General features: G+C 64.7%; 55 protein-coding genes and 1 pseudogene (2 of these 56 only partly in view). 42 read left to right on the top strand and 14 right to left on the bottom strand.

The window, feature by feature from the left end; translation table 11 throughout:
* A protein-coding gene (locus ACH5N8_RS10985) for a type II toxin-antitoxin system HipA family toxin (protein ID WP_483281340.1) crosses the window boundary here: on the bottom strand, nucleotides 1–118 show its 5' portion. 1,127 nt of this gene lie to the left of the window's left edge; only the first 118 of its 1,245 coding nucleotides appear in the window; it begins with the start codon at nucleotides 116–118; its stop codon lies beyond the left edge, outside the window.
* Nucleotides 118–486: a helix-turn-helix domain-containing protein gene (locus tag ACH5N8_RS10990; protein ID WP_483281341.1), complete on the bottom strand. Its 369-nt coding sequence runs from the start codon at nucleotides 484–486 to the stop codon at nucleotides 118–120. Before ACH5N8_RS10990 ends, ACH5N8_RS10985 begins: the two co-directional genes overlap by 1 nt.
* 750 nt (nucleotides 487–1,236) lie before the next feature.
* Between ACH5N8_RS10990 and ACH5N8_RS10995 the strand changes: the two genes are divergently transcribed.
* From ACH5N8_RS10995 to ACH5N8_RS11075, 17 genes are all read left to right on the top strand, one after another.
* Complete coding sequence (locus ACH5N8_RS10995; RefSeq protein WP_483281342.1) at nucleotides 1,237–1,998, top strand: hypothetical protein; 762 nt, start codon at nucleotides 1,237–1,239, stop codon at nucleotides 1,996–1,998.
* A 110-nt stretch (nucleotides 1,999–2,108) separates the two neighbouring features.
* On the top strand, nucleotides 2,109–2,327 hold the full coding sequence (locus tag ACH5N8_RS11000) for an AlpA family transcriptional regulator (protein ID WP_009461157.1): 219 nt from the start codon (nucleotides 2,109–2,111) through the stop codon (nucleotides 2,325–2,327).
* Between the two features lie 41 nt (nucleotides 2,328–2,368).
* On the top strand, nucleotides 2,369–3,235 hold the full coding sequence (locus tag ACH5N8_RS11005; RefSeq protein WP_483281343.1) for a ParA family protein: 867 nt from the start codon (nucleotides 2,369–2,371) through the stop codon (nucleotides 3,233–3,235).
* Nucleotides 3,219–3,467: a hypothetical protein gene (locus ACH5N8_RS11010; RefSeq protein ID WP_483281344.1), complete on the top strand. Its 249-nt coding sequence runs from the start codon at nucleotides 3,219–3,221 to the stop codon at nucleotides 3,465–3,467. The genes ACH5N8_RS11005 and ACH5N8_RS11010 overlap by 17 nt, the downstream gene beginning before the upstream one ends.
* On the top strand, nucleotides 3,460–5,100 hold the full coding sequence (locus tag ACH5N8_RS11015) for a ParB family protein (protein WP_483281345.1): 1,641 nt from the start codon (nucleotides 3,460–3,462) through the stop codon (nucleotides 5,098–5,100). The genes ACH5N8_RS11010 and ACH5N8_RS11015 overlap by 8 nt, the downstream gene beginning before the upstream one ends.
* Nucleotides 5,101–5,117: 17 nt before the next feature.
* Complete coding sequence (locus ACH5N8_RS11020; RefSeq protein WP_483281346.1) at nucleotides 5,118–5,678, top strand: DUF2857 domain-containing protein; 561 nt, start codon at nucleotides 5,118–5,120, stop codon at nucleotides 5,676–5,678.
* Between the two features lie 2 nt (nucleotides 5,679–5,680).
* Nucleotides 5,681–6,874 carry an STY4528 family pathogenicity island replication protein gene (locus tag ACH5N8_RS11025; RefSeq protein WP_483281347.1) on the top strand — a complete coding sequence of 398 codons (1,194 nt, stop codon included), beginning with the start codon at nucleotides 5,681–5,683 and terminating at the stop codon, nucleotides 6,872–6,874.
* A 126-nt stretch (nucleotides 6,875–7,000) separates the two neighbouring features.
* Entirely contained in the window at nucleotides 7,001–7,300 is a 300-nt protein-coding gene (gene relB, locus ACH5N8_RS11030; RefSeq protein WP_009618210.1) for a type II toxin-antitoxin system RelB family antitoxin, read from the top strand.
* Complete coding sequence (locus ACH5N8_RS11035; RefSeq protein WP_483281348.1) at nucleotides 7,287–7,574, top strand: type II toxin-antitoxin system RelE/ParE family toxin; 288 nt, start codon at nucleotides 7,287–7,289, stop codon at nucleotides 7,572–7,574. The genes relB and ACH5N8_RS11035 overlap by 14 nt, the downstream gene beginning before the upstream one ends.
* A gap of 28 nt (nucleotides 7,575–7,602) precedes the next feature.
* Complete coding sequence (locus ACH5N8_RS11040; RefSeq protein ID WP_231522032.1) at nucleotides 7,603–7,794, top strand: hypothetical protein; 192 nt, start codon at nucleotides 7,603–7,605, stop codon at nucleotides 7,792–7,794.
* 119 nt (nucleotides 7,795–7,913) lie between these two features.
* Nucleotides 7,914–8,693, top strand: coding sequence for a PFL_4669 family integrating conjugative element protein (locus ACH5N8_RS11045; RefSeq protein ID WP_483281349.1), 780 nt, complete (start codon nucleotides 7,914–7,916; stop codon nucleotides 8,691–8,693).
* Nucleotides 8,690–9,238 carry a DUF3158 family protein gene (locus ACH5N8_RS11050; RefSeq protein ID WP_231522034.1) on the top strand — a complete coding sequence of 183 codons (549 nt, stop codon included), beginning with the start codon at nucleotides 8,690–8,692 and terminating at the stop codon, nucleotides 9,236–9,238. Before ACH5N8_RS11045 ends, ACH5N8_RS11050 begins: the two co-directional genes overlap by 4 nt.
* A complete protein-coding gene (locus ACH5N8_RS11055) occupies nucleotides 9,235–9,618 on the top strand; it encodes a single-stranded DNA-binding protein (protein WP_004362284.1) in 384 nt (127 codons plus the stop codon). The genes ACH5N8_RS11050 and ACH5N8_RS11055 overlap by 4 nt, the downstream gene beginning before the upstream one ends.
* A gap of 294 nt (nucleotides 9,619–9,912) precedes the next feature.
* Nucleotides 9,913–11,943, top strand: coding sequence for a DNA topoisomerase III (locus tag ACH5N8_RS11060; RefSeq protein WP_483281350.1), 2,031 nt, complete (start codon nucleotides 9,913–9,915; stop codon nucleotides 11,941–11,943).
* A gap of 803 nt (nucleotides 11,944–12,746) precedes the next feature.
* Nucleotides 12,747–12,998 carry a hypothetical protein gene (locus ACH5N8_RS11065; RefSeq protein WP_277887586.1) on the top strand — a complete coding sequence of 84 codons (252 nt, stop codon included), beginning with the start codon at nucleotides 12,747–12,749 and terminating at the stop codon, nucleotides 12,996–12,998.
* 25 nt (nucleotides 12,999–13,023) lie between these two features.
* Nucleotides 13,024–13,416 (top strand): hypothetical protein, encoded by a 393-nt coding sequence (locus tag ACH5N8_RS11070; protein WP_231522038.1) that lies wholly within the window; start codon nucleotides 13,024–13,026, stop codon nucleotides 13,414–13,416.
* A gap of 221 nt (nucleotides 13,417–13,637) precedes the next feature.
* The gene (locus ACH5N8_RS11075; protein ID WP_483281351.1) at nucleotides 13,638–14,354 is read left to right on the top strand and encodes a DUF5983 family protein; all 717 of its coding nucleotides are present in this window, start codon (nucleotides 13,638–13,640) and stop codon (nucleotides 14,352–14,354) included.
* Between the two features lie 59 nt (nucleotides 14,355–14,413).
* Here the strand turns inward: ACH5N8_RS11075 and ACH5N8_RS11080 are convergent, their stop codons facing one another.
* Complete coding sequence (locus ACH5N8_RS11080; protein WP_483281352.1) at nucleotides 14,414–14,659, bottom strand: hypothetical protein; 246 nt, start codon at nucleotides 14,657–14,659, stop codon at nucleotides 14,414–14,416.
* Nucleotides 14,660–15,054: 395 nt separating this feature from the next.
* Between ACH5N8_RS11080 and ACH5N8_RS11085 the strand changes: the two genes are divergently transcribed.
* From ACH5N8_RS11085 to ACH5N8_RS11110, 6 genes are all read left to right on the top strand, one after another.
* Nucleotides 15,055–15,606, top strand: coding sequence for an STY4534 family ICE replication protein (locus ACH5N8_RS11085; protein ID WP_483281353.1), 552 nt, complete (start codon nucleotides 15,055–15,057; stop codon nucleotides 15,604–15,606).
* A gap of 55 nt (nucleotides 15,607–15,661) precedes the next feature.
* Nucleotides 15,662–16,273: a DUF3275 family protein gene (locus tag ACH5N8_RS11090; RefSeq protein WP_483281354.1), complete on the top strand. Its 612-nt coding sequence runs from the start codon at nucleotides 15,662–15,664 to the stop codon at nucleotides 16,271–16,273.
* Nucleotides 16,274–16,362: 89 nt separating this feature from the next.
* On the top strand, nucleotides 16,363–16,728 hold the full coding sequence (locus ACH5N8_RS11095) for a hypothetical protein (RefSeq protein ID WP_483281355.1): 366 nt from the start codon (nucleotides 16,363–16,365) through the stop codon (nucleotides 16,726–16,728).
* Between the two features lie 84 nt (nucleotides 16,729–16,812).
* On the top strand, nucleotides 16,813–18,645 hold the full coding sequence (locus tag ACH5N8_RS11100; RefSeq protein ID WP_483281356.1) for a DUF6094 domain-containing protein: 1,833 nt from the start codon (nucleotides 16,813–16,815) through the stop codon (nucleotides 18,643–18,645).
* 102 nt (nucleotides 18,646–18,747) lie between these two features.
* The gene (locus tag ACH5N8_RS11105) at nucleotides 18,748–19,053 is read left to right on the top strand and encodes a hypothetical protein (protein WP_483281357.1); all 306 of its coding nucleotides are present in this window, start codon (nucleotides 18,748–18,750) and stop codon (nucleotides 19,051–19,053) included.
* 109 nt (nucleotides 19,054–19,162) lie between these two features.
* Nucleotides 19,163–21,433 (top strand): helicase-related protein, encoded by a 2,271-nt coding sequence (locus ACH5N8_RS11110; RefSeq protein ID WP_483281358.1) that lies wholly within the window; start codon nucleotides 19,163–19,165, stop codon nucleotides 21,431–21,433.
* Nucleotides 21,434–21,528: 95 nt separating this feature from the next.
* On the opposite strand, the gene panE is transcribed toward ACH5N8_RS11110, so the two are convergent.
* Nucleotides 21,529–22,455: a 2-dehydropantoate 2-reductase gene (gene panE, locus ACH5N8_RS11115; protein WP_483281359.1), complete on the bottom strand. Its 927-nt coding sequence runs from the start codon at nucleotides 22,453–22,455 to the stop codon at nucleotides 21,529–21,531.
* Between the two features lie 111 nt (nucleotides 22,456–22,566).
* Here panE and ACH5N8_RS11120 point away from each other — a divergent pair, with 111 nt between their 5' ends.
* The 8 genes from ACH5N8_RS11120 to ACH5N8_RS11155 all read left to right on the top strand — a co-directional run bounded on the left by ACH5N8_RS11120 (nucleotide 22,567) and on the right by ACH5N8_RS11155 (nucleotide 29,359).
* A complete protein-coding gene (locus ACH5N8_RS11120; RefSeq protein ID WP_483281360.1) occupies nucleotides 22,567–23,163 on the top strand; it encodes a helix-turn-helix domain-containing protein in 597 nt (198 codons plus the stop codon).
* A 179-nt stretch (nucleotides 23,164–23,342) separates the two neighbouring features.
* Nucleotides 23,343–23,927 carry a PFGI-1 class ICE element type IV pilus protein PilL2 gene (pilL2, locus tag ACH5N8_RS11125; protein ID WP_483281361.1) on the top strand — a complete coding sequence of 195 codons (585 nt, stop codon included), beginning with the start codon at nucleotides 23,343–23,345 and terminating at the stop codon, nucleotides 23,925–23,927.
* Nucleotides 23,924–24,571, top strand: a complete 648-nt coding sequence (locus ACH5N8_RS11130) for a hypothetical protein (RefSeq protein ID WP_279870453.1) — start codon at nucleotides 23,924–23,926, stop codon at nucleotides 24,569–24,571. Before pilL2 ends, ACH5N8_RS11130 begins: the two co-directional genes overlap by 4 nt.
* 14 nt (nucleotides 24,572–24,585) lie before the next feature.
* Nucleotides 24,586–25,332 carry a TIGR03759 family integrating conjugative element protein gene (locus ACH5N8_RS11135; RefSeq protein ID WP_483281362.1) on the top strand — a complete coding sequence of 249 codons (747 nt, stop codon included), beginning with the start codon at nucleotides 24,586–24,588 and terminating at the stop codon, nucleotides 25,330–25,332.
* Entirely contained in the window at nucleotides 25,317–25,895 is a 579-nt protein-coding gene (locus ACH5N8_RS11140) for a lysozyme family protein (protein ID WP_151181684.1), read from the top strand. The genes ACH5N8_RS11135 and ACH5N8_RS11140 overlap by 16 nt, the downstream gene beginning before the upstream one ends.
* Nucleotides 25,892–26,443, top strand: a complete 552-nt coding sequence (locus ACH5N8_RS11145) for an integrating conjugative element protein (RefSeq protein WP_009463804.1) — start codon at nucleotides 25,892–25,894, stop codon at nucleotides 26,441–26,443. Before ACH5N8_RS11140 ends, ACH5N8_RS11145 begins: the two co-directional genes overlap by 4 nt.
* Nucleotides 26,444–26,453: 10 nt before the next feature.
* A complete protein-coding gene (gene traD / locus ACH5N8_RS11150; protein WP_483281363.1) occupies nucleotides 26,454–28,613 on the top strand; it encodes a type IV conjugative transfer system coupling protein TraD in 2,160 nt (719 codons plus the stop codon).
* Nucleotides 28,610–29,359: a TIGR03747 family integrating conjugative element membrane protein gene (locus ACH5N8_RS11155; RefSeq protein ID WP_483281364.1), complete on the top strand. Its 750-nt coding sequence runs from the start codon at nucleotides 28,610–28,612 to the stop codon at nucleotides 29,357–29,359. Before traD ends, ACH5N8_RS11155 begins: the two co-directional genes overlap by 4 nt.
* An 85-nt stretch (nucleotides 29,360–29,444) precedes the next feature.
* Here the strand turns inward: ACH5N8_RS11155 and ACH5N8_RS11160 are convergent, their stop codons facing one another.
* The 6 genes from ACH5N8_RS11160 to ACH5N8_RS11185 all read right to left on the bottom strand — a co-directional run bounded on the left by ACH5N8_RS11160 (nucleotide 29,445) and on the right by ACH5N8_RS11185 (nucleotide 41,796).
* Nucleotides 29,445–32,072 (bottom strand): AAA family ATPase, encoded by a 2,628-nt coding sequence (locus ACH5N8_RS11160; protein WP_151181588.1) that lies wholly within the window; start codon nucleotides 32,070–32,072, stop codon nucleotides 29,445–29,447.
* A gap of 114 nt (nucleotides 32,073–32,186) precedes the next feature.
* Nucleotides 32,187–34,922 carry a DEAD/DEAH box helicase gene (locus ACH5N8_RS11165; RefSeq protein ID WP_483283184.1) on the bottom strand — a complete coding sequence of 912 codons (2,736 nt, stop codon included), beginning with the start codon at nucleotides 34,920–34,922 and terminating at the stop codon, nucleotides 32,187–32,189.
* The gene (locus ACH5N8_RS11170; protein WP_483281365.1) at nucleotides 34,922–36,625 is read right to left on the bottom strand and encodes a site-specific DNA-methyltransferase; all 1,704 of its coding nucleotides are present in this window, start codon (nucleotides 36,623–36,625) and stop codon (nucleotides 34,922–34,924) included. The genes ACH5N8_RS11165 and ACH5N8_RS11170 overlap by 1 nt, the downstream gene beginning before the upstream one ends.
* Nucleotides 36,626–36,635: 10 nt before the next feature.
* Entirely contained in the window at nucleotides 36,636–38,426 is a 1,791-nt protein-coding gene (locus ACH5N8_RS11175) for an AIPR family protein (RefSeq protein ID WP_483281366.1), read from the bottom strand.
* Entirely contained in the window at nucleotides 38,426–40,792 is a 2,367-nt protein-coding gene (locus tag ACH5N8_RS11180; protein ID WP_483281367.1) for a S8 family peptidase, read from the bottom strand. Before ACH5N8_RS11180 ends, ACH5N8_RS11175 begins: the two co-directional genes overlap by 1 nt.
* A 17-nt stretch (nucleotides 40,793–40,809) precedes the next feature.
* A complete protein-coding gene (locus tag ACH5N8_RS11185) occupies nucleotides 40,810–41,796 on the bottom strand; it encodes an AAA family ATPase (protein ID WP_032958257.1) in 987 nt (328 codons plus the stop codon).
* Between the two features lie 189 nt (nucleotides 41,797–41,985).
* Between ACH5N8_RS11185 and ACH5N8_RS11190 the strand changes: the two are divergent.
* Nucleotides 41,986–42,945 (top strand): annotated as a pseudogene (locus ACH5N8_RS11190) (IS481 family transposase); the annotation flags it as partial.
* Nucleotides 42,946–42,947: 2 nt separating this feature from the next.
* On the opposite strand, the gene ACH5N8_RS11195 reads toward ACH5N8_RS11190, so the two are convergent.
* Together ACH5N8_RS11195 and mads1 are read right to left on the bottom strand one after the other, a co-directional pair.
* Nucleotides 42,948–45,827, bottom strand: a complete 2,880-nt coding sequence (locus ACH5N8_RS11195) for an SNF2-related protein (RefSeq protein ID WP_483281368.1) — start codon at nucleotides 45,825–45,827, stop codon at nucleotides 42,948–42,950.
* 53 nt (nucleotides 45,828–45,880) lie between these two features.
* Nucleotides 45,881–46,081: a methylation-associated defense system helix-turn-helix domain-containing protein MAD1 gene (mads1, locus tag ACH5N8_RS11200; RefSeq protein ID WP_009463360.1), complete on the bottom strand. Its 201-nt coding sequence runs from the start codon at nucleotides 46,079–46,081 to the stop codon at nucleotides 45,881–45,883.
* Between the two features lie 218 nt (nucleotides 46,082–46,299).
* Here mads1 and ACH5N8_RS11205 point away from each other — a divergent pair, with 218 nt between their 5' ends.
* Genes ACH5N8_RS11205 through ACH5N8_RS11250 form a run of 10 tightly spaced genes read left to right on the top strand, consistent with a single transcriptional unit; the run spans nucleotide 46,300 to nucleotide 54,756 of the window.
* Complete coding sequence (locus ACH5N8_RS11205) at nucleotides 46,300–46,650, top strand: integrative conjugative element protein, RAQPRD family (protein WP_483281369.1); 351 nt, start codon at nucleotides 46,300–46,302, stop codon at nucleotides 46,648–46,650.
* Complete coding sequence (locus tag ACH5N8_RS11210; RefSeq protein WP_009463356.1) at nucleotides 46,647–46,880, top strand: TIGR03758 family integrating conjugative element protein; 234 nt, start codon at nucleotides 46,647–46,649, stop codon at nucleotides 46,878–46,880. The genes ACH5N8_RS11205 and ACH5N8_RS11210 overlap by 4 nt, the downstream gene beginning before the upstream one ends.
* Nucleotides 46,881–46,903: 23 nt before the next feature.
* On the top strand, nucleotides 46,904–47,263 hold the full coding sequence (locus ACH5N8_RS11215) for a TIGR03745 family integrating conjugative element membrane protein (RefSeq protein ID WP_009463354.1): 360 nt from the start codon (nucleotides 46,904–46,906) through the stop codon (nucleotides 47,261–47,263).
* A gap of 6 nt (nucleotides 47,264–47,269) precedes the next feature.
* Complete coding sequence (locus ACH5N8_RS11220; RefSeq protein ID WP_124128670.1) at nucleotides 47,270–47,680, top strand: TIGR03750 family conjugal transfer protein; 411 nt, start codon at nucleotides 47,270–47,272, stop codon at nucleotides 47,678–47,680.
* Nucleotides 47,677–48,366: a PFL_4703 family integrating conjugative element protein gene (locus ACH5N8_RS11225; protein ID WP_032958271.1), complete on the top strand. Its 690-nt coding sequence runs from the start codon at nucleotides 47,677–47,679 to the stop codon at nucleotides 48,364–48,366. Before ACH5N8_RS11220 ends, ACH5N8_RS11225 begins: the two co-directional genes overlap by 4 nt.
* On the top strand, nucleotides 48,363–49,250 hold the full coding sequence (locus ACH5N8_RS11230) for a TIGR03749 family integrating conjugative element protein (protein WP_279870438.1): 888 nt from the start codon (nucleotides 48,363–48,365) through the stop codon (nucleotides 49,248–49,250). Before ACH5N8_RS11225 ends, ACH5N8_RS11230 begins: the two co-directional genes overlap by 4 nt.
* Entirely contained in the window at nucleotides 49,240–50,658 is a 1,419-nt protein-coding gene (locus tag ACH5N8_RS11235) for a TIGR03752 family integrating conjugative element protein (protein WP_151181156.1), read from the top strand. The genes ACH5N8_RS11230 and ACH5N8_RS11235 overlap by 11 nt, the downstream gene beginning before the upstream one ends.
* Nucleotides 50,639–51,070, top strand: coding sequence for a TIGR03751 family conjugal transfer lipoprotein (locus ACH5N8_RS11240; protein WP_024889596.1), 432 nt, complete (start codon nucleotides 50,639–50,641; stop codon nucleotides 51,068–51,070). The genes ACH5N8_RS11235 and ACH5N8_RS11240 overlap by 20 nt, the downstream gene beginning before the upstream one ends.
* Nucleotides 51,070–53,949, top strand: coding sequence for a conjugative transfer ATPase (locus ACH5N8_RS11245; protein WP_483281370.1), 2,880 nt, complete (start codon nucleotides 51,070–51,072; stop codon nucleotides 53,947–53,949). The genes ACH5N8_RS11240 and ACH5N8_RS11245 overlap by 1 nt, the downstream gene beginning before the upstream one ends.
* Before the next feature lie 12 nt (nucleotides 53,950–53,961).
* A complete protein-coding gene (locus tag ACH5N8_RS11250; protein ID WP_263092814.1) occupies nucleotides 53,962–54,756 on the top strand; it encodes a DsbA family protein in 795 nt (264 codons plus the stop codon).
* Here ACH5N8_RS11250 and ACH5N8_RS11255 read toward each other — a convergent pair.
* Complete coding sequence (locus ACH5N8_RS11255) at nucleotides 54,732–55,529, bottom strand: hypothetical protein (RefSeq protein ID WP_151181159.1); 798 nt, start codon at nucleotides 55,527–55,529, stop codon at nucleotides 54,732–54,734. The two genes, ACH5N8_RS11250 and ACH5N8_RS11255, sit on opposite strands and share 25 nt — an antisense overlap.
* Nucleotides 55,526–55,576, bottom strand: the 3' end of a protein-coding gene (locus ACH5N8_RS11260; protein WP_151181160.1) for a nuclear transport factor 2 family protein. 372 nt of this gene lie beyond the right edge of the window; the window shows 51 of its 423 coding nt (coding positions 373–423); its start codon lies beyond the right edge, outside the window — the gene reads right to left on this strand; its stop codon occupies nucleotides 55,526–55,528. Before ACH5N8_RS11260 ends, ACH5N8_RS11255 begins: the two co-directional genes overlap by 4 nt.

Raw genomic sequence — 55,576 nt, forward strand, 5'->3', positions numbered from 1 at the left:
CGTCGTAGCTGAACGCGCTGCGCCGGCCGCTGCCCAGATGCAGGCGCCCCACGACCAGGCCGCTGGCCCCCAGGTGGACTTCTAGGTCCGGACGTCGTGTGGGCCGAGGCGCTGCCATCAGAAGCCCTCCAGGTCATCGACAGGCGCGGGCGCATCGCCTTTGCCGACGACGGGTGCCGCCTGCCGCTTCCTGCCGGCAGAGGTGCGTACCCGCTGCGGCAGTTGCTCCCGCACCAGCTCCATGCCGAGCGCATCGTTCTCCAGGGTCATCGCCTGGGCCAGGTCATCGAGCCGGCCCAGCACGTGCAGCGCGCGCAGGAAGGTGTGCAGCGCGGTGCCGGCATAGCCATCTTCCATGCGCCTGACGGTGCTCAGGGACGTGCCGATGCGTTGCGCAAGGTCTTCCTGGCTCAGGCGGCGCATGCGCCGCGCTGCCGAGATGTCCTGCCCCAGGCGGCGCAGCGCGCGCGCGACAGGCTGCGGCATCGCCACCTGCGCGCCAGAACGTTTTTGCTCGGAAGAAGACATCTTTTATCGACTCAAATGTGAGCTTATTTTTCAAATAAGCATTCATATTTGAACGCAAAAATGGAGGGCAGTCAATCCAGTCCATGCCTGCCTCTTGCAGTTCTGGTGACCGCGCCGCTCCATTGCGAGCGGTCCTGTTCGGGGGGAGGTATCAGCGGGCTGCCAGCACCCTATGAGATCCGACGGGTGATCTCACCTCTTCACCGCTCAATTCCGTCGCAGGAGCCACCAAACGGCTCTTTCGCACGCGTGAGAGAAACGGGGAGTCATGCTTTGTCGATCTGGAGGCAGACCGCTGGAGTCTTGCCCGAAACCTCGTCCCACCCCGTCTAAGCGGCATCACCACACCTGATTCCGCCCGAACCGCGTCTGCTGACAGACCGTCGCTGTCTTGCACGCCGGTGACGACCAGGCTCTAACGCGAGAAGACCGAATCCGTCTTTCGCCTCGATGGCGTCTGTAGCAAAACCTCGTTATCGAGCCATCCTGCCATGAGCAGTCAACCCCTTGAAGCATACCGCCACGCAGAGGCTCGGTGCTGGTGGACAAGCGCCATATCGACAGGCGGCTGCTCTGGTGAACATCCGTCATCCCGGCCTTTCCCACAAGCCAAGCCGCCACCGTCTCGCGCCGTGAAGGCGCGTCCCGGCAGCGATTCCAATCAACGAGGGAAACAGATGTCCTGAATCCGGTTACCAGGGAGCAGCCATGCGAAAGCCACCGTCATCCGGCGCCCAAGCCAAGGTCTTCTACCGTCCGATCGAGGCGGCCATCCAGTGGACGGGGCTGTCGCGCTTCGAGCGCCGCATCCTCGATCTCGCCAAGGGTATGAACCGGCTGCCGGCGCACCCCGAACTGGCACGCTGGCCACAGCTTCGCCTGAACGCGGAACGGATCTACGACGCACTGGTGCACCTCGACCTCCCCTACGGCAAGGACGGCATCACGAGCAACGACCCCGCCTTGCTCGATGACCCCGGCCTCACGATCCGCCATGTCGACCTGAAGGCCTGGATCATCCGTTTCTATCCCGACCAGCGACCGGCCTTTCTGTTCGATGCCTTCGAGCGCCATCTGCACCCGGCTATCAGCGTCGACGCCGTGCAGGCACTGGTCATGGATCGCGAGGCGTTGAAGCTCCAGCTTGCCGACAGGGTGCAGGCCTGGGATGCGCTCTATGCCCAGTTCCAGACGCTCAGCCAGGAGCACCAGGCACGCGTGGAACGCGAGAAGCGTTCCGGGATGCCAGGCGCCCGCAGTGAGTCCACCTACCTCAACATCGTTGGCGGTCTTCTGACCCTGCTGCTGGGCAAGTCGCCCAATGGCGTTCCCTATTCGTCCTTCGAGACGCTGGAATCGGTCATCAGTGCGCTGGTTGCCCATTACGGCGACAAGTCCGGGATCAGCGAGCGAACGCTGTGGGCGAAGTTTTCGGCAGCCAAGCGTCATCTCGCCACCCAGGACCGCTGACTGCAAGTGCAGATGGCGAGCCTGCACTTGCGGTGACTGCGCGGGAACCGCACTATTGAATACGGGGCACGTCCATCACCGCCGCTACACAGCGCCAAGGAGTGCCCCTCGTGACTGCCCAGACCATCGCCACCGCGACGCCGAACGAACACCGCATCCTGCGCCGCGCGGAAGTCGAGGCCAAGACCGGCTTCAAGCGCGCCCACATCTACAACCTGATCAAGGAGGGTAAGTTTCCCAAGCCCCTGCGCCTCGGGGTACGCGCCATCGGCTGGGATTCGGTGGAGATCGATCAGTGGATCACCGATCGCCTCAGGGAACGGGCGTGAGCCTGCGCTGCGCCGGAATCCCTTCCACGAGGAGTCGCGCCATGCAGGTGGTATCCGTCATTTCGACCAAGGGGGGCGTCGGCAAGACGACCACAGCAGCGAACCTGGGCGGCTTCATCGCCGATGCGGGCCTGCGCGTGCTACTGCTGGACCTGGACGTACAGCCCACCTTGTCGAGCTACTTCACGCTCGGCACGCATGCGCCCGCCGGCATCTACGAGATGCTGGCCTTCAACGAGCAGCGTATCGAGCAATTGGCTTCGCAGACCGCTGTGGCGGGTCTCGACCTGGTGGTCTCGAACGACCACCGCGGCGAACTGAACACATTGCTGCTGCACGCACCCGACGGCCGGCTGCGCCTGCGTCACCTCCTACCCGCTCTGTCATCGCACTACGACCTGCTGGTGATCGATACCCAGGGAGCGCGCAGCGTGCTGCTGGAGATGGCGGTACTGGCCTCCAGTCTGGCGCTATCACCGGTAACACCGGAAATCCTGGCGGCACGTGAGCTGAGTCGCGGCACGCTGCAACTGATCGAGGACATCGCTCCATATCGGCACCTCGGCATCGAGCCACCGCCGCTGCGCTTGCTCATCAACCGTGTGCATCCGGTTTCGTCGAACGCCCGACTGATCCAGCAGGCCCTGCGACAAGTCTTCCAGGCGCACGCTGGCATACAGGTCCTGAACACCGACGTCCCGGCCATCGAGGCCTACCCACGTGCCGCAACACGAGGACTGCCGGTGCATCGCGTCGAGTACCGGCAACCAGTGGGCCGCAACGCGCCTGCGGCATTGGAGACGATGCGTGCGCTGGCGGGAGAACTGTTCCCGGCCTGGCGGGAACGCTTTGCGTGCGTTACCGGCAGAGGTCACGCAGGGAGAACCAGGCATGGCGAACGCGCATGAACTGGCGCGCGGCCAGGAGCGGCTGCGTACCCTGATCGAGTTCGCGCTGGGCGAAGGCTGGCACGTAAAACGCACGCGCGGCGGGCACCTGGTGTTCACCAAGCCCGGCTGCGCCGCGATCTACACCAGCTCGACCGCTAGCGATCACCGCGCGAGCCGCAACGCTCGCGCGCAGCTTCGCCGCGCCGATCGTCAGGCACCAGCGGCATTTCGGGAGAGCAGCGATGGCTGAGCCGACGCCTCAGGACATGGCCGCCAAGCTGCTGGCCAAGGGCTTCGACCGCAGCGGCCCGTCGGCTGCGACCTTGAGCGACCCCATCGCCGACACGCCGATGGTGGTGACGCTGGACGAACTGCGCCCCTATGAACACGATCCACGCGTGACGCGCAACCCAGCCTACGAGGAAATCAAGGCCTCGATCCGCGAGCGCGGGCTCGACGCACCGCCCGCGATTACCCGCCGGCCGGGCGAGGCGCACTACATCATCAGGAACGGTGGCAATACGCGGCTCGCCATCCTGCGCGAACTGTGGAGCGAAACCAAGGATGAGCGCTTCTTCCGCATTGCGTGCCTGTTCCGCCCGTGGCCGGAGCGCGGAGAAATCGTGGCGCTGACCGGGCATCTGGCCGAGAACGAGCTGCGCGGCGGGCTGACCTTCATCGAGCGGGCCTTGGGCATCGAGAAGGCGCGCGAGTTCTACGAGCAGGAAAGCGGCCAGGCGCTGTCGCAGAGCGAACTCGCGCGGCGGCTGACCGCCGACGGCTATCCGGTGCCGCAGTCGCACATCAGCCGCATGAACGATGCGGTGCGCCATCTGCTTCCGGCGATCCCGACGCTGTTGTACGGCGGATTGGGCCGGCATCAGGTGGACCGGCTCGCGGTACTGCGCAAGGCATGCGAGCGTACCTGGGAGCGGCGTGCGCTGGGCCGCACCGTGACCGTGGACTTCGCCACCTTGTTTCAGGATGTGCTGACGCAGTTCGACACACAGCCGGACGACTTCTCGCCGCAGCGGGTGCAGGACGAACTGGTGGGCCAGATGGCCGAACTGCTGGAGGCGGACTACGACACGCTGGCGCTGGAGATCGACGACAGCGAAAGCCGCCAGCGTGCGCTGACCAGCGAACCGGCGGCGCCTGTCGTGCCTGCTGCTCCTATCCCGCCGGTCTCCACGCCTCGGCAGCTACCCGCCTCGTCCGTACCGCGCGACACCACGCCGGTCTCGCCTGCGGCGTCAGCAGCGCCACCGCCTGCATCGCCCGAAGCGCCGCAGGACCAGCACGGACAACGCGACGAGCGCCTGCAAGGACACATCGTGACACCGGCACCGACCACCGAGCGCCTGCAGTCCATCCAGCGGATGGTCGCCGACCAGCTTGGCGACAAGCTGCCCGAATTCGAGGCCGATGCGCTGCGTGCGATCCCCGTACAAGTCGGCGGGCTCTATCCCATCTCGGACGTCTGGTACGTCGAGCCGGGGCTGGACGCACCGGATCGCCTGCGTGTGCACATCGCGCAGTTCGCGCGCGAAATCGGCGAGGAAGCGGCGGTTGCCGACCACATCGAGGCCAGCGACGGCGGCATCGGCTTTGTCTGCGTGGCGCCGGCCGTGGGCCAGGCGAAGGCGCTGCCTGCGTTCGCGCGGGCGGTGCTGACCCTGCTGCATGTACTGAGCGCGGCGCCGCCCGCCGCGAACGGATTGGACCGCGCGCGGCTGGCCGACGAGCTGGCGGCGCTGCTGCATGGCCACGGCAGTTCGACCACACGCCTGAGCGATGCTGCGCTGGTGAAGCTGTTCCGTCTGCTGCGCCTGGCGCGCCGGTTGCTGGATCTGGAAGCCGGCGTAGCGGGCCACGAAGCCTGAGCACAGGAGCCCCCCGTATGTCGGCACCGCACCCGCTCAACCAAGCCGTGATCGCCCAGGCCCTGCATGACCTGCGCAACGGCCAGTTGCGCCGCTGCAAGGCCATGGGCTTCGGCGAGGAGGAGTTGGATGCGCTGAAACACCCCGAACTCGTGAGCATGCTGGTGAATGCCACGGTGTCGTGGTGTTCGGTGTCGGTGAACCGGGAAGTACTGAAGCGGCTGCTGAGCCAGGTGCACGACGTGGAGCGGGAGATCGCCACGGTGGACCGCATGCTGCGCCTGGGGGCGAGCACGGAGATGGTCAGCAAGTTCTACGGTCTCACCCATCAGGAAGTAGCGCTGCGCCGCAACATCCTCGGGCTGCCCAAGCGCAAGGGCCGGCATCCGGTGCTCGACGAGGCGCAGGACGTGGCCTTGTGGGAACGCTGGAAGAACGGCGTCGCCGAGCGCCATGTCGCCCTGACCGACGACATGGCGATGCTGGCGCTGACCATGGACCTGGCCGAGGCGATGAGCCTGCCGATGTCGGTGATCTGGTCGGCGATACGGAACTGGATCGACCAGGGGCTGGTGTAGCCATGACCACGGCCGGCGCACCACGGCGCGAAGGCCCGGTTGCGCTGTCGGCGGTGTTCGACGAGGCGCTGCGGCACCTTGATCCGCAGGAACCTGCGCAGGGCACGGCGCCAAGCCAGGACGGGTTTCTCTACAGCGGCAACCGCCATGAGAGCGTGCCGCGCAGGCTGTTCCTCGACCGACGCCTGACGCCGCTGGAGCGCAACGCCTGGCAGGTGTTCCGCCTGCAGCTCAACGACGACGGCGTGACCGCCTTTCCCACCTACGACCAATTGCGCCCCTACCTGGCCTCGATGCCCTGCGCGGCACAGGCCTCGCACGAGACCGTGGCGCGCGCCCTGACGCTGTTGCGGCTGACGCGCTGGCTGAGCCTCGTGCGACGACGGCGCGACCCGAAGACCGGCCGCATTCAAGGCAACCTGTACGTGCTGCACGACGAACCGCTGTCGCCCTTTGAGGCGATGCAGCTCGATGCCGACTACCTCGGCCTGGTCAGCCAGGCGCTGACCCATGCCGCCAAGGCGGTGCAGATCGTGGGCATGAACACGCTCAAGGAGATTGCCGAAGACCCACTGCTCAGCGGCCGCACGCTGCCGACCCGCTTGCAGGTGCTGGCGCAGCGCATGGCGCGGCATGGCTGGACGACGCCAGGTTATCCACAGGAGGGTGCCGACCACGAATCCGAAGAAGGCCAGGAAGCCCTTCTTCGGAATGCTGCGCGCCCGTCTTCGGAATCCGAAGCGGGGCCGAAACCCGCGCCGGACGGCTCTCTTCGGATTCCGAAGGAGGACCGTACAGTACGTAATGATCGTATAAATGAAGTACGTACAGTACCGCGCGCGAGGGCCCTGCAGAACCTGCGGCTGCCAGACCGCTTCCAGCGCTTGAAGCACGAGCAGCAGTCCGGCGCGCTGGTGGCCTTGCGGCAGGTGGACGAAGCCCAGCGACAGGCGGTGCTGGACGAATGGGAGGCGCGCTGCTGCAACAGCTCGGTGCGCAACCCGGCTGGCTACCTGTTCGGCATCATCCAGAAGGCAATCCGAGGGGAGTTCAAGGCCTGGGCGGGCGACAGCGCCACGGTGCCGCCTGCTTCCCGTCCACCCGCGCCGGCACCGGTGCCATCGGCACCGCCGGTATCCCCCGAAGTGGCGCGCGCCCACCTGGCGCGGCTGCGTGCGGCCCTGCGCGACCCGTGACCGGCCGAGCTATCCCCAGGGGATAGCTGGGACAGGGAGCCTTCCGGCGGGGCAATCCGGCCACACCCTTGTCAAGGTCTCAATTGAGATACAAAATAGGGCTAATGCATAACAGGAGAAGCAACGATGGCCGCACAGACTTCGATGCTGCACATCCGTGTGGACGACAAGCTCAAGGCCGATGCTGCCGAGAAGCTCGCAGGGGTCGGCCTCACCGTTTCGGACGCCGTACGCATCCTGCTGACCCGTGTGGTCAAGGAAGGCGCACTACCGGCTGGCCTCACGGCCGATCCGGAGGCCTACGATGCCTGGTTCCGGGCGAAGGTCCAGGAGGCGCTGGCCGACACACGGCCGCCGGTGCCGCACCAGCAGGTCATGGACGAGGCGCAGGCCCTGATCGACAGGAAGCGGCGTGCGCGTACTTGAGTGGCGCGAAGCTGCCCGCGCCGACCTGCTGGCGATTGTTGACTACATCTCGGACGACAACCCCGATGCCGCGCAGCGGTTGAAGGACGACATCGAGGCCAAGGCCGCGAAGCTGCCGGAGCGCCCGAAGCTCTACCGGCCAGGCCGCGTGGCCGGCACGCGGGAAATGGTCGTGCGCTCGAACTATGTGGTGGTCTACATGGAAGACACTCGCGCGGTGTCCATCCTGCGCGTGTTGCACGCCGCGCAGCAGTGGCCGCCGACACGGGAGTGAAGGCGGTTTTCCTCACAGGAGATTTGCCATGAATGCCAAGGAGCCTGAAGCAGCCAAACTCAAGGCGCTGCAGGAAGCAGCCTGCATGGGCTGGGCCGACATCGCCGCCGGCCGCCATGCCGATGTCGCCGACGGCCAGCTCGAAGGTTTCATTGCACAGTTGGGACAGCAGGCGGCGCTTGGCGTCGCTACCCGCCGCGAGGCTATCCCCAGGGGATAGCTGGGACAGGGAGCTTTCCGGCGAACAAACCGGGCGGGCCTTGGATGCGGTTTCTTGACTGACGGCCTTCCGGCCGATGCCGATGCTGGCGACTCCGTTCCCCTACGCGAGTCGCCCACATGGCAAACGAACCCCTGCAACTGAATCTCGGATCGCTGCGCAGCGCGATGTCGCTGACGCTGCACACGCACCACGCCTCGCGCATCTGGCATGGCCGAGCGCCAGCGGAAGGACGCCCCGGCATCATCGGCCTCAACGGCTTCATCAGCGCGATGAACAAGATGAAGCGGGGTTCGGAGCAGGACGACCCCTACAGCGACTGGTGGATGCTCAGGGTCGAGGACAAGCTGGCCGATACCAAGACCCGCCTGCAGGCGCTGAGCGAGCAGGTGGACCAGGCGCTGGCCGATGTACCCCCGGCGCTGTCGCTGGGCGAGAACATGAACGTGCAGCCGGTGAAGCTGCCGCTGTTCGTCAACGCACAGCTCGGCTTCATGGCGGTGTACTTGCTGACTGACTACGATGACTTGGCACGCAAACTCATCCTGGCGCACCACACGGCGCTGATCGACCGCAGCACCCTGGAGCGCTGGCTCAATGATGGTGCGCACGCGTTGCGCAGCCTGTTCTCGCTGGCCCAGCAGTACCGCTACTCGGGGACGACACGCGACGACTTCGCGGCGAAGAACGCCGCGGCGAGAGCGGCATTGGAGAAGTTCGGCGAGCTGCCGCAGGACGTGTTGGAAGGCACGCGCCGCTCGCGCTTCGCGCCACCGATCGCGCGGCGGACAACCAAGCCCGGCACACCGCCTGTTGCGCCTGCCATCGAGCCCGATGCGCCAGTTCCCACGGACGGCGCAGCCGATGGCGCGGCGGGCGACAAGGGGGCTGGCGCATGACCGCATCGCCCCCCATCAGCCACTCCACGCGCTTCGTGGCACTGGAACAGGCGGACTTCCAGCGGCTGGAACACGCAGGCTACCTAAAAGGCCTTTTACAGCCTTTTAAGGGTAAGGGGCGTCTGGAGACCTGGGCCAGCCAGTGCGCAGCGCTGCGCGACGACGTGATTGGCCTGGCGCAGCGGCGAGTGCTGCCCCAGGCGCGCGCCTACCCCTTCAGCCTGCTCGACGTGCAGCTGGCCCAGCAAGCCACTGGCGCAGGGACGACCTTCCTGCGCTGGCGCAACCTGGACCGTTCCTCCATGGGCGTGGCGTTGTGGGAGGCCCTGCTGGCCAACCCCGCGACGCCGGCCTCGCTGATCGACGAGCTGTACGCGATCGAACTGCAGCGCATCGTGCTGAACATGCAGATCAGCCTGACCCACAGCATCGCTCGCCAAGCCCTGGAATGCGCCAACAAGGCCGCGCAGGCCGAAGCGGCTTACCTGCGGCGCGTCCACGGGCATACCGCGTCCGCTCCACCCACCACCAAGGAGTCACCATGAGCACGCACTTCGTCGGCGAGGGCAACATCGGTTCTGCGCCGGACTACCGCGAATTTCCGAACGGCAACGACGAGCCGCGCCGGCTGCTTCGCCTGAACGTCTACTTCGACAACCCGATCCCGAAGAAGGACGGCGAGTACGAAGATCGCGGCGGCTTCTGGGCGCCCGTGGAGCTGTGGCACCGCGACGCCGAGCACTGGAAGACGCTGTACCAGAAAGGCATGCGGGTGCTGGTCGAGGGCCGCACCGTGCGCGACGAATGGGAGGACGCCGACGAGAACGAGCGCGTCACGTTCAAGGTCGAGGCCCGGCGCGTGGGCATCCTGCCGTACCGCATCGAGTCGGTGGCGCTGAGCGCCAAGCCCGCCGGCGGACAGTAATTCGCCCATCGCCGTTTCCCCGAGGGCGGCTGTAGCAACCGTCATGCGCCCGCGATGCACCAGCGAGCTATCCCCAGGGGATAGCTCCAAGGTCATCCACGGAGTTCCAGCCGCCCTCCCGAAACGACGCGCTTGCTGCGCCAGCGCCGGCGGTCTATGCGCACCGCTGCGGCAACGGACCGCCTGCCGATCACAAAGCGGTGTCTGCATCAATCGGCTTCCTTGCTGCCGGCATCTCCTGGCCCCGCCAAGCTGACGCCCATCCGATGAACCGCACATTTCCAAGGAGGCTTCATGCGCGTGTTCCTGTGCGAGAAGCCGTCCCAGGGCAAGGACATCGCCCGTGCGCTGGGCGCTGGCCAACGCGGCAACGGCTGCTACAGCGGTGCCGGTGTCGTCGTGACCTGGTGCATCGGTCATCTGGTCGAGGCGGTTCCGCCCGAAGGCTACGGCGAACAATACAAGCGCTGGGCCATCGAGCAACTGCCCATTCTTCCCGAGCGTTGGCGTGTCGAGCCCAAGGCGGCGACCGCTGCGCAGTTCAAGATCGTGCTGCAACTCGTCGCCAAGGCAGGCGAACTGGTGATCGCGACCGACGCGGACCGCGAGGGCGAGATGATCGCCCGCGAGATCATCGAGCTATGCGGATACCGCGGGCCGATTCAGCGCCTGTGGCTGTCGGCGCTCAACGATGCATCGATCCGCAAGGCGCTGGGCGCGCTCAAACCGTCCGCCGAGACGCTGCCACTGTATTTCTCCGCACTCGCCCGATCGCGCGCCGACTGGCTGATCGGCATGAACCTGAGCCGGCTGTTCACCCTGCTCGGGCGTCAGGCCGGCTATACCGGCGTGCTGTCGGTGGGGCGCGTGCAGACGCCAACGCTGAAGTTGGTCGTCGATCGTGATCGCGAGATCGCGCGCTTTGTCTGCGTTCCGTTCTGGGCCATCGAGGTTGCCCTCTCGCATGCAGGCCAGTCCTTCGTCGCAAGCTGGACGCCACCCCAGGGCAGCACCGATGACGCCGGCCGTTGCCTGCAGCAGCCTCTGGCGCAGCAGGCGGCGGAGCGTCTGCGCGCGGCCGGCACCGCCCAGCTGCTGTCGGTGGAGACCGAGCGCGTGCGCGAAGGCCCGCCGCTGCCGTTCGACCTCGGCACCTTGCAGGAAGTGTGTTCCATGCAGTTTGGCCTGGACGTGCAGGAGACGCTGGACATTGCCCAGGCGTTGTACGAAACGCACAAGGCAACGACCTATCCGCGATCGGATTCGGGCTACCTGCCCGAGAGCATGCTGGCCGAGGTGCCGGCGGTGCTCGACAGCCTGGCCAAGACCGATCCCTCTCTGCGGCCGCTGATCGACCGCCTGGACCGCCAGCAGCGTTCGCGGGCCTGGAACGACGACAAGGTCACGGCGCACCACGGCATCATCCCCACGCTGGAGCCCGCGAACCTTTCGGCGATGAGCGACAAGGAACTGGCCGTCTACCGGCTGATCCGTGCGCACTACCTCGCGCAGTTCCTGCCGCATCACGAGTTCGACCGGACGGTGGCGCAGCTCATGTGCGGCGGGCAGTCGCTGGTGGCGGGCGGCAAGCAGATCGCGATGGCCGGATGGCGCCAGGTGCTGGCTGCGCCGACCCTTGACGACACGGACCGGGACGATGCACAGCGCAGCCAAGTGTTGCCGCCGTTGAAGGCTGGCGATGCCTGTCAGGTCGGCCAGGTCGAACTGAAGGCGCTGAAGACGCTTCCGCCCAAGCCCTACACACAGGGCGAACTGGTCAAGGCCATGAAGGGCGTCGCCAAGCTCGTGACCGACCCGCGCCTGAAGCAGAAGCTGAAGGACACCACCGGCATCGGCACCGAGGCGACGCGCGGCAACATCATCAGCGGGCTGCTGGCCCGCGGCTATCTCCTGAAGAAAGGCCGCGCCATCCGTGCATCGGATGCGGCCTTCACGTTGATCGACGCCGTGCCGGCCGCCATTGCCGACCCGGGGACCACGGCGGTGTGGGAGCAGGCACTGGACATGATCGAGGCCGGCCAGATGACGCTGGACACCTTCATCACCAAGCAATCTAGCTGGGTCGCCCAGATCGTGCAGCAGTACCGCGGCGCGACCCTGGACCTCAAGCTGCCGCCCGCGCCGAACTGCCCGCAATGCGGCACACCGATGCGCCAGCGCAGCGGCAAGAGCGGCGCGTTCTGGTCGTGCAGCCATTACCCGGACTGCAAGGGTACGCAGCCGGTCGAAGATGCCCCGGCAAACAAGCGCGGCGCATCCAGCCGCACCTCCAGCACACCGCGTCGGCGCCCCAGGGCGAACTGACGCCCACGTCTCCCGCTGCCACGCCGGATCTTGCCGACGGCGGGGCAAACCTCCCGCGCCCCGCGGGACTCCCCAGCGCGCGTTCCCTTCTGCAACGGTGTGCGCGTCCTGCACAGGCCTCACGGCTGGCAGGGCGAGAAGGTCATTGCTCCGTCGAATCGCGCGCAACGCGGTTCCGTTGATCCAGGTTGTTCCGTACATCCACGAGCGGTCTCCTGACGCCTTGGCCCGCAAGGCTGCGAGGTGCCAGGAGACCGCTTGCGGTCGACGGTATTCGGTGCCGGTGCCCGCCGGTGAAACAACGGGTTCCCTTTGTGTGTGGATGCACGCCAGAGGATGCCGGCCCCAGCCACGAAACGGGCCGGGTGAGATTGCTGACGCAGCGAATGGCCTTGACGACGGCCTGGCCTGCTTGCAGCCCACAGGTGGATTGATTCCTCTCCCGCCGAAGCCCTGCGGGGCTTCGGCGCCTTTGTCGTGGGCAGACGGATCGTGCATCGGTTCCTGCACCAGCACTCGGGGCAAACCGGACGGCGGGCGGTTCCGTTTGATCGGCGACGTTGCGCCGCCGCGCTTCCATCCTTCCCGCATGTGTCGCTGACGGTCGTCAGCACCATGCCCTGGCAGCCCCGGTCTTCAAGGCTGCAACGCGCCTCGCCGCGTTGACCGATCCAGTCCGCCTCGCACCGACCACCGCGGACGCGCGTCGCCACGACGCGGGTGCTTTCGATGTTCAACCTTCGGGAGGTCTCCGCTCCCGACAGGGCGTGGTGCTCCCGGTCTTCAACCACCAGGAGAAACCCATGTCCCTTGCGTTCGCATCGGCACCTTTGAGTGCTGAACAGGCCCGGGCCGAATCCATTGGCTACCAGGCCCTGGCCTACGTCGGCAAGCGCCTGCCCCTGCAGGTGCTCTGCAGCGCAGCCGGCCACTACATCGGCACCGCCGATGCGGATGGTCCCGTCTCGCGCGAGTCGATCAGCTACTTCCGCTCGCACCACGCCGCCGAGCACGCCCTGCAAACGGGCCGCTGGCAGCAGCGCCTCAACCCGTGATGTCCAACCACCAGGAGCCCCCGTCATGAACCGTGCCCTGCCTCAAGAGGTACTTGATCAGATCGAGCTGGAACACCAGCACTTCGCGGCCGCACCCCAAGCCTTCTTCGAGGCGTGGAAGCGCGGCGTCCACATCGCCGGTGCGGAATGGTTCGGCGACGGCACCCCCGAGGGTTTGCAGCGTGCCACCACCAAATGGGATCTGCGCCCGAACCTGCTGATGCTCAACGAGGCCCTCGGCGTCCTGAGCAGCGGCCAGCGGATGTTCCTGTCCGCGATGGTCAGCTTCTACAACGCCCGCGAGGGCGGCGCGATGCTCAAGCAGTGCGGCTTCGAGGGCCTGTCCGACTTCGGCGGCCTCGATCTAGAGCGGCGCAAGGTCATCGCCGACCTGATGCTGCACTACTGCGGCTGGTGAGCCACGCCCGGCACACCTCCATCCTTTCCTCCCATTCCACGAGGGGTATGCGTCCCCGCTCGGGGCCATGTCCCTCCTTCTTCACAGGAGCGGCCATGTCCCGACACCACACCATCCACTGACTTTCGCCGAAGCCGGCTGACCGGCTGCCACTTCACTCACGCGCTGGGGTTCAATCCCCAGCAGGGGATCGCCTCGGCCATCCCTTGCTGGAGATATTCATGTCCCATTCCAACAATCCCTTCGTCCGCAGCTACGATGGCCTGTCCGTGCAGCGGCTGCTGGCGATTTCCCACGACGACGACTGCCCGCTGAGTTATCTGCCGCTGCACGTCTCGCAGTCGCACCTGCCGGACAGCCAGGTCGAGCGCCATGCCTGCATCTTCTGCGATGACTTCGCGCTGATCACCGAGGGCCAGGACGTGCCACCCGAGTTGGATGCGCAATGCCGCAGCCACGGCATCGTCCGCACGGTGGTCTACGCCGTGATGGCCGAAGAAGCTGGCCAGCCGCTCCACGTGGGCGACACCTACAGCGAGGAAGCCGCCCGCGAGGTGGTGAGGCGCCTGAAATTCGAGACCGGCTACTACAGCCGGGCCTGGGAGATCAGCAGCGGCCACCTCACGGATGAGGCCAGCCGCTACCTGGCCGAACTGGCGGACATCGCTACGCCGACGCGCTTCCTGTTCATCGCCTTTCGCATCCCGTACTCCCCGGCAATTGGCGTGAAGCTGATCGCCACCCCATGGACGGATGACAACCTGCAACAGCTTGAAGGCATCACCGCTGCGAGCCTGCGGGAGGAACACCGCAGGAAAGGCATGCCCGAATGTCTGGTCGAGGTGCTGCACCTGGCCGCGCTGGCAGACGTACGCATGTTGGTGTTCGACGCCGATGCGCCGATCCTCGAAGGATTGGCGCTGTACGAAAACGAGTAGTCCCCTTCTGAGCCCCCGCGTGGGGCTCTTCTTCTTGATGGAACGCGGTGTCGAGCCGGTCAAGCGCCCTTGGCCAGCAGATACCCACCCGCTCCGATCATCGACGTGCTTGTCATTACGAGAACTGGCCGCTTGAAAGGCAAATCCTTGGAAGCGGAAACGACCGCACGTGCAGCCACCGCGTACGCGACGCCGCCCACGGCGACGACGGTGATTGCGGCGATGAGGCTTGCATCGAAGGCCATCAGAACGGAAGCGTCAACGAAGACAGGGGACAGTGCCGCATAGAAGAAAACCGCCTGCACACCCCCCAAGCATCAGGATCATGCCAGCAACAAAGCTTGCCCAGATGCTGCCGGCCTCATACGTCCCCCTGATCTTGGGAGGGGCCACGCGGCAGGAATGCGGATGGGCGCAAATTCCGATTGCCGCTCGCCTGCACACCACCCTGACGCCACGCTCACTGCCATGTTCCGCTGACTTGCGTCAGCAACATGCCCAGGTCGTCACGATCTTCAAGACGACGACGCGGTTCCGACCGCGTTGATCACACCAGTTCGCACCGGCATCCATGCGCGAACAGCCATCGGTTCTCGATGGCGATGCCATCAAACTGTTCCATCAACCCACGCGGGGGTTCCACACCTTCCCCGCCTTGGGTCGGGTGTGTCTCCGCCTCATTGTTCCCAGGAGATTCACCATGACCACTTCCAACGAAAAATCCTACTTCGATCTGCACATCACCGGCCTCGGGTATCTCAATCGCATCCGCGAAGTGAAGCCCAAGAAAGGCGATGCGTTCCTGGCCTGCGACATCGCGGCCCTGAACGGTCCCAGCGATGACGTCTCGTATGTGCGTTTCGACACGCGCGTATCGGGGTCGGAAGCGCAGCACCTGGTGCGCCGCTGCATCCAGGCGGTCGACGCCGAGAAGAAGGTGATGATCGGCTTCCGCCTGGGCGACCTGTGGACCGACACCTTTACCTACTCCAAGGGGAAGCGTGCCGGCGAGCAGGGGGTGAGCCTCAAGGCCCGCCTGCTGTTCGTCAGTTGGATCAAGGTCGACGGCAAGCTCGTCTACAAGTCCGAACCCAAGCCGACCGAGACCGACGAGCGGGAGCCGGAAGTCCCTGTGACGTCCGACGCGCCCGCTGCGCAGCAAGCCTCGGCACCGGAGCCTTCCGAGCCCGTTGCCGATGCTGCCGACGACGCAGCCGATGCCCCCGCACTGGCCGTTGCCGAGTCGTTCTGATCCGCAAGGCCCCATCCCCGGGGCCTTGTCTTCTCTTCGTCAGCAGGAGACCTTCATGATCACCATCCCCGGCCAACTGGCCATCAAGACCATCCACGGCAGGAACGGCGACTTCAACGTCGGCCGCCTGGCGACCTCGATCGGCGAGTTCGTCGTGAAGAACGCCGAACTCGATCAGTACCGCGAGGGCAAGTACGACGGTGATTTCGTCATCGTCGAGATTCGCCCCTCCACGTACAACGCCAACGGCCGCATGGTCATCGAGATCCGCGCCCATCTGGGCGGGATGACGCTGTCCAACATCGACGCCCTGAGCCGCGACGAGGCCCGCCGGCTGAGTCCGCAGGAAGTCGATCCGATCGACGAGGAAGCGCAGGCGCCCGCGCCGGCAACGCCCCCGGCCAAGCCGAAGGCGAAGCCGCGCAGTCCGCGCGATCCCCTGGTCGATACCACGCCGTTCGGCAGCGAACCGGCCCCCGTGTCCGCTGCAACCTCGGCCGAGGCAGACGACGCGGCGCTGTTCGGTGCTTTGTGGCCCCTGGGCGAGACCGTGAAGCTCGATGCGACCGTGGATCGTCGTGTGCTGCGTCAGCAGCGCGACCGTCTCGACAAGCTGGGCTACGAGTTCGCCCCGTTGTCCCAGGACTGGCACCTCAAGGCTGCCTGATCCATCCGCCGCCTCGCGCGGCATTCCGCCACCCGCCGGGGTTCTCCCCCGACGGGGAGGGCTCCGGCCTTTTCTTCAAGGAGACCCTCATGGGCTGGACCTTCATTCGTCAGACGCGCGATCAGTTGATCCGCGAACTGCTCGCTCCGCAGGCGTCCGAACGCGCTTGCTGCGAAGTCATCGACCACACACTGGACGGCGACGTTCTGTGGACCGTGGTTCGCGTCACCGCCAGGCAGGCGGGCGTCATGGGCCTCGCGGCCGGTGAGTCCGCCTGCTACATCGGCTGCCATCTGCTGGAAAGCGCGGGCGGCGATTGGGGCTACAAGTCCCTCGATGAGTCCGTGCATCCGTACTACTACTCGTGCCCGCTGCGCTATCTCGACATGGCGCCGGTGCAAAGCCCCGAGTGGCGCGAGCGGGTTCGCCGCTTCCACGCGGGGCGTGCCGTCTAGCGGCACGCATCTTCCTTCACCCACCCAGGGCGAGCATGGCCCCGCGGGCTGTGGTCGCTCCTTCATCTCCAAGAGGACATCACCATGCCCGCACCTTCTTCCGCGAAACCGCTGTACCGCATCGACGAATGCCCCGACCTCATGGCCGACGCTTGCGTCGGTGACGAGCAGGGCAATCTCGTCTTTCTCTCGATCTGGGCGCGCGACACCGCCGTTCAGGAGTTCCTCGCCCGTCTGACCCTCGGCCGGGACGAACAGGGGCTGGACCAGTTCCACCTCATCACCGAGCAGGGCGCATCCATCCCGGTCTTCGTCGGCAACGTCGAGAACCTGGAGAAGCGCATCACCCGCGCCTATCGGCGAACGCTGTTCGGTTCGCTGACGAATGTGTGGCTGTTCGATCGTCGCTGCGTGAAGCCAGACAAGGCCAACGCCAGCGCGCTGGCGCTTCTGCCCAGGGATTCCGCCCGTCGGCTCGACCGGCTGTGGACGCTGGTGCAGGACACCTGCCCGCTGCCACTGCTCGACCACTGGCGCGACACCGTGCTGGAGCTGTTGCAGACACGACGGATGCTGACCGGTCTTCCCTTGGCCCTCGGGCCGCTGGAAGGCCATCGGCTGGCCCTCGATGTCCCGGCGCTGACGAAGGCGTTGGGCGAGCTGATCCGCAACGGCACCCTCGGCGCCACGCAGTACGAACTGGCCGCGAACGCACCGCTTCGGCGTGTGGCGTGTGGCGTGAGCCATCCCCACGGGCATGCGCGCCGCGCGTGCCCGCCTTCATTCATCCATCACCAGGAGAAATCCATGGCACTCATGTTTCCGCGCCTGGCGCGCAACTTCATACGTAACGGATACTTCCCCACCGACGAGCCGACATTGGAGCGGGCCTTGTCCGCACTGGCGCCGTCTCCCGGCGCCATGTCCATCCTCGATCCCTGCGCCGGCGAAGGCGTGGCGATTGCCGAAGCCGCCCACGCCCTCGGGCGCGAGCAGGTCCAGGCCTTCGCCGTCGAGTACGACGCCGAGCGTGCCCGCCACGCACGGCAACTGGTCGATCGCTGCATCCACGGTGACCTGATGGACACGCTGATCTCGCGCCAGTCCTTCGGGCTGCTGTGGCTGAACCCGCCGTATGGCGACCTAAGCAAGGACGTGAACGGCAACATCGGCTATCAGGGCCAGGGCCGTGCGCGGCTGGAAAAGCTGTTCTATCAGCGCGCGCTGCCGCTGCTGCAGTACGGTGGCGTGCTGGTCTTCATCGTGCCGTCCTACGTGCTCGACGCCGAGCTGGTCGGATGGCTGACGCGCCACTTCGCCGACCTGCGTATCTACCGTGCGGTGGAGACGCAGTTCAAGCAGGTGGTGATCTTCGGCCGTCGGATTCGCCAGCGCGACCAGGCGTCGGAGTCGGTCAAGGCCGTGCGCGGTCTGCTGCTGCAGATCGGACAGGGCGACGCCGAGGCCGAGGAACTGCCGCTCGAATGGCCGTTCCTGCCGTACACCGTCCCTGCCAGCCCGGCCGAGCCGGAGCACTTCTATCGCGTGACGATGGAGCCCGAGCAGTTCGCCGATGAAGTCGGCCGGCTACAAGGACTCTGGCCGGCGCTCGATACCCACCTGGGCGCCGCGCAGCAATCGCTGCGTCCGCCCGCGCGGGCCTTGTCGCACTGGCATCTCGCCCTGGCCCTGGCCGCAGGCGCGATCTCCGGCGTGGTGAAGTCCAAGAGCGGGCGCGTGCTCGTCGTCAAAGGTGATACCCACAAGGAGAAGACCCTCCAGACGGAATACACCGAACGCGACGACGGCTCCGTGGCCGAGACGCGCATCCTCACCGACAAGTTCGTGCCGGTCATTCGTGCATGGGATCTGACGCCGGGCTCCGCCACGCGGGGCGAGGTGCTGACCATCCGCTGATCGCTGTTCCCTGACGGTTCGCCGTCGCTTTCATCCACCCACCGGGGTCACGTTGCCCCGATGGGGGTGCCGTGGCCCCTTCGTCCACAAGGAGAAACCACCATGGCACTCGCAATCCTCAACCTCGCATCACAAGCCCGCTTTTCGCCCGGGCAAGTGGTCATGACCGCCGGCGTCGACGAGTTGGTCCGACAGGGCCGGCTCAACCCCTCGCCGTACCTGTGCCGCCATCTTCATGGCGATTGGGGCGACCTGGACGACAGCGATCGGCGGCAGAACGACGCCGCGCTGAAGTCCGGCGAGGATCGCCTGTTCTCGTCCTACCAGGTCACGCGCGACCTGAAGCTTTGGATCATCACCGAATGGGATCGCAGCGTCACCACGCTGCTGCTGCCCAGCGAATACTGATCCGCATCCAGCGGCACCTACAGTTTTCTTTGCCGCGTCTTTCTTCCCACCCAGGGGCATGTCACCGCCCCGTGGGGGGGTGCATGCCCCATTGCCTTGGAGCATCACCATGTCCCTCGATCTCGAAACCGTTCCCGAAACCGCTGTGCAGGGCGACCTGCTCGAAACGGCCGCTTCACCCCTCACGCTCAGCCTGCAGGACTTCGTATCGGAGTTCGGCGACGAGTTGCTCGATTCGCTCAACCGCGCCAATCCTCCGGTCTACACCGGCCAGGCGCGGGTGCATCGGCAACTGATACTCGCCGCGCTCAAGCGCAAGCTGTTCCCGGCGCAAGCCGATGTGGTCCATGCCGTCACCGAGCTGTTGGTCGATCGTGGCGAACGCGCCGCGATCGTCAATGGCGAGATGGGCTGCGGCAAGACGACGGTGGGTATTGCCACCGCCGCCGTGCTCAACGCCGAAGGCTACCGCCGCACCCTGGTGCTCTCGCCACCCCACCTGGTTTACAAGTGGCGGCGCGAGATCCAGGAGACGGTGGCAGGTGCCAAGGTCTGGGTGCTCAACGGCCCGGACACGCTGGTCAAGCTGCTGAAACTGCGCGAGCAGTTGGACGTGCCGGCCCAGGGCCAGGAGTTCTTCGTCCTGGGCCGCGTGCGGATGCGGATGGGGTTCCACTGGAAACCTGTCTTCGTTCGCCGACGCACGCTTCACGGCGACGTGGCGGCGTGCCCGGATTGCGGGCATGTCATCACCGACCTCGACGGCGAGCCGATCAACCCGGCCGAGCTGGAAGCCGAGGAGTTCCGCCGCAAGTGCAGCCACTGCCATGCACCTCTGTGGTCCTTGATCCGTCCCAGAGGCCTGTCCGCCAGCGACCAGTCTTCGACCGTGCTCAAGGCACTGAAGCGTATTCCAACCATTGGCGAAGTGACAGCGCAGAAGCTGATGCAGAAGTTCGGTGACGCCTTCCTCGCGTCGATGCTCGGGGACAACATCCACGAGTTCATCAACCTGATGGATGGCAACGGCGAGCTGGTCTTCTCGGACCGGCAAGCCCATCGCATGGAACGTGCGATGGCCAACATGGAGTTCGGCTTCGGCGAGGGCGGCTACCAGCCGTCCGAGTTCATCAAGAGGCAGCTTCCCCAAGGCACGTTCGACCTGCTCATCGCCGACGAGGCGCACGAGTACAAGAACGGCGGTTCCGCCCAAGGCCAAGCCATGGGGGTGTTGGCGGCCAAGGCGCGCAAGACGCTGCTGCTCACCGGCACGCTGATGGGCGGCTACGGCGACGACCTGTTCCACCTGCTGTTCCGAGCCCTGCCGGGGCGGATGATCGAAGACGGCTACCGGCCGACGAAGAGCGGCAGCATGACGTCGGCAGCGATGGCGTTCATGCGTGATCACGGTGTCTTGAAGGACATCTATTCCGAGAGCACCGGCACGGCGCACAAGACGGCCAAGGGCACCAAGGTATCTGTGCGCACGGTCAAGGCGCCGGGCTTCGGCCCGAAGGGCGTGCTGCGTTGCGTGCTGCCGTTCACGGTCTTTCTCAAGTTGAAGGACATCGGTGGCAACGTGCTTCCGCCCTACGACGAGGAGTTCCGCGAAGTCGCGATGGACACGGCGCAGGCCGCGGCCTACCGCGATCTGGCGGGTCGGCTGACCCAGGAGCTGAAGCAGGCCCTGGCGAAGCGCGACACGACGCTGCTCGGTGTGGTCCTCAACGTTCTGCTGGCCTGGCCAGACACGTGCTTCCGGTCGGAAACCGTGGTGCATCCACGCACGCGCAACACCTTGGCGTTCGTACCGGCTCAGTTCAACGAGTTGGAGGTGATGCCCAAGGAGCGCGAACTGATCGAGATCTGCAAGCGGGAGAAGGCAGAAGGTCGCAAGACCCTGGTCTATTCGGTCTATACCGGCACGCGCGACACCACGTCGCGTTTGAAGGTGCTGCTGGAGCAGGAAGGCTTCAAGGTGGCGGTACTGCGCGCGAGCGTGGATGCCTCCCGCCGCGAGGACTGGATCGCCGAGCAGTTGGATCGTGGCATCGACGTGCTCATCACCAATCCCGAGCTGGTGAAAACCGGCTTGGACCTGCTGGAGTTCCCGACCATCGTGTTCCTCCAGTCGGGCTACAACGTGTATTCGCTGCAACAGGCCGCCCGGCGCTCCTGGCGCATCGGCCAGAAGCAGCCGGTGCGCGTGATCTACCTCGGCTACGCCAACTCCTCGCAAATGACCTGCCTGGGGCTGATGGCCCGGAAGATCATGGTGTCGCAGAGCACGTCGGGCGACGTGCCGGAGTCCGGGCTCGATGTCCTGAATCAGGACGGAGACTCGGTGGAAGTCGCGCTGGCACGACAGTTGGTGTGCTGACCCTCACTGCTTCACTTCAACGGCTCCTCCGGGGGCCGTTCCTTTTTTGGGCCATCCAGACGGTGACATCGATCCGGGAAGTGGAAGACAGGGCCTCATCCACCGCCATGGGCCATGCGGGTCGCCTCGTAGGCCTGCATGTGTGCAAGGCTCACCCTCAGCAGCGGAGCATCCAGTCGAGCTTCATGCGCACGACGCAGCATGTCCCCAATGATGTGCTCATGCTCGGTGGGGCCACCACGTTGCAGATCGCGCAGCATCGATGCGGTGCCGGTGGACCCGCGCTCGGACAACGTCGTGAACATGCGGGCATAGGCGTCCTGCGAGGGGATGTACCCTGAGGCGGCGGCGGTCGCCACGCATTCGCCGAGCATCTGGCGCATCAGCGCTTCGCCATCTTGTGCCTGCACGATTGCGCCAACGGGCGCGCGCATCAGCGTGGTCATGCCGGCATAGGTCGTGAGGAATACGAACTTCTCCCACATCTCCTGCAGGATGTCCTGGCTCAACACCGGTGCGAAACCGCCGCGCTCCATCAATCCATGCAGCGCCTGCGCCGCGTCCTGCTGGCTGTCGGTGCGTGCACCGAGGGCGAGGCGCTGCAGCGTGTTGAGATGCTGGATTTCACCGGCCGGGCCGAGCGCAACACCGATGTGGCACAGGCCGCCCAGAACGCGCTCGGCGCCGAAGCGCGCATCCAGGTGATCCAGATGCCGCACCCCATTGAGCAGCGGAACGATGCATGTCGAGGGGCCGATGGCGGGCGCGATGGCAGCCATCGCGCCCTCAAGATCGTAGGCCTTGCAGGCCACCAGCACGGCATCCACGGACGGCGGTGCCTCGACGACTGTATTCACGGGAACGGTCAGATCACCCAAAGGGCTCTTGACGACGAGCCCGGTCTCGGTGAGTTGGGCGGCGCGTCTCGGCCGGACCAGGAAACGCACGTCCACGCCGGCCGCAGCCAGACGCCCGCCGAAATAGCCTCCGATCCCGCCAGCACCCAGCACCAGAAGACGCATGGCCATGCTCCTGTTTGAAGTTGATAATTTCTACTATAGTAGAAATTCGTTGCGCGATCGATTTCAGCGTCCTCATAACCCCACGCATCCATCCTGACTTGATTGCGGCCCATGCCGAATTCCTCCGCTCCCCAGACCAGCCCGAAAGGCGAGCGCGCCGAAGGGCTCCCGGCCAATCTTCGACGTCTGCGCCTGGAGGCGCAGTTCACCCTCGATCGGCTCGGGGAGTTGTCGGGCGTGAGCCGCGCGATGATCTCCAAGATCGAACGTGGCGCCTCGGTGCCCACTGCCACGGTGCTGGGCAAGCTTGCCGCGGCATTGCAGGTCAGCCTGTCTCAACTCCTGGGGGGATTCCATGCGCGCCAGCCCAGGCTTCATGGCAGGGAGCGCCAGGCGGTCTATCACGACCCCGCTTCCGGCTTCGAACGCCGTTCTCTTTCGCCGCTGTTCGAGGACGGCGCGGTCGATCTGGCCTTCAACGTGTTGCCACCGGGCAAGTCCGTCGAGTTTCCCCCGCACCATGCAGGCGTGGAGGAGTTTCTCGTCGTGCATGAGGGGGCGCTTGCCGTGGTCATCGACGGAAGGCGCTTCGACGTCGCTGCCGGAGATACGTTGTTCTTTCCTTCGGATTGCGTGCATGAGTTCCGCAATGAAGGCGGCGAGCCGGCTGTCTTCTATATCGTGATCAACGATCGGACGCGGCGGTAGGCGGCGAGATCGCCCCGGCACGACCATTCGCCGCGGCATGATCCCGACATGCATCCTGGCGACCGCGTGGTTGCCGGCATTGCTTTCGGCAAATCGGGAGCCGACGGATTCGCTTTGTTTGCTGTGACAAAGGGCCGGCGCGGCGATGGTGATGGCTCGTTGTTTCAGGACACCGATCCATGCGCCCATCCTGCCAGTCCTTCCGTATCGCCGGACGCAGCAACCTGACCCGTTTGCCCGGCTTGCTCCTGGCCGCCATGGCCAGCGGCTGCGCGATGACGAACACCGCGCCATCGGCGCCCGCATCCGAAGTCACCGACATCGCGCCCGAAGCCGTGACGGAGTTCGTGCCGGTGACGCGGTATGGCCGCTACACCCTGGTTGAACTCGCGCCCACAGCGGCCCAGTACGACCTGTTGCTGCAAGTGGTGGATGCGGAGATCCCCGGCACGCTGGGCGCCACCGTCGGGGATGCGCTCCGGCACCTCATCCTGCGTTCCGGCTACCGGCTGTGCGATGAACAGTCCCCCGATCTGCTGGCCTTGCCGCTGCCGGCGGCTCACTACCGGCTCGGCCCGGTCCTGCTGCGCGACGCGCTCTTGACCCTGGCCGGTCCCGCCTGGGATCTGCAGGTCGACGACGGCGAGCGGAAGGTGTGTTTCATCCGTAGCCTTCGGGAGGCCCGGACGCCGCACGAGCCCACACCACCCAAGACCAGCAATCCGGCGGAGACCCCTCCGCTGATCCGGGAGGTTTCGCCATGACCATCCGGGACTCGGCGACTGGCCAGCGCACGACGCTGCTGCGGGTCGCGGCCGCAACCTGGTTGTTGCTCGTCAGCGCGGTGGTGCTGGTGGATCACATGGCCTTGTCCGGGCTGGCTGAACAGACCCAGGCCTTCGCGCCCACCGCGCAGGTGTCCCTGCTCGAATCCCGAGTGGATGGCCTATCGCATCGGGTCGAACAACGCCATACTCAGCCCGCCGCCTTGCCGCAGGCGCGCTACGAGCAGGACACCGCGGCGTTGGACCAGCGGCTGGCGGCGATCGAGCTGGCGCAGGCCCAATACGCCGCCACCGATGCGCTGCACGCATTGGAAACCCGCGTCACGCGACTGGAAGCCCGCCCGGGCTCGCGCCAGCCCAAGCTGCCCGCACCACGGCCATCCCAACCTGTGGCGGCCCAACCCAAGCCTGTTGAGCCTTCATTCCGCCTGATCGGAGTGGAACTGCGTGCGGGAGAACACTTCGTGTCGGTGATGCCTGCCGATGGCACCGGTTTGGCCGATGTCCGCCTGCTGCGCGCCGGAGAGTCGGAGGGTGGCTGGCGACTGGACGGGATCGAGCGCGATGGCGCCGTCTTCCGGCAGGGAGACGAGATCCGCAGGCTGCCCATCCCGCCCCGATAAGGAGGCCCACACCGATGGTCCCGCGCCACTTGACCCCGACGTTGCTGGTTGCATTGCTGGCCGCCTCCGCCATGCAGGCGGCGCTCGCGCAGCCCACCGGCGCAACCACCGCGGCCAGGACGGCGCCGAGCCGTGAAGCTCCTGCGGCCATCGCTCGCAGCGACGAACAGCGGGCGCAGGACTGGGGGCTGCGCACGGATGAATGGACGCGCTATCGCGAGTTGATGCAGGGGCCGCTGGGCGTCTACTCGCCCAGCCTCGACCCGCTCACCGCCCTTGGCATCGAAGCACGTTCCGACGAGGAGCGCCGCCGCTACGCGGAATTGCAGGTTCGGGCCGAAGCCCGGCGGGTCGAGAAGACGCTGGCCTACCAGCGTGCCTACGACGCCGCCTGGCAACGGATCGCGCCGGGCATGGCGAGGGTCAACCTACCCGGGGCCAAGCCGACCGGCGCGGGCACCGCCATCGCATCAGGCACCGACCGAACCGCCATCTTCGTGAAGGACGGCTGTACCGCCTGCGACCAGGCCGTGCAGCGGCTGCAGGCGTCGGGCGTCGAGTTCGATGTCTATGTCGTCGGCAGTCGCGCCGACGACGCGCGCATCCGTGAATGGGCACGCCGGGCCCGTATCGACCCGGCGAAAGTGCGCGCCCGGTACATCACTCTCAACCATGACGGTGGCCGCTGGCTGTCCCTCGGCCTGCAGGGCGAACTGCCCGCCGTCGTGCGCCAGGTCGGCGGCCAATGGCAGCGACAGTAGGCCTCGCGCGTCTCCCGCTCCTGCTGCTGGCTTGCTGGGCACTCGGCCAGGCGAAGGCGGGGGAGGTCCCGCCGCCGGCCTACCAGTTCGCGGCACAGCGCGCGGGCATCCCGGCGGAGGTGCTTTACGCCGTGGCCTTGCAGGAGAGTGGCGCCCAGTACCACGGCCGCCTCGTGCCCTGGCCCTGGACGCTCAACGTGGCCGGGGCATCGCGTCGATTCGCCACCCGTACCGAGGCCTGCGCCGGCCTGCACCAGGCATTGCGTGACGTGCCGCGCACCCGCATCGACGCTGGCCTGGGCCAGATCAATTTGGGCTACCAGCGTCACCGCTACGACCACCCCTGCGAACTGCTCGATCCCTATCGGAACCTGGCGCTGGCCGCGCAGATCCTGCGCGAGCAGCACGCGCCTGGCCAGGACTGGCTGATCACGATCGGCCGCTACCACCGTCCCGCTGGTGGCGCACCCGCTGCGCGCTACCGCCAGAGTGTTGGCCGCCACTTGGCCCGCGTACTGGGCGAGCCAGCGCGGGGCTCGGATACCCGGAGAACCCTGCCATGAAGCCTCGAATCTTCCGTCCGGCTACGCGGTGGCTGATCGGCTTGCTGCCGCTCGTGTCCGTGCCAGCCGCTTTCGCACAATCGCCGCCCTTGATCGTCGTCGAGGATCACGGCGGTGCCTCCGCGCTGCCTTATTACCAGGCCCTGGACCTGCAACCGCGCACCGGAAGCAGGCCATCTCCCAGGATCGAGATGCCACGCCTGCCCGAAGGGCCTTCTGGCGAGGCGGCCATGCTGCCGGTGCGTTCTGCCCATTTGGCCCCTGGCGATGTGGCTCCCCGGGCGATCCAGGCGCCTGGGCTCACTCCGATGTTCCTGGTTGGTGATGACCAGCGCTCCCATGCCTGGCTGCGCCAGCGTGCCCCGGCGCTGCGCGAGCTCGGGGCCGTGGGGTTGGTGGTCCAGGTCGAGTCACCACGGGCACTTGCGTCACTGCGTGCCCTGGCGCCCGGGCTGATGTTGGCGCCGGCGTCCGGGGACGAACTGGCCAGGCGCCTGGGGCTGCGCCACTACCCGGTGCTGGTGACCGCCACCGGCATCGAACAGTGAGGAATGCCCGATGGCCCAGCCGCACGCCGTCGAAGTCCTGCTGCGGCCAGCGGTGGAGCTATACACCGTTGCCGTATGCGCAGGCGCCGCGGTGGTGTGCGTGGTGGCACCGTGGTCGCTCGCGTTGAATCCGGTACTCGGCCTCGGCAGCGCGCTGGCCTTCCTGGCCTTCGGCGCGATTCGCCTGCGCGATGCCTGGGCGATCCTGCGCTATCGCCGCAACATCCGCCGCCTGCCGCGCTACGTGATGACCAGCCACGACGTGCCGGTGAGTCAGCAACGGCTGTTCGTCGGCCGCGGCTTTCGCTGGGAGCAGCGACACACGCACCGGCTGATGCAGACCTACCGGCCGGAGTTCCGCCGCTATGTCGAGCCGACCGCGATCTACCGGGCCGCCCGGGGGCTGGAGGAGCGGCTTGAGTTCGCGCCGTTTCCCGTCTCGAAGCTGGCGCGCGCGTTGGCCTGGGACAGCCCGCTCAACCCGGCGCGGCCGCTGCCGCCGGTCGGCGGAATGCCGCGCCTGCATGGCATCGAACCGCACGAGGTCGACGTCACCCTGCCGCTGGGCGAGCGCGTCGGCCACACCCTGGTGCTGGGCACCACGCGCGTGGGCAAGACGCGGCTGGCCGAGTTGTTCATCACGCAAGACATCCGCCGCAAGGTCCGCGGCGAGCACGAGGTGGTGATCGTCTTCGACCCCAAGGGCGATGCCGACCTGTTGAAGCGCATGTACGTCGAGGCCAAGCGTGCCGGGCGCGAAGGCGAGTTCTACGTCTTCCATCTGGGCTGGCCGGACATCTCGGCGCGCTACAACGCCGTCGGCCGGTTCGGGCGGATCTCCGAAGTGGCCACGCGCATCGCCGGACAGCTCTCGGGCGAAGGCAACAGCGCCGCGTTCCGCGAATTCGCCTGGCGCTTCGTCAACATCATCGCGCGTGCCTTGGTGGAGCTGGGGCAGCGGCCGGACTACCTGCTGATCCAGCGACACGTCATCAACATCGACGCGCTGTTCATCGAGTACGCCCAGCACTACTTCGCCAAGAACGAGCCGAAGGCCTGGGAGGTCATCGTCCAGCTCGAAGCGAAGCTGAACGACAAGAACATCCCGCGCAACATGATCGGGCGCGAGAAGCGCGTGGTGGCCCTCGAACAGTACCTGTCCCAAGTGCGCATCTATGACCCGGTGCTCGACGGCCTGCGCAGCGCCGTGCGCTACGACCGGACGTACTTCGACAAGATCGTCGCTTCGCTGCTGCCGCTGCTGGAGAAGCTCACCACCGGCAAGATCGCGCAACTGCTCGCACCGAACTATTCCGACCTGTCCGACCCGCGGCCAATCTTCGACTGGATGCAGGTCATCCGCAAACGCGCGGTGGTCTACGTGGGGCTGGATGCGCTGTCCGACGCCGAAGTCGCGGCGGCGGTGGGCAACTCGATGTTCAGCGATCTGGTCTCGGTCGCCGGCCACATCTACAAGTTCGGCATCGACGACGGGCTACCCGGCGCCGCGGCGGGCACCAAGATTCCGATCAACGTCCATGCAGACGAATTCAATGAACTCATGGGCGACGAGTTCATTCCGATGGTCAACAAGGGCGGCGGTGCCGGCGTGCAGGTGACGGCCTACACGCAGACCTTGAGCGACATCGAGGCGCGCATCGGCAATCGTGCCAAGGCCGGCCAGGTCATCGGCAACTTCAACAACCTGTTCATGCTGCGGGTGCGCGAGACCGCCACCGCCGAACTGCTGACACGACAACTGCCGAAGGTGGAGGTCTACACCACCACGCTGGTCAGCGGTGCCACCGACAGCTCCGACATCCACGGCCCGACCGACTTCACCAGCAACGCGCAGGACCGCATCAGCACGTCGAGCGTGCCGCTCATCGAGCCCGCGCACGTGGTCGGCCTGCCCAAGGGGCAGTGCTTCGCCCTCATCGAAGGCGGCAACCTATGGAAGATCCGCATGCCGTTGCCGGCGCCCGATCCGGACGAGGCCATGCCCCGGGACCTGCAACAACTGGCTGGCTACATGCGCCAGCACTACGCCGAGGCGGGCGAATGGTGGGAGGGCAACGGGCAGCCCCCGTTGCACGACGACGACGCGTTGCCAGCGAATCTGGCCGAGGAAGTGCAAGAAGGCACGCCGGATGAAGAGGCCCCATCGTGAAAGAGCCCGCCGCGACCGCCGAGCGACAGCAGGCACGCCAGCGCGGCCTGGTCGCCAGCGTGGTCACGCTGCCATGGCGCCTGTTCGGCGTACTGGTCGCCTCGCTGCTGCTGTCCATCGTCATCGAATGCGTCGGCATGCACCTGTTCTGGCCCGACCAGGGCTGGCGCCACGCGCAGGGCATGCTCGACTACGAACTGAACCAGCTCTCCACCCATTTCACCCGGAGCGCCGTTGTGCAGGAGCCGGGACGCACCGTGCGCTGGCTGGTGGAGAGCACCTACGAGTGGGTTTTCGTGAAGACGGGCTTGTTGGACTGGATGCGCGACGCCTCGGCGCAGGCTAGCGCACCTAGCCGAGGCGTGCACCGGGACTTCCGCTATTACCTAGCCCAGGTCTATGTCTGGACCGAGCGCTATCTGATTGCCGCCGGCTTCACCGTCCTGACATTCATCGTCCGCCTGCTGGTCTTGGTGCTCACGCTGCCGCTGTTCCTGCTCGCGGCCTTCGTCGGCCTGGTCGATGGACTGGTTCGCCGCGACATCCGCAAGTTCGGCGCGGGGCGGGAATCGGGCTTCGTCTACCACCGGGCGAAGGCGGCCTTGATGCCGCTGGCGGTGTTGCCGTGGGTGACCTACCTGGCGTTACCGGTGTCATTGCACCCTTTGATGATTCTGCTGCCCAGCGCGGCAATGCTCGGGGTGGCAATGAACATAGCGGTCAGTAGCTTCAAGAAGTACCTGTAGAAAAGACGCTGTGCGGCCGTACGCATGAATCAGCTAGACACCTCTCTGCACAAACAACGTCAGCATGTGTGCGAGAAACTCCGCGCTAGGAAACCTTCTTCTGCCTGTCTCGCAGAGACACGGCCCAGTCTTTCAAAGCCTGGATGTCCTGAAAGAGATCAGTAGGTGGTGGTGGCGCGGCATTCCTGCCGCTGGACGGATCGTGTGCGTCAACAATGTCGCAGCACTTCTTGAATCCCGCGGCGAAAGCATCGCAGTCAGCCTCGGTGAGCGTACTGACCTTCTTCAGGTCCTTGGCATTGATGTAGTCCCTGTGGCGTTGAATAACGCGGACGAAAGCAATGTCCTCCAGGCCGCGCTCCCATGTGGCGCGCAGCGCGTTGTAGAGCTTTGCGACCTCGACCGCGTACTCATCTTCCTGGTTGTTGTCATGCAGCAGCTTTGCCGCACGCGCCGCCTTCTCCAGCTTGTCGATGCGATCTTCGACGCTCTGGGCCTTCCAGGGCAGGCCGTCGGCCACCATACCGGCTCCCGCGGCGCCACGACTGAGCGTCGTGAGCCGCACTGCCCGCCCGGTCTTCGTCGCGTGGTCATTCAGATCGTTCACAAACACCAGATCGTGCGTGAAGACGATGACCTGACGGTTCTCCGCTTCTTCCACGAGACGCTTGGCCACCTGCCCACGCCAGCGATGGTCCAACGAGGACACCGGGTCATCGAAGACCAGAGCAGAGCGGTGCATCGCGGTGGCAAGCTCGGTCATGAAGGCGGCCAGCGCCACGCAGGTCTTTTCCCCTTCGCTCAGGATTTCGTGGACCTTGGCATCCGGCTTGGCGAAGAGGCGCACCTGATACTGCGGTGAGCCGTACTTGCCGCCGGAGCGCACGATTTCGACGCGAACCTTCGAGGCCGCAAGCCTGACAATCTCTTCCTGAAATCTGTCGCGCAGCCGAGGCGTAATCACGGTGTCGGCAATGTCATTGCCCATCTTGGTGATGGTGTTCGTCGCCGTATCGCCCGCACACTCGGTCAGAAACCGGATGGTCTTCAGCCGCTGGATTTCGTCAGTGACGACTTGCAGCATGCCGGCGAGCAGCGCGCGGTCGCTCAGCTCGGCGAAATCGGCTTCGAGCTTCTTGCGTTCGTCCGCGTCAGCGGACTTGCGCAGTTCGGCGGCGTAGTTGCGGATCGTGGTCTGAAGCTGGCTGAGATCAGGCAGCGGCGACTGTGGAACGGGCGGAAGCTGTACCTCGCCGTTTCCGCCCAAGGCTTTGAGCAGAACGTGGCGCCGCAGCCGGGCTGCGGCGATGAAGCGGCGCGTCTGCTGCTGCAGCGCCTCATTCTGGAGGCCCAGCTCATCAAGACTGGCCTTCACCGCCCGCGTGCCGATTGCTCCGGCAGCTATGGTCTGACGTGCGGTCTGAGCTGCCTTCTCTGCCTCGCGTGCCAGCTGTTCCGTGTCCTTCTGGATGAAGTCCTCGAAGCGTGCCATTCGTGCACGTGCCTCAGCTTCCAATGGCTGCTGGCAAAGCATGCAATGCGCGTCTTCGGCCGACGGCGGAAACGGCTGTCCGGGGTATGCGATCTCCGTTGAGTAGCGTCGGGCGGAATCCCAAAGCACCCGCCATGTCTCGCCGCCGACCCCGGCAAGGGGTTCGCCCGTGAAGGCCTTCTCCGCGGCAAGACGTGCAGCGTCCCGTTTCGACTGTGCGTCCTTGGCGAGGGCAGCGGCTGCCAGCAGCTCCTCATCGGTGGTTCTGGCTGCAACGCTGTTCACCACGGTAATCAGCCGCATGACGTTGTCGGCTTTGACGGTCTGTTCCGCCGCTGCCTTGGTCGGATTCTTCGACAGGTCTTCCCGCAGACGCTCAAGACGGGCGCTTTCGTCTGCCGAGAGCGCCGCCAGGGCTTCAATCTTCTTTGCGTCTGTGTTGGCGTTCAGCGCGGCAAGCGCCTTCCCCACGGCCGTGGTGGCCTTCCAGGTCGGCGCCGCAAAGATCGGATTGCGGGCCTTCTCAAGCTGCTTCTGTTCAGCTGCGAGAGCATCCTTCACCGCCTGACAGGCTGCAGCAAGCTCATCCGGTACGTCCAGACCAAAGGGCCGGAATGCAACTTCGTTCTTCTCGCGGATATGCACTGAGGCGCAGTCGCTATCGAACACGCTCACTGCAGACAGCGTTGCATGCGGATTTGTGCCGTTCTGCCACTGTTCGACCGGCTGCGGCACACCGCCGACCGCGTACGCGATGTTCGCGCCGACGTGCTTCGGGGGCTGATCGGCATACACATTGGGTTCGATTTTTCCGGCATGCCTTGCACGACATGCACGCTTCAGGATGCGTGCGTAGCCGGACTTGCCCGCACCGTTGTCGCCGTAGATGATCGTAATTCCATTCGGCTCGAAGCCGAGGGTCTGGCCGGCGGCAAGGTTGTTCACGCCGGTCACGTCGGCGATCGACAGAAGCGATACCGCAGCGGTCTGACCGGGGTTGGCCGGGAGGTGGGCCTTCTCCAGCGGTACCGCTTTCAGCGCGCCTACGGGTGCACCTTTGCCCTGTTTGCAAAGGTCCACGAGTTCGCCGATATCGGCGTCCGTCAGACGGCCGTTTGCGATGATGCGGCGCAGGGCGTCACGCTGCCAGAGTGGACGATCCTTTGACCAGTCCAGAATCGTTTCCAGGACGGTCTTCTGCTGTGCGGCGGGTTTCTGCATTTCTTGTTCCTCTTCCCTGCCGGTTCATCATGCCCGCGAAGCGGCAAATCTCCGCCTCCTGGGTGCCGCGCCGGAATCGCTTTTGCTTACCGAACTTGATCGAGGGCAACTCAATTACGCCTTGACCTCAAAGCGCAGGTAATCCGCGAGCCGTTTCGACTCGCTGACTTCGTCATGGGGCACCAGCAGGTACTTCCAGGGCTTGGTGCCTACGCTCGCCGCATGATCGGAAGCGTGCTTGCACCAGCGCATGGCGGCTGCGGCCTTGGCCTGCACCTCCTGCGTGTTGATGTCGGCGCGCGCCTTCGTCTCTACCATGAGGATGGTCGCGTCCGTCTCGGCCACGAAGTCGGGGATGTACTCCGGCTGCTCAGTGCCAAGCTTGTAGTAGATCTGGAACTGCCCCTTCGCAGGCTTGAACCACTTCGTCGCGTCGCGCTCCAGGATGATGGCGAAGCGCCGTTCGGTATCCGAGTCGAACTTCTGCAGCGGGTACAGGCAACGCGCGAAGCCGCCGAATAGCATCTGCTTGATGCGACTGGTCTCAGTCACGGTCTCCCGGAAGTGGTGAGCCGTTTGGCCCGCCGTGGCAGTGTAGTTGCACGGCTTGAGTTCGGTGAAGCCGCGACTGACCTGCACCTCGTACTCCGTCGCCTCTTCCCAGAAGTGGGCCATCATCTGCGCGTGGATTTCGTGCGCGATCAGGCGGCGGTCACGATCGAGGACGCTGATGGCTTCGTCCTCGGACAGGTAGCCGCGCAGGTGTTGCACCATCTGGCCCGCGAGGTCGTAGAGCAGATCGGCGTGGGTGAAGTAGTCGATGTCGTCGAAGTCCACCAGCGCGTGGACGATGTAGTCCTCCGGGCGCAGCTCCTTGAGCCCAACTTCGGCGGCCAGGGTATCCTGCTCGTTGGTGCGCAGGTTATGGATGACGATCTCGCGCTCACCCGGCTGGAGATGGAGCTGGCTCACATCCAGCTTGAAGGCGTGGAAGCCGGTCGTGACCTCGCCAGTCGGCACCACTGCGATGCGCGGGATGTCGATGGTCTGCTGCACCACGATTTCGGTGGTCTTCGCCACCACGGCGGACAAGTCAAGTGCAGGGACTGATTCATCCACGCCCGCGAGCAATTCGCCTTGCAGCGGCTTCAACCGCTCCGCCACCTCCGCGAGGATTTCCTTCTGCACTTCGGGTCTCAGCAGCGCGCTGCTGGTGGGCACTAGATCGCGCTTGACCTCGTACTTGCCGATGACGTCCATGACCACACGCGCGGCCTGCTTCTCCGCCTCCGTGGTGAACACCGGCTTGGGCGCGGGGACTTCCGCTCCACTTTCGACGGATGAAACCCCTGTAACCAAGACCGGTGCCTCCGTCAGACCGAGACGCGCCGTCGCTCCGGACTCGACCTGCACGCTGACCTTCTTGTCGTCGGCGCTCGGCGCATCGAGGATGACCTGCTTCAGGCGAATCGGCGAGTCGCCGCGGTTGGCCTCGTCGATGATCTCCTGGAACTTGTCGTGCGCGACGATGTTCAAGCGATCCACCGCCGCGACGCCCGTGCGTTTGCCGTAGGGCAGTCGCAGGCCGCGCCCGATGGACTGCTCGATCAGCGTGCGGGCATTAGCCGCGCGCAGCGGAACGATCGTATAGAGATTGGTTACGTCCCAGCCTTCCTTGAGCATGTTGACGTGAATCACGATCTCGGTCGGCTCGTCCACGCTCTCCACGGCCAACAGGCGCGTGATCATCTCTTCTTCTTCCGCGCCAGTACGGCTGGAATCCACCTGGATCACCTTGCCTTGGTAGCGCCCCTCGTAGAAGGCTTCTGACTCCAGAAGCGCCAAGAGTTGCCCCGCGTGCGTGGTATCGCGCGCGATGACGAGCATGAAAGGCTTGACCGGCTTGACGCCGTTCTCGCGGGCATAGGTGAGCAACTCGACTTTGGTCGTCTCGTGCAGGCGCACACCGTCTTCCAGTTTCGTCTTCTCGATCTCCTCGGGCGTGTGCGCCTTGGCGTCGAAGTTGCGCTGGGTCACCACGGCAGGCTCCTTGACGAAGCCATCCTCCATCGCCCGCGCCAGCGGGTAGTCCATCACCACGTTCTTGAACGGCACCGGCCCGCGGCTGGACTCGACGAACGGCGTCGCCGTCACTTCCAGACCGAATAGCGGCTGGAGTTCGTTGATGGCGCGCACGCCGGCGCTGGCCCGGTAGCGGTGCGACTCGTCCATCAGCAGCACCAGGTCAGACAGACTAGCCAGATGGTTGAAGTAGCTGTCGCCCAGCACTTCCTTCATCCGCTTGATGCGCGGCTCCTTGCCGCCGCGCACCTCGGAGTTGATCTTGGAGATGTTGAAGATGTTGATGCGCACGTCGTGAGCGAAGCCCATCGACTGCTCATCCACCGCCGCGCCGGTCTGGTCGTAGTTGTCGCCGGTGATGATCAAAGGGGGCTGCTGCGCGAATTCGGCGATCCCCTTGAACACGTACTTTGGCGTGTTGCGCGTGAAGTCCGTGATGAGCTTGTTGTAGATCGTGAGGTTGGGCGCGAGCACGAAGAAATTGTTGATGCCATGCGCCAGATGCAGGTAGGCGATAAACGCGCCCATCAGGCGGGTTTTGCCCACGCCCGTGGCCAGCGCAAAGCACAGCGAGGGGAAATCGCGCTCGAAGTCCTCCAGCGTAGGGAACTCCGCCTTCAGCGTGGAAAGAATGGCCGCGACATCCCGATCGTGGCTCAACAGCTCGGGCGCGACCCCAACGGCATGCGCCAGCCGCTTCAGCGACTCCTCCTGAGGTGGCCGCAGCGACAGGCGACCGGTCACGGCGTGCAGAACGCGGCTGTTCATCATTCATCCTCCCCAAACAACGCGCCCTGGCCCACATCCGCAGCCGGCGCCTTTTTGCTTTTTTTTCTGCTTGCTTCAGCCTGTGCCAAAGGCTCAACGGGATCAGGCTTGGCCATCGGCAGGTTCGCCACGTTCAGGCTGTAGTCGTCGCGCCCCCATTCGCAACGGGACAGCACCATCTTCGGAATCTTCTTCAGCGTCAGGTTCGGCCAGCGCTCCGCCGCTTTGGCAGCCGTGATTCCGTGGAAAGCGGCGCAACACACCAGCAGGCTCCGTTCCGGGCCGACTTCATCGGCCAGCGCCTGCAACTGCTCGGCGGATAGGTTCTGCGTGGTGACGTAGATGAAATCGCGCTCGCTGGAGTGGCCGTGCTGCCACCAGTGCATTTCCGACGGCGCGTAGTTGAAGCCTTCCAGCTTGGCCAACGCCTCGGCAAGCATCGCCGCGTTGTACTCGGGGTTGATAACCGGATTGCCCCAGCGGTCGTTGATGATTAGCGTAGGGGCGAGCCGGTAGTAACGGAAGCCACCGCCACCTGCCCAATCAACGTCATCAGTAATACCGCCAGGATCGTCACCGTCGATGACCTTTACGAGCCGTGGGATAACGTGAGTGTGACAGTGCTCCCCCAACTCGACCATGATCCAGCGACGCCCCATCTTGTGGGCCACTACGCCGGTAGTTCCCGATCCCGCGAACGAATCAAGAACTATGTCACCCTCCTTGCTGGCGATGTGAAGAATCCGCTGGAGCAAAGCCTCAGGCTTAGGCGTAGCAAATGGAGTAGCAAAGAGCACTTTCTGCTCGGTCATTGCGGACTGCGTGCTGCCCGCTTCGCTTGCAGGCCAAATGGTTCGAGGGACAACCGGCTCCGCATCCTCAAGAAACATCTTGAGCCGTGGCACCTTCGACTTCCCATCTTTCCCCCAGTACAAGAGATTTTTCTTCTCGTTCTCTGCGTGGGTGTCCTTCCCATATCGCCACGTAAGAGTTTCAGGCGGGAACACCTGTTCACCCGTATTGGGGTTGACGATTGGGTAGTAAAGATTCGGGCGCTCCTCCCTAGTCTTGTTGCCCGTGTATGTGACTGAATTCCACGGACCCCGGGAGTCGTTGTCTGGGTTCTTGTAGTAGGAGTTTTGACCTTCAGTGCGCGGAAGCCGATTTGGCTTCCACAGCGGCTTGTTCTTTGCGTAGACCAGAACAAAGTCATGGTCAGAGCTGAAATACTTTGCATCGTTGGCGGGCGAAACTCGCTTCGCCCACACGATGCTCGAAACAAAATTGGAGCGGCCGAACACTTCGTCGCACAACACCTTCAAGTAGAAGGCTTCGTTGTCATCGATGGTTATCCAGAGAGATCCTTCGTCAGAAAGAAGGCGCTTGATGAGTTCCAGCCGGTCTCGCATCAGGCCGAGCCATATCGAATGCTCAAGTCCGTCGTCGTATTGCGCGAAGGCGCTCCCGGTGTTGTACGGCGGATCGATGAAAACGCACTTAACTTCTCCCGAGAACTCGTTCTCCAGCGCCTTTAGAGCCAAAAGGTTGTCGCCGAAGATCAGGCGGTTGTCGAAGATGTCGCCATCCGTCACGCGATGCTTGGCGTGATACGAATTCTCTGGATCTTCCAGCAGGATGCGCGGCTCCAGCTTGGGCCGCTTCTCCTTCCCGATCCAGGTAAGTTCTAGTTTTTGTTTGCTCATGACATCGCTCTCATAGTTGTGGCGCGCGATTCGACAAGTAGTCGATCAGGCGCTTGCGCGGATACGCGTCCGCTGCATTCTGAATATTGCGTAGTGGCGCTATGGCCGGATCGGCACCCAGCGCGAAATGTGCTTCCATCAGGTCGGCCAGGAAGGCGGCGACGTTGCCCTGGTTGCGGAAGTAAGCCAGCGGCCCCTCAAGAATGAGTCGTTGTTGGCCGAGGTCGAACGTTTGCTGCCGAAGCTGATCGAGCGGCTGACTGATCAGCGCGGGAATGGTCGCGGGGTCAATGACGGCCGCCCGGCCAATGCGGCTACGTAGGCGCTTCATCATCACCGCCGTAATGACGTGAATGCCGTGCCGATAAATCAGGCGTTCTTGGCTGCGCGCCGCAGCGTTCTGCTCATATCCGACAACAAGGGTACGGATGGCACGCTGGCAATGCACCGCGTTGACCAGCGCCACTCCGCTCACCTCGGACGCAAACAGATCCCGGTATTCGGCAGTCTCGGGATTAGCCAGCCGGCCGGGCTCACTTTTCAGCCACACGGCATAACGTGCATCGTTCTGCAGTGAGGCCAGGGCCCTCAACGCTTCTTCCAAGGTAATGATCTTGGTACCGGTTCCTGCTGCTTCGGGACGGTAACGGTAGTCGAAGCCGAGGTGGGCGATTTCCTGTCGCAGTCGTTCCTGGGTCTCATCGAGCGCAGCGAAGCTGGCGAGCTGTACCGGGTTCTGGTGATTGCGCGCCTTGGTGACAAGTTTGCCGAATGGCCTGTCTGCCGGGGCCTTGATCAAGGTGAGCATTACCTTGGCGCCATTGATGTCACTGTTCGGATATCGAGTCACAAACTCGGCAGCAGAAGCGACCGTCTGCGCGCCATTGATGATGGATAGGCCACGCACTATCAACTTCTTGGCATCATTCCTGTTGCCCTTCGGATCAATCTGGTCGCAGACGGCAGTGACGCCATTGTTGAGATAAAAGAAGCTGCCGGGTTCGTCTCGTAGCGTTGCATGGATGGCCTGATTCACATCGGTTTTGCTGCCGAGGAAGTAGCGAATATTCCGCTCGTACAGTGCCTTTCCCTCTTTGTTATGCAAATCGACCAGATCATTCAGTCGTGCGATGCCAAAGTAAGCCTCACGTGGCTCCTCGATATTTCTACACTTGTGCAAGGTGATCGCGGCATTAACAGGCTTATAGGCCTGTTCAGCGAGCAAGTCGCGGGTGACCTCAACTGCTGTGTAGTAAATCACCTCTCTATCGAGCCGCTCTTCGTCGAGGTCATCGTCATTCAGCAGCTCTTGTAGTACATCGAGGGCCGACTGCGATACGCCATCTCCGGTATAGGGCACGATCAGCCTAATGCGACTGCATGTATCGAGCGCACTTTCGATTTCAACCTGACGGTTTTGGACGTTCGCGTTGAACCTGTCGAAGGCCTGCTTCAGAAGCAGGCGGATGCCGCTACAGAAGGCCTGCGCATCCACCTGCTTGAACTGCTCGGATGCCTTGAGCTTGGCTTGCACAAGGTAGAGCGTTTCAGTTGGAGCATGGTAGTAAATTGCATCCAGGCCCTTGTCGTTGAAATCGTCAACCACGGCAGTGGCGGACGCTTGTGGTGTGATGTCTAACAGCTTGTGTAGAGCAAAAGCGCTGAATGCTCGCGATAGCTGTTTGATCTGCTGCTGGTCGGCCGGCTTGTTGGTTTCCAACAATGGGGGCAGAAAAGGCACAAAGCGGGTGGCCAGCACCTTTTTCAGAATTTCCATGAACTGAGATTCGAGCGCTGCCATCAGCCCATCCCTCCAATACGAGCGCGCGCGCGCGCCTGAGCACGGGCCTGTAACTTGGCCTGTACTTGCGCATAAAGCTGGGCGTTGGCCTGCTCCCTATCGGCCAGCACCACAGCCAAGGCGTACGGTTCTGCTTCGGCTCGATGCTCATCGTGTGACCACGCACTGTCTTGCCGGGTAACCACGACAAACACTTTGTCGCCCCGCACAGGTACTTGCCTGAACTCCCAACGGGAGACTTGCAACGTGCCATTTTTGCGCGTCTCGTTGGATAGCCAGCGGCCATTGCCGTGCTCCCCCATACCTTCTTCCCGGTTGCGCTGGAAGGCACGAGTCACGTCCTCCAGGCTGTCGGCTACCACGAGGTTGAACCAGAGTTTCGTGCGGCGGTAATCCAACCGGGTCGTACGCACATCGGGACTGTAGGCCAGGGCCACCGTAATTTCGCGGGTACGGCGCCCGTTGGCCCAGAAGCTGTCCGGCACAGGCAGCTCGAAGAAGTGATGCTTGTCGTTGTCGATGCGTTCTTCCGCCAGCAAGGTCACCGTGTGATCGAGCGAGCGGTAGAGTGCTGCATCATCCACCCGGCCGTAACCAATGAGTTGCAGGAGCCGGTCACGTCCTTCTGACCTGTCCCCTGGGCCAAGCAAGGTTTCGCAAGCCTCAGGCCAACGCGCGTGCGCGCCGATCAATGCGCGCAGCAGGTTCGGTGAGGCGTCTGGAAGGGCGGCCAGCAGGCATGCGGCCTTGTGGGCCACCAACGGCGCGGCGTAGCTGGTGCCGATGTCTTCCGAGAAAGGTGATCCTGTGGCAAATCCGCCATTGAGCGACAAGACTCCAAGCCCCTTTCTTGGGTCGTGAGGTATTGCGCCATTACGCAGCAAGGCGAAGTTGCCAGCATGTTCGACCACATCCGGCTTGACGGCACCATTGATGGATGGCCCGCGCCGTGTCAACGGAAAGGGCTGGTGTGCCCGCGCCAGGATGTGATCTTCGATGGCGTCAGGATATCTCTGCGCATCGCGCGTAGCCTCGAACAGGCTGATGCCTCCAACCGTGAGGGCGTTGAGCGCAGTGGCAGGGTCCAGAAGCCGTGCATGCTTTTCAAACAAGTAGCTGGGGTATTGCTCGCGGGCGTCCTGCGGCAGCTGATAGGGCTGCAAATTACCCGTTGGCACCACGAACAACACGCCCAGCTCGCGCGTAAGACGATCAAGGGTATAGGCCAGCCCGCGGACATGCCGACCGTCGTACACCTTATTCAGGTCGCCATAGCTGAGATTGAACACCTTGCAACCGTACTGCCCGTGCAGGTCGCGCACGGCTTCCTCGACCGCCTTCTCGACAAACTCGGTCTGATCCTGTCCGTCGTGTTCGAATACTTTGCCGGAGAACAAGCGGAGCTGCGGGACGAATTGGCGCTGCTGGATGGCGTTATGGACATCGCCGTACAACGCAAGCCCACCGACGAAGGTGCCATGCCACGGCTCGGCATCATTGGCGCTGCGATGAGGCTTCAGATAACCTTGAGCATCGCCGGCCGCTGCGGCAAGCAGAGGGTGGCCCGAGGTCAAGCCGGAGTCGAGAACAGCAATCGCAGGCGCATCGGCAGGCGGTGGATCAACTACCGGAAACTGGTTGATGTCTGTCATCAACAGCTGAACGGAAACGCCCAGCCGAGGTGGAAGATCCACCGTGCGGACGTCCCGATGGCGCAAAAGCTGATCTGCTTGATTCTGATCGCAGCGCACGCGCAGCTTTACCAAGGATGGCAGCTTGAGCTCGTCCAACTTCTTGATGCCGAGTTCCTGCAACAGGTCTACGAAGGCACGGACCATGGCCTGGCGCTTGTCCTGTCGCTCCTGGGGCCATAGTTCGACATCGAGCGTGAATGGCGTTTCTTCGGGGAAGCCCTGTTCACGGAGAGCGTTGCCAGTGCGATCTTCCGGTGTCCAGTGATCGAAGTCCTCGATGGCATACAGCAGATCCTTACGTGTAACGTTACCGTCACGCGCCAACGTTGCCAAACGCCGTTCGAATTCGTCCAAACCTTCATCAGTGGCGAAGGCCAAAACAACAGTTTTTTCTTCCTGGCTGACGATTTCCACACCGGGAATAGCCTGGAAAGAGTCCGGAGGTAGGCTTTCTCCATGACGCAGCTGAATCTTTATCAGCTTGCGATCATCGTAGCCGCCAATGTCGGCCTGATCCGGGTCAGTGATACGCCCCCTTGCAGCCTGGAATTTTGTGCCAAGCGCCGCGCCGTAAGCACGTGGGTCTTGTGGTGTAAAACCGCCCCCGCCCCTCCGCGGGTGGCGAAGATTGATCGGTTCTTCACGATCTAGACGCAGGTGCTCATAGGCCATCTTCTCCCCTCCATGCCTTAACTCTTGTAGCGATACTCTCTGGCAAGTGCGTTATCGATATGACTCTTCTCCAAAAACTCCCGCCCAGACAGGATCATTTCCTTAACGGCCCGCCGCAGTACACGCTCGATATCGGCGTGCGACATCCCCTTGAACACGGATGCCACCTGGCCATCGTCGGGCTCGAAATTGCGGCGGACACCGGAGAGTTTCAGAGCTAACAAGCGTTTGATCTGCTCCAGATTCGGCATCTCGAAGCGCACAACCTCATCGAAGCGTCGCCAAACCGCCTTGTCCAATAAGGTTTCGTAGTTGGTGGTGGCGATCAGGATGCTCTCGCCTCGATAACCGTCCATCATCTGCAAGACGGCATTTACGGAGCGTTTGAGCTCACCATGATCGGCGCTGTCGCCACGATCCTTGGTCAGGGCGTCGAATTCATCGAACAATGCGACCACGGGATGCGTTGCGACGTAATCGAACACTTTTCGCAAATTGGCAGCCGTCTCCCCCAGAAACGACGATATGATCGAGTCCAGCCGAACGAGGACGAGTGGCATGGACAGGGAATGCGCGATGACTTCTGCGGCCAGCGTCTTGCCGCAGCCGGGAGGCCCGCAAAACAACAGCTTCTGCGCGGGTTGCAGGCCATAGGATCGGAGCACGTCCGCCCGGTTGTGCTCCATCAGGATTTCATCGAGTGCCGACTGCGAAGCATCCGAGAGAATGATGTCTTTCTCCTCTCGAATCACGGCACGCTCTTCTAGTAGCGCAAGCCCGTTGTCTTTATTTGTCGGCACGCTGGGCAAACTTTGCAGCTTCCGCGCATTCTTCCCGAAGTTTGCCTGATCGCCGTAAAGCAAGCGCTCAAGGTCATTTGCGAGCAGATGATGGTTCTTCTCGCGCTCCTCTTTGATCACTGCCTCGGACGCCGCGCGAAAGCCCGAAGCATCGCCTTGCGTTCCCGATTTGATGAGTTGCCGCAGTAATTTTCCGCTAGCCATATCTCGCTCTCCTCAATTCTTGGCACGTTTCAACCGCGGCCTGGTCATGCGCAGGTCTAAGGGTGCTACTTGATTAGTCATTACATGTTGCGTCCCGCGAGATTATATTCCTTTAAGGAGTTATGCTTTGTTTGAGGCTCGAAGCATTCTTCGGGAGGTGTTTGGTTGTGACGTACAGGGGAAAACCGCATGAACATCCGTCTTCATCAGCAGGCTCGTACGACACCTGCGATTCGTCGGGAGATTCAATCTTCCTCTCTGAGTGAACGGGCGCTGGCCCGCCTTTACAACACCACCCGCTCGACCATCCGCAAGTGGAGGAAACGTGACGACGTGGCGGACGCATCGCACCGTCCTCACCAGCTGCAAACCACTTTGACACTGGCCCAGGAAAGCATTGTGGTGTATCTGAGAACCGCCTTGCAGTTGCCTCTGGATGATTTGTTGACAGTGACGCGAGAGTTCCTCAATCCAGCGGTGTCCCGCTCCGGCCTGGACCGGTGTTTACGTCGTCATGGTGTGTCCAACCTGAAGGCCCTGCAACCCCGGGCATCGCGACCTGTCGTAAAACCGTTCAAGGCCTACGAACCGGGCTTTGTGCACATCGATGTCAAATACCTGCCGGCCATTGAGGGTGACCCTCGACGCTATCTCTTCGTTGCCATTGATCGGGCGACGCGCTGGGTCTTCATTGCGGTGAAGAAAGACCGCACCGCACTGTCAGCCAAAGCCTTCTTGAAAGCCTTGATTCAGGCCGCACCCTTCCGTATTCAGAAATGCCTGACCGACAATGGCTCCGAATTCACCGATCGCTGTCTGCGCCGCGAACAGGGCCCCTCAGGGGAGCACACCTTTGATCGCGCCTGCGCCGAACAGGACATCGAGCATCGCCTGATACCGCCACGCCACCCCCAAACCAACGGCATGGTCGAGCGCTTCAATGGCAGGATTGCCGAGGTACTGCAAACCCACCATTTCGAATCCACAGAGGACCTCGAAGCCACATTGCATCGATACACGCACCTTTACAACCACCACATCCCGCAAAAAGCCTTGAACCATCGATCACCGGTGCAGAGCATGAAAGAATGGCAGTCTTCACACCCTCATCTCTTTCGAAAAAAGGTTTATCAGCTCACGGGACTCGACAATTACACCAGCTCCCACTCGACAGTGAACAGCGTGCGCTCCTCGACCTGCTGTTGGAGTTGCACTTCAAGCTGGCTGATCAAGTCATTGCGCTGCGCTTCGACTTCGTCCTGCCGGGCAAACAACTCGCGGCGCAGCTTGCTGCGCTTGGCTTCCAGTTCCCGCTGCTTCTTCTGCCATGACAGCTTTTCTTCCAGCGTCGGCGAGGTCGCGGCGGTTCGGCGCACCTCCTTGATCTCGCGGTCGATCTCCTTGATCTCCTGCTCCAGACCGAGCTTCAGGTCGTCCGCCCAGGCATCCAGCTTCTGGACTTCCTGCTCGAAGTAGCCGAGGTTGCGCTGGTTGACGTCGCGCAGCAGTGCGGTCTTGCGGGCTTCCACGTCGGCCAGCAGGGTGGCGTCAGGGGCATTGAACAGACTGGCCGCCTGCGTGGTCGCGGGCAGGCGCAGCAGTTTTTCCGGGTCTTCTTCCGCGAGCACGACGCCGTCGGTCGTGCCCGCCGCAACCAGCAGATGTTGCTCCTGGTTGCCGAGTGTCTCGACCGAGATTAGCTTCACGGTGAGCCATCCGGCCTTGCCGCGCCAGGCTTCAAGCGTGCTGATCTTTGCACCGTGGGCGTTGTAGTCGAACACAAGACGAGCCCCGTTGAGTGCGCGAGCCTTGGCCTGCTCAATGCCCCATCGCGCCAGCGGATGATTGATGCGGTATAGATGCGCGTCGCCGGAGCGGCGGGGCAATTCGTAGCGCCCCAGCTCGATGCCCGCGAGGCCGCCGTGCTCGACTCCAGTCGGTATGTGGCGGAGATCGAAGCCGTCGTCATCGAACGCGGCGCAATGGACCAGTTCGGCGCGGGTCAAGTCCATCAGCATGCGCTCGAAACGGTTGCGCGCGTTGCGGCTGTCGTCGGCCCGCATGCGCAGCTTCTCCTGCACCTCCTCATCGAAGTTCTCAAGCAGTACCTGGCGCGTCTTGACCATCGCCTCGTTGATTTCGCCGGAGAGGTCGAGCTGGAGTTGCTCGAAGCTGGACTTGATTTCCTCGGGCTCTCGGCAGTTCTGGTAGATCTCGGCGATGCGCCGCTCGAAATCGACACCGGAGCCGATGGCACCCAGTACTTCGTCGCTGGCCCCAAACACGCCCTCGAAGAGCTGGAACTTCTGCGACAGCAGCTCGTAGACGCGCTTGTCCGCCTCATTGCTGAGATCAACGAAGTTCACCACCACCACGTCGTGCTTCTGACCGTAGCGGTGGCAGCGCCCGATGCGCTGCTCAATGCGCTGAGGGTTCCACGGCAGGTCGTAATTGATGACGAGCGAGCAGAACTGGAGGTTGATGCCTTCGGCGCCGGCTTCGGTGGCAATCATGACCTTGCCGCGCTCCTTGAAGTGCTCAACCAGTGCCGCACGAGTGTCGGCGGTCTTGGAGCCGGTGATGCGGTCAGTGCCTTCGTGGCGTTTGAGCCAGTCCTTGTAGATCGCCTGCGCACGCTGGTCGCTATTGGTGCCGTTGAAGAGCACGATGCCGTCGCCGTATGGCGTGTCAGCCAGCGAGCTGAGGAGGTACTCCTGTGTGCGCTTGGACTCGGTGAAGATGATGGCCTTTCTGGCCGCGCCCAACCGGTCCAGCTCGGCGAAGGCGCGATCCAGCGCAGTGAGCAGCGCCTTGCCTTTGGCGTTGTCGCGGATGCTGGTTGCCAGCGCCTTGAAGTGGCGTAGTTCTTCGATTTCCTGCGCGATGGCATTCCGCTCTGAGCGGCTCGGCGTCGTAGAAGCGGCTTCCTGCTCGCTCCACTCATCAGCGGTTTCGTCCAGCGACTCGTAGTCCTCGTCGAGTTCTTCGGCCAGATCGGGAATCTCGGCAGTGTCGTCAAGCACTCCCTGAAGCCGTTTGGCCATCGTCTCCAGCGCGCCTGCGATGGCGTGCGAGCTGGACGCGAGCAACTTCCATAGCACCAGTGAAATCAGCTGGCGCTGTCCCTCGGGCATGGCCTTCAGGTTGGGGCGACGCAAGTAATCAGCGACGAGTCTGGACAGTTCCTGCTCTTCGTTTGACGGCGTAAATTCCTGGATGATGGCCTTGCGCGCCGTATACGACACATAGGGCTGAACCTGTTTGCGCAGAGTGCGCTTGCAGATGGGAGCCAGTCGGTCACGTAGGGCGTTGAAGGCCTGTTCCCGGCCAGTGAATTGCGAGCGAAAGCTGTCAAGGTCTCCGAACACGCGGTCATCGATGAAGCTGACCAGCCCATAGAGTTCGAGCAACGAGTTCTGCAACGGCGTTGCGGTCAGAAGCACCTTGGAGTGAACGTGCGACAACGCCTCCTTGAGTGTTTTGGCAATGACGTTGCTGGTCTTGTAGACGTTGCGCAGGCGATGCGCTTCGTCCAGGACGACCAAGTCCCAGTCAATGCTCTTGACATCGTCAGCCTTGGACTTGGCGAACTGGTAGGAGCAGATGACCGGGCCGGAGGCGAATAGGAAAGGGTTCTGTCGATCCTGCTTGCGGATTGCGTTGTAGCTTTTGGCTTCGAGAATCAATCCTTGCAGGCCGAACTTGTCTTGCAGTTCCTGGTGCCATTGCTTGCGCAGGTTGGCCGGGACGATGATGAGAATCCTGCGGCGTCGCTCGGCCCAACGCTGAGAGATGACCAACCCTGCTTCAATAGTCTTGCCGAGCCCCACTTCGTCAGCGAGGAGCACACCGCGCGAAAGGGGATTGCGGCAGGCGAAGAGAGCGGCATCCACTTGATGTGGATTGAGATCAACCTGCGAGTCGACCAGTGTTGAAGCCAGCGATTCCACGGAATCGCCAGCCGCACGGCGCGTGAGCAGCCACGCAACGTACTGACGTTGATGCGGTGTCAAGAGCTGTGTTGTCGTCAACTGCGGTCTCCCCCTTATGTCTCAGGCGTAGTCGGCTGCTAGCCTTTGCAGACTCAGTCCGTCTCCGGTTTCATCTTGCTAATGCTGCTAGCAATCCAGCGATCCAGCTCGGATCGCCGGAAACGCCACGTCCCTCCCAACTTGAACGCCGGAATCTCTCCCCTTTGAGCCAAGCGATAGACCGTCCGCTTACCGGCTTTTAGGTATGCCGCGACCTCTTCAAGCGTCAGGATTTCGCTTTCGGCGTCAGTCATCTGAAAACCGTCTCGGTTGATCTTTCATTGCCTTCGCTTGCCAAGTTTGCTCAATTCTACCAACGAACTACGGCTGGTGACCAATCATCGCGGCAGCATCCAGCCCCGAATGAGCAGCTCTCGGATGGAATCCGGTCGAACCGCATTTCGCATTCACGGCGGCGCCGAAGCCGGCGAGGGAACAGCATCTGGCCATCCGCATTCATGGGAATGGCTTGATGACGCAACCCAACCGTTACACGCTCGCATGGCCGCTGCTGACCATGTTGCTTTCGGCCGGGCAACCCGCCACCGCGGCAGGCGATGCCATCGAACGCGAGCAGCTTGCGGCCTTGGTTCGCCAGATCGACCTGATTGACCGCCAGGCCAAGCACGCCGCCCATACCGATTCGCAGCAGCGCGCCCGCTACCACTTCGACCATGCCCGCCTGCGCGAGGACCTCCAGCGCGTTCGGACGGGCATTCAGGACTACCTGACGCCGCCGCGCGCCCAGCCGCGCGATCCGGTCGAGCTGTCCGGTGGCTACCGCCAGTCCAGCCCGCCCTCCGACCAGGAGGCACCCCGATGAACGCCGCCCAGGTCAGCGCCTTCCAGGCCAATGGCGGCTTCGCCCCCGCCGCCGTGGCCACGGTGGTGCTCGGCCTGGTGTTCGCCGTCCTGCTCCTGTGGGGTGTGTGGGCGATGCGTACCGCCTACACCGGGTGGGCCGAGCAGCGCCTGTCCCAGCGTCAGTTCCTGGGTGTCGTCGTGCGCTTCGTTGCGATGTACCTGGTGCTGACCTATTTCCTCTTGTCCTGACCACCACGAAAGGCCCGACCGCCATGAAGACCCATCCGATTCCCCATCGCGTTGCCACCACCATCCTCGCGCCACTGATGCTGCTGGGCTTGCCGCTGATGGCCCGGGCGCAGGGCCTGCCGACCATCGAGGACCCCTCGCGCGGCCAGGGCAGCGGCATCATGCAGACGCTGCAGAACTACGGCTACGACATCGTGCTGCTGATCGCGCTGCTGGTGGTCGCCTCGATGTTCGTCGGCGTGTGCTACCACGCCTATACACGCTACTCGGAAATCCATACCGGCCGCGCCACCTGGGGCCAGTTCGGTCTCACCGTGGCCGTGGGTGCGATCCTGCTGGTGGTCGGCATCTGGCTGCTGACCAAGGCCACCGGCGTGCTCTGAGCGGCGATGGCTGCCTTGAACGATATCGCGCGTGACGGGTTGGTGACCTTCCTGCCGCACAGGCTGAACCGCCAGCCCGTGGTGGTGAGGGGCCTGACCGCCGACGAACTTTGGATCTGCGCCGGTCTGTCCGCGGTGGCGGGGTTCATCGCCGGCGTGCCGCTGGCCTGGGCCACGCACAGCGTCGCCATGGTGCCGACCCTGATCGTGGCCGGCGTGGCGGCTGGCGTGTTCGGTGGTGGCGGCTTCCTGCGCCGGCAGAAGCGCGGCCGCCCGGACACCTGGCTGTACCGGCAACTGCAGTGGCGCCTGGCGCTGCACCATCCGCTGGCAGCGCCCTGGCTCGGTGGACACCGTCTCATCACGCGTTCGGGGTACTGGACCACCCGGCGCTCACGCGGAGCAGCCGCCTCATGAGCCGTTTCAGGAACGAAGTCCATCACCTGCAGGCCCATGTGCGCACGCTGCGCCTGGGCGCCGGTGCGTTGTTCGTGGTGGCGCTGCTGCTCGGTTTCGGCTGGTGGAGTGCGCCGAGGCAACTGACGATCCACGTGCCCCCCGATCTGCGCTCGGGCAGCACCCGCGCCTGGTGGGATGTGCCGCCCGAGAATGTCTATGCGTTCGCCTTCTACGTCTGGCAGCAGGTACAACGTTGGCCGACGGATGGCGAACAGGACTACCCGCGCAACCTCCACGCGCTGTCGGCCTATTTCACACCGGCCTGCCAGGCCTTCCTGCGCCAGGACTACGAGCACCGGCGCAGCAGTGGCGAATTGCGCCAGCGGGTGCGCGGCATCTACGAGATTCCGGGGCGCGGCTTTGGCGACAACCCCACGATGCGGGTAAAGACGGTTTCCAGCCGCGACTGGATCGTCACGCTCGATGTCAGCGCGGACGAGTACTACGGCGCCGAGCAGGTCAAGCGGGCCCTGGTGCGCTATCCGCTGAAAGTGGTGCGGCTGGACGTCGATCCCCAGCACAACCCCTTCGGTCTTGCGCTGGACTGCTATGACGGCGCGCCGCAGCGGATCGAGGCACCGTCGCCGGCAGTGCCTCCGTCCGGCACGCCCGGCGGCGGCCTTTCGCAGGGAGGCAACCCATGAAACACCACGTCTTCACCATCGTGGCGAGCCTGGCCGTTGGCTTCGGCCTGGTGCCGGACAGCCATGCCATCGAGGTCCTGCGCTGGCAGCGGCTGCCGCTGGCCGTCCCGCTGGTCGTCGGCCAAGAGCGCGTGGTCTTCATCGATCGCAACGTGCGTGTCGGCCTGCCCCCGAGCCTGGGCGAGCGGCTGCGCGTGCAGAGCGCGGGTGGCGCCATCTACCTGCGCGCCAGCGAGGCCATCGGGCCGACGCGGCTGCAACTGCAGGACGTGGAATCCGGCGCCATCGTGCTGGTCGACATCGCAGCCACGGACGCCGGGGAAGGCGAGCAGCCGCTGGAGCCTGTACGCATCGTCCTGCAGGAGGCCGTCGCGGAGGCCAGCGGTGACACTGCCGCCGGTCCAACCCAGGCAGCGCAACCCGCGAGGCGTCGGCAAACGCCGATAACCGTTGTCCTGACGCGCTACGCGGCGCAGAACCTTTACGCACCGCTGCGCACCGTCGAGCCCGTGGCCGGCATCGGGCGCGTGCCGCTGCGGCGCCCGCTCGCGCTGGACACACTGCTGCCAACGCTGCCGCTGAAGGCGCGGGCGCTGGCGGCCTGGCGACTCGAAGACCAGTGGGTCACCGCGGTGCGCCTGACCAACACCTCGCCTCACCGTATCGATCTCGATCCAAGGGTGCTGCAAGGCGACTTCGTGGCCGCGACCTTCCAGCATCCGGACCTGGGGCCGGCGGGCGCTTCGACCGACACCACGGTGGTCTATCTGGTCACGCGCGGCCGTGGCCTGGCCGAGTCCCTGATGCCGGTGCTCAGCCCCATCGATGCCGGCACGAACTTGCCGCCGGCCGCCGCTGCGGGGAGGACGTCCGATGAGGAGTAATCCCCTGTTGAAGTGGCTGCTGATTCCGATGGCATTGTTGCTGGTGTTCGTCGGTGCCAGGCTGTTCTCAGGCAGTGACGCTGCGCCTGGCAAGCAGGATGTTCCGGGGCAGCTCACTCCCGAAGAAATGAAGGCGCTCGGCATCGCGGGCGACACCCCGCGCGACACCGTCGCCACCCTGGTCGCGCAGGTCAAGCAGCTCCGCACCGAGCTGCAGACCGCGCTGAGCGACAACCGCCAGCACAAGGCCGAGAACGAGCGCCTGCGTACCCGCGAGGGTGCGATCGACCAGCGCATCCAGAACGCCCTCGACAGCGAACGCCGCCGCCTGGAACAGGAGCGAACCCAGGCCGCCAGCGACCGGCAGCAGACGCAAGGGCTGATGCAGGAATTGCAGCGCCGCCTGGACGGGTTGTCCGGCAAGGGCGATGTCGCCGACCTGCCGATCGGCCTTGGACTGGACGGGCATGACGGCGGACCGCTCAAGGATGGCGGCATGCGCTGGATCGAACCGGCTGACGCCCGGCCCGATCCGAAGGGCGGTTCGAGCAGCCTGCGCTTGCCCGCCTTTCCCTCCAGCTTCGGCCCGGCCTCGCCGGAGCTGTCGGCTGCGGCGGAGGCCGTCAGCGACAGGACTGCGCAAGCCGTTGGCGGCACCGCCCAGGCGGTCTATACGGTGCCCGCCAATACCACGCTGATGGGCTCGGTCGCCATGACCGCGCTGATCGGTCGCATCCCCATCGACGGCACCGTCAACGACCCGTTCCCCTTCAAGGTGCTGATCGGGGCCGACAACCTGGCGGCCAACGGGATCGAGATTCCCGACGTGGCCGGTGCGGTGGTGAGCGGTACGGCCTCGGGCGACTGGACGCTCTCGTGCGTGCGTGGGCAGGTCCGTTCCATCACCTTCGTGTTCAGCGACGGCACCATCCGCACGGTGCCGGAGGACGACGGCAAGCGCAGTCGAAGCCAGAACAGCACCAGTCTGCTGGATGGCCTGGGCTGGATCAGCGATCCCTACGGCATCCCGTGCGTCTCGGGCGAGCGCCGCAGCAATGCCCAGCAGTACCTGGGATCGCAGGCGTTGATCACCGCGGCCGGCGCGGGCGCCGCCTCGCTCATCAAGTCCGACAACGGCAGCGTGGCCGTGGTCGCCAACAACAACGGTTCGCTGGGCACGGTCGGCATTTCGGGCAACGAGGCCATGGGCCGCATCCTGGCCGGTGGCGTGCGCGACATGGCCGACTGGGTCAACAAGCTCTACGGCCAGGCCTTCGCTGCGGTCTACGTGCAGCCCGGCGCCAGGGTGGCCGTGCACCTGGAGCAGCCGATCGCCATCGACCACGACGCCAAGGGGCGCCGGGTGAATCACCTCATGGGAGAAGCACATGCGTCGGACCTGGATTGACCGTCCCCTTGTCCTGCTCGCCGCCGCCGTTCTCGCGGGTTGTGCCACCAGCTCGGAAAAGCTGCTGCCCCGGGGCGAGCACACCATGCTGGACATCTGGCAGCACGAGACTGGCGGCTATAGCGGCGGCCAGGCCGGCCGCCTGCTGCTCGACGCACGCCAGGACCTGCGCCGTCCGCTGACCGACGCTGACACCCTCGCGGCGCCCGCCCGGAACGCGGCCTACACCCGCACGGCAGCGAACGAGATCCAGCGACAGTTCCATCGACTGCCAAACCCCGATCTGGTCATGTACGTCTTTCCGCACCTGGCCGGCACCGACCCAGTACCGGTGCCCGGCTACAGCACCGTCTTCCCGCTCTACCAGCGCGTGCAGTACGCGATGCCCGGCGAGCGGCTGGAGGACTACTGATGGGCTGGCGACTGCCGTGGCCGCGTCGTCCGGCCCCCAGGCCAGTCCAGGCCGACATCGAGCCGGACGCCTGGACGCGGCATGTCGACCGCCTCGCTGCGCACGGCATCGACGCACCTGGCGCCGCCCTTGGGTCGAATCATCGGCGACCCGCGACGCGGGCCGACCACGCGGCGCTCTACGACGTGGCGCCGTCTTTCGCCGACCTGCTGCCCTGGGTCGAGTACCTGCCGGCCACGAAGTGCATGCTGCTCGAAGATGGCCAATCGGTGGCGGCGTTCTTCGAGTTGCAGCCGATCGGTACCGAGGGGCGCGAGACCGCCTGGCTGTGGCAGGCCCGCGATGCCCTGGAGAACGCGCTGCAGGACTCCTTCGACGAACTGGACGAGAACCCGTGGGTGGTGCAGCTCTACGCGCAGGACGAAGCCGATTGGGACCACTACCTGCGCACCCTGGGGGCGTACCTGCATCCACGCGCGCAGGGCAGCGCGTTCAGCGAGTTCTACCTGCGCTTCTTCGGGCACCACCTGCGCGCGATCGCGAAGCCGGGCGGCCTGTTCGAGGACACCACGGTCACACGCCTGCCGTGGCGCGGCCAGACCAGGCGCGTGCGCATGGTGGTTTATCGGCGCACCCCGGACGCCGCATCGGCCCGGCGGGGGCAATCGCCCGAGCAGGCCCTGGCGACGATTTGCGACCGCCTGGCCGGCGGCCTGGCGAATGCCGGCGTCAAGGCCCGGCGCCTTGGCGCGGCGGACATCCACGACTGGCTGCTGCGCTGGTTCAACCCGAATCCCGGCGCGCTCGGCAGCACGGCCGAAGACCGGGAACGCTTCTACGCGCTCGCCCGCTACCCGGAGGAACAGGAAGAGGGCGAGATCGAGCTGGCCAGCGGCGACTTCGCACAACGCCTGTTCTTCGGTCAGCCGCGCTCGGATGTCGCCCGCGGCCTGTGGTTCTTCGACGGCATGCCGCACCGGGCCATCGTCATGGACCGCCTGCGCTCGCCGCCCGCGACCGGACACGTGACCGGCGAGACGCGCAAGGGCGGCGATGCGATGAATGCGCTGTTCGACCAGATGCCCGAGGACACGGTGATGTGCCTGACCCTGGTCGCCACGCCGCAGGACGTGCTGGAGGCGCACCTCAACCACCTGGCCCGCAAGGCGGTCGGCGAGACGCTCGCCAGCGAGCAGGCGCGCCAGGACGTGCAGCAGGCCCGCGGCCTCATCGGCAGCGCGCACAAGCTGTACCGGGGCACGCTGGCGTTCTACCTGCGCGGCCGCGACATGGCGCAGCTCGACGCCCGCGGCCTGCAACTGGTCAATGTCATGCTCAATGCGGGCTTGCAACCGGTGCGCGAAGAGGACGAGGTGGCCCCGCTCAACACCTACCTGCGCTGGCTGCCCTGCCTGTTCGACCCGGCGGCGGACAAGCGGCAGTGGTACACGCAACTGATGTTCGCGCAGCACGCGGCCAATCTGGCGCCGGTGTGGGGGCGCAGCCAGGGCACCGGCCATCCGGGCATCACCTTCTTCAACCGGGGCGGCGGCACGATCACCTTCGATCCACTGAACCGGCTCGACCGGCAGATGAACGCCCACCTGTTCCTGTTCGGGCCGACCGGCTCCGGCAAGAGCGCCACGCTGAACAACATCCTCAACCAGGTCACGGCGATCTACCGGCCCAGGTTGTTCATCGTCGAGGCCGGCAACAGCTTTGGCCTGTTCGGTGACTTCGCCGCTCGGCTGGGCCTGAGCGTGCATCGCGTGAAGCTGGCACCCGGCGCGGGCGTGAGCCTGGCGCCATTCGCCGATGCCTGGCGCCTGGTCGATACACCGGGCCAGGTGCAGACGCTGGATGCCGACGCTCTGGACGAGGACGGCGACACCCATCAGGCCGACGACGGGGATGACCAGCGCGACGTGCTCGGCGAACTCGAAATCACCGCCCGGCTGATGATCACCGGCGGCGAGGACAAGGAGGAAGCGCGCATGACGCGCGCCGACCGCAGCCTTATTCGCCAGTGCATCCTGGACGCCGCCCAGCGCTGCGTGGCACAGGCGCGCACGGTGCTGACCCGCGACGTGCGCGACGCGCTGCGCGAACGCGCCCGCGACGCCAACCTGCCGGATGCCCGGCGCGCGCGGCTGCTGGAGATGGCCGATGCGATGGACATGCTCTGCCAGGGCGCGGACGGCGAGATGTTCGACCGTCCGGGCACGCCCTGGCCCGAGGCGGACATCACCATCGTGGATCTGGCCACCTTCGCGCGCGAGGGCTACAACGCGCAGCTTTCCATCGCCTACATCTCGCTGATCAACACGGTGAACAACATCGCCGAGCGCGACCAGTTCCTGGGCCGGCCGATCATCAACGTCACCGACGAAGGCCACATCATCACCAAGAACCCGCTGCTCGCGCCCTATGTGGTCAAGATCACCAAGATGTGGCGCAAGCTCGGTGCGTGGTACTGGCTGGCGACGCAGAACATCGACGACCTGCCCCAGGCCGCCGAGCCCATGCTCAACATGATCGAGTGGTGGATCTGCCTGTCGATGCCGCCCGACGAGGTGGAGAAGATCGCCCGGTTCCGCGAACTGTCGCCCGCGCAGAAGGCGCTGATGCTGTCCGCGCGCAAGGAGGCGGGCAAGTTCAGCGAGGGCGTCATCCTGTCCAAGTCGATGGAAGTGCTGTTCCGCGCCGTGCCGCCCAGCCTCTATCTGGCCCTTGCGCAGACCGAGCCGGAAGAGAAGGCCGAGCGCTACCAACTCATGCGCCAGTACGGCATCGGCGAACTGGATGCCGCCTTCAAGGTGGCCGAAAAGATCGACCAGGCGCGTGGCATCGCATCGCCGCCGCTGTCCCTGCCGAAATGACCGGAGCGCGTCATGCCCTCGAAGCAAACCGCCTTGCCGAGCCGATCCCAGGCCATTCGCAAGCGCGCCGGGCGCCTGCCACGGCTGCCCTGGGTGGTCGCCGGCATGCTTGTAGCCGGCCTGCTGGGCTGGCTCCTGTACCGCACGCCCGGTGCGCCGACACCGCGCACGGGGGCTGAGGCCGCGCAGGCGCATCCGGCCGGCCCACCCTGGCGCCACGGCCCAGCCGATGCGCGCTTCACGCTGACGCTGTACGCCGACCTGGAATGTCCGTTCTGCAAGGCCTACTACCCGACCCTGATGGCCTGGATCGATACCCATCCCGAAGCCAGCCTGCGGTGGCATCACCTGCCGCTGGCGATGCACGATCCCGAGGCGAGTCGGCTGGCCCGCGTGGCCGAGTGCGCAGGCGAAGCGCAAGGCCACGAGGCCTTCTTCGGTGCCATCGCCTGGCTCTACCAAAACACCCGCGGCGATGGCCAGGGGCTGCCCACCGAGCAGGCCTGGCCAGGTCTGACGACCGCCATGCGGACCTGCCTGGACAGCGACCGCCCCGCAGCCATCGTTCGCGCGCAGGCCGACGAGGCCCTGCGCAGCGGCATCAACGCCACGCCCACCGTGCGGCTTGACGACGGCCTAACCGGGAAATCGCTGCTGCTGCACGGTCCGATCGAGGGCGATGCGCTGCTGTCGGCGCTCGATCTGGTAGCGTCGCCAGACAGACCGGACGCTCGTTCAGTGGGGGCCGCCGACGCCGCCGGCACGGCGGTCCGTGGCCGCCGTCATGGCCTCGCCGAGGCCCAGTAGTCGCGGAGCGCGCGCACGCTGTCCGATGGCGAAGGCATGTAGCCGCTCAGGTTGATGAGCCCGACGTTCATGCCGCGTTCGTCGGTGGTGCCCCTGAGCATCAGCCGTTGGAAGCGGCCGGTGTCCAGGCCATATCGATGCGGATCATCGACTTTCAGCGCCAGTAGGTGCAGGTGCGAGTTCCAGATGCGGAACTTCGCATGTTCGATGGCCCGTATCGCCTGCCAGGGAACGAAGACCCGCTGGGGGCCTTCGCGCGTGAGGCCGTGGGCATCGGCCACGAGGTCGGCGGGTGGGTCGAGGCGACGCAACCGCCGCACGAGTGTTCGCACGATCGCCCATGTGAGCGCCACGGCCAGGATGACGCCGCCCAGCGCAAGGACGAGCACGACAGGCTCCGTCTCGCCGACACCTCTGACGAGGGGCGGCAGCACGACGACCAGCAGAGGGAACACGATCCCCATGCCCATGACCAGCACTTCCCACCACGCGGCGCGCGCGATGGGAATGCGCAGCGTCGCCGGGAAGCGGGGCAAGGGCATGTGCCTGCCTCGCCAGCGCAGGCGGCGTCCATACTGTCGGGCCAGGACCATGAGCCCCATGACGGAGGTGACGAGGAAGACGGCGGCAGCCAGTCTGGCGGGGCCAGGGTCCGCGCGCAGGGACGATAGCAACGCAAGCACCAGCGTCAGGCCCGACACCAGGAGCACCGGCTCCACCACGAAGACGTAGATCCTTGTCCACCAAACGCTTCCCGCTCGCTGTGCGCTCATGGCCCTCCGTCCCGATCCCGTTTCGATGCCGCTCCCATCCTGGTCAT

This window comes from Methyloparacoccus sp. NF-16 (assembly GCF_056880625.1).

Excerpts from the sequence above, each read along its gene's own strand:
- ACH5N8_RS11045 (WP_483281349.1), top strand. The coding sequence starts at position 7,914 with ATGGCAAACGAACCCCTGCAACTGAATCTCGGATCGCTGCGCAGCGCG.
- ACH5N8_RS11165 (WP_483283184.1), bottom strand. The coding sequence starts at position 34,922 with ATGAACAGCCGCGTTCTGCACGCCGTGACCGGTCGCCTGTCGCTGCGG.
- traD (WP_483281363.1), top strand. The coding sequence starts at position 26,454 with ATGGCCCAGCCGCACGCCGTCGAAGTCCTGCTGCGGCCAGCGGTGGAG.
- ACH5N8_RS11130 (WP_279870453.1), top strand. The coding sequence starts at position 23,924 with ATGACCATCCGGGACTCGGCGACTGGCCAGCGCACGACGCTGCTGCGG.
- ACH5N8_RS11180 (WP_483281367.1), bottom strand. The coding sequence starts at position 40,792 with ATGGCCTATGAGCACCTGCGTCTAGATCGTGAAGAACCGATCAATCTT.
- ACH5N8_RS11225 (WP_032958271.1), top strand. The coding sequence starts at position 47,677 with ATGAGCCGTTTCAGGAACGAAGTCCATCACCTGCAGGCCCATGTGCGC.
- ACH5N8_RS11100 (WP_483281356.1), top strand. The coding sequence starts at position 16,813 with ATGCCCGCACCTTCTTCCGCGAAACCGCTGTACCGCATCGACGAATGC.
- ACH5N8_RS11110 (WP_483281358.1), top strand. The coding sequence starts at position 19,163 with ATGTCCCTCGATCTCGAAACCGTTCCCGAAACCGCTGTGCAGGGCGAC.
- ACH5N8_RS11250 (WP_263092814.1), top strand. The coding sequence starts at position 53,962 with ATGCCCTCGAAGCAAACCGCCTTGCCGAGCCGATCCCAGGCCATTCGC.
- ACH5N8_RS11240 (WP_024889596.1), top strand. The coding sequence starts at position 50,639 with ATGCGTCGGACCTGGATTGACCGTCCCCTTGTCCTGCTCGCCGCCGCC.
- ACH5N8_RS11015 (WP_483281345.1), top strand. The coding sequence starts at position 3,460 with ATGGCTGAGCCGACGCCTCAGGACATGGCCGCCAAGCTGCTGGCCAAG.
- ACH5N8_RS10990 (WP_483281341.1), bottom strand. The coding sequence starts at position 486 with ATGCCGCAGCCTGTCGCGCGCGCGCTGCGCCGCCTGGGGCAGGACATC.
- ACH5N8_RS11245 (WP_483281370.1), top strand. The coding sequence starts at position 51,070 with ATGGGCTGGCGACTGCCGTGGCCGCGTCGTCCGGCCCCCAGGCCAGTC.
- ACH5N8_RS11085 (WP_483281353.1), top strand. The coding sequence starts at position 15,055 with ATGACCACTTCCAACGAAAAATCCTACTTCGATCTGCACATCACCGGC.
- ACH5N8_RS11105 (WP_483281357.1), top strand. The coding sequence starts at position 18,748 with ATGGCACTCGCAATCCTCAACCTCGCATCACAAGCCCGCTTTTCGCCC.
- ACH5N8_RS11005 (WP_483281343.1), top strand. The coding sequence starts at position 2,369 with ATGCAGGTGGTATCCGTCATTTCGACCAAGGGGGGCGTCGGCAAGACG.
- ACH5N8_RS11140 (WP_151181684.1), top strand. The coding sequence starts at position 25,317 with ATGGCAGCGACAGTAGGCCTCGCGCGTCTCCCGCTCCTGCTGCTGGCT.
- ACH5N8_RS11010 (WP_483281344.1), top strand. The coding sequence starts at position 3,219 with ATGGCGAACGCGCATGAACTGGCGCGCGGCCAGGAGCGGCTGCGTACC.
- ACH5N8_RS11235 (WP_151181156.1), top strand. The coding sequence starts at position 49,240 with ATGAGGAGTAATCCCCTGTTGAAGTGGCTGCTGATTCCGATGGCATTG.
- ACH5N8_RS11160 (WP_151181588.1), bottom strand. The coding sequence starts at position 32,072 with ATGCAGAAACCCGCCGCACAGCAGAAGACCGTCCTGGAAACGATTCTG.
- ACH5N8_RS11090 (WP_483281354.1), top strand. The coding sequence starts at position 15,662 with ATGATCACCATCCCCGGCCAACTGGCCATCAAGACCATCCACGGCAGG.
- ACH5N8_RS11135 (WP_483281362.1), top strand. The coding sequence starts at position 24,586 with ATGGTCCCGCGCCACTTGACCCCGACGTTGCTGGTTGCATTGCTGGCC.
- ACH5N8_RS11210 (WP_009463356.1), top strand. The coding sequence starts at position 46,647 with ATGAACGCCGCCCAGGTCAGCGCCTTCCAGGCCAATGGCGGCTTCGCC.
- ACH5N8_RS11170 (WP_483281365.1), bottom strand. The coding sequence starts at position 36,625 with ATGAGCAAACAAAAACTAGAACTTACCTGGATCGGGAAGGAGAAGCGG.
- ACH5N8_RS11255 (WP_151181159.1), bottom strand. The coding sequence starts at position 55,529 with ATGAGCGCACAGCGAGCGGGAAGCGTTTGGTGGACAAGGATCTACGTC.
- ACH5N8_RS11220 (WP_124128670.1), top strand. The coding sequence starts at position 47,270 with ATGGCTGCCTTGAACGATATCGCGCGTGACGGGTTGGTGACCTTCCTG.
- mads1 (WP_009463360.1), bottom strand. The coding sequence starts at position 46,081 with ATGACTGACGCCGAAAGCGAAATCCTGACGCTTGAAGAGGTCGCGGCA.
- ACH5N8_RS11040 (WP_231522032.1), top strand. The coding sequence starts at position 7,603 with ATGAATGCCAAGGAGCCTGAAGCAGCCAAACTCAAGGCGCTGCAGGAA.
- ACH5N8_RS11050 (WP_231522034.1), top strand. The coding sequence starts at position 8,690 with ATGACCGCATCGCCCCCCATCAGCCACTCCACGCGCTTCGTGGCACTG.
- pilL2 (WP_483281361.1), top strand. The coding sequence starts at position 23,343 with ATGCGCCCATCCTGCCAGTCCTTCCGTATCGCCGGACGCAGCAACCTG.
- ACH5N8_RS10995 (WP_483281342.1), top strand. The coding sequence starts at position 1,237 with ATGCGAAAGCCACCGTCATCCGGCGCCCAAGCCAAGGTCTTCTACCGT.
- ACH5N8_RS11025 (WP_483281347.1), top strand. The coding sequence starts at position 5,681 with ATGACCACGGCCGGCGCACCACGGCGCGAAGGCCCGGTTGCGCTGTCG.
- ACH5N8_RS11120 (WP_483281360.1), top strand. The coding sequence starts at position 22,567 with ATGCCGAATTCCTCCGCTCCCCAGACCAGCCCGAAAGGCGAGCGCGCC.
- ACH5N8_RS11230 (WP_279870438.1), top strand. The coding sequence starts at position 48,363 with ATGAAACACCACGTCTTCACCATCGTGGCGAGCCTGGCCGTTGGCTTC.
- ACH5N8_RS11145 (WP_009463804.1), top strand. The coding sequence starts at position 25,892 with ATGAAGCCTCGAATCTTCCGTCCGGCTACGCGGTGGCTGATCGGCTTG.
- ACH5N8_RS11020 (WP_483281346.1), top strand. The coding sequence starts at position 5,118 with ATGTCGGCACCGCACCCGCTCAACCAAGCCGTGATCGCCCAGGCCCTG.
- ACH5N8_RS11205 (WP_483281369.1), top strand. The coding sequence starts at position 46,300 with ATGACGCAACCCAACCGTTACACGCTCGCATGGCCGCTGCTGACCATG.
- ACH5N8_RS11215 (WP_009463354.1), top strand. The coding sequence starts at position 46,904 with ATGAAGACCCATCCGATTCCCCATCGCGTTGCCACCACCATCCTCGCG.
- ACH5N8_RS11060 (WP_483281350.1), top strand. The coding sequence starts at position 9,913 with ATGCGCGTGTTCCTGTGCGAGAAGCCGTCCCAGGGCAAGGACATCGCC.
- ACH5N8_RS11065 (WP_277887586.1), top strand. The coding sequence starts at position 12,747 with ATGTCCCTTGCGTTCGCATCGGCACCTTTGAGTGCTGAACAGGCCCGG.
- ACH5N8_RS11175 (WP_483281366.1), bottom strand. The coding sequence starts at position 38,426 with ATGGCAGCGCTCGAATCTCAGTTCATGGAAATTCTGAAAAAGGTGCTG.
- ACH5N8_RS11095 (WP_483281355.1), top strand. The coding sequence starts at position 16,363 with ATGGGCTGGACCTTCATTCGTCAGACGCGCGATCAGTTGATCCGCGAA.
- ACH5N8_RS11185 (WP_032958257.1), bottom strand. The coding sequence starts at position 41,796 with ATGGCTAGCGGAAAATTACTGCGGCAACTCATCAAATCGGGAACGCAA.
- relB (WP_009618210.1), top strand. The coding sequence starts at position 7,001 with ATGGCCGCACAGACTTCGATGCTGCACATCCGTGTGGACGACAAGCTC.
- ACH5N8_RS11075 (WP_483281351.1), top strand. The coding sequence starts at position 13,638 with ATGTCCCATTCCAACAATCCCTTCGTCCGCAGCTACGATGGCCTGTCC.
- ACH5N8_RS11070 (WP_231522038.1), top strand. The coding sequence starts at position 13,024 with ATGAACCGTGCCCTGCCTCAAGAGGTACTTGATCAGATCGAGCTGGAA.
- panE (WP_483281359.1), bottom strand. The coding sequence starts at position 22,455 with ATGCGTCTTCTGGTGCTGGGTGCTGGCGGGATCGGAGGCTATTTCGGC.
- ACH5N8_RS11055 (WP_004362284.1), top strand. The coding sequence starts at position 9,235 with ATGAGCACGCACTTCGTCGGCGAGGGCAACATCGGTTCTGCGCCGGAC.